Below are 56,790 nucleotides of genomic sequence, written 5' to 3' on the forward strand. Positions count from 1 at the left end.
AAGCCGTATGTACGCCAAAATTTATCAGCACGGACATAAACTACGACGAGAGCGAGTTTGCCTTCGGCGATTTTGCGAGCTCGCCATATAAATCCTTCATAAACATAATGATCGGCTGCGACAAAAAGTGCTCCTACTGCATCGTGCCGCAGACTAGAGGCGATGAAATTTCGATCCCCGCTCAAATCATCTTGCGCGAAGCCGAAAGATCCGCCGCTCGCGGCGCCAAAGAGATATTTTTGCTCGGCCAAAACGTCAATAATTACGGCAAGCGCTTTTCTAGCGCGCACGAAAAAATCGACTTCAGCGACCTACTCGTGCGGCTTGGCGAGATAGAGGGTATCGAGCGTATCCGCTTTACCAGCCCGCATCCGCTGCATATGGACGATAAATTTTTGGACGTTTTTTGCAATAATCCTAAAATTTGCAAATCGATGCATATGCCGCTGCAAAGCGGCTCTAGCAAGGTTTTGCGCGATATGAAGCGCGGATATACCAAGCAGTGGTATTTAGACCGCGCGCTTAAGCTGCGCCAAAGCTGCCCGGGCGTGGCGATTAGCACCGACATCATCGTGGGCTATCCGAGCGAGAGCGAGGAGGATTTTGCCGAGACGATGGAGGTGTTAGAAGCGGTGAGATTCGAGCAGGTTTTTTCGTTTAAATTTAGCCCACGACCGCTCACGCCGGCAGCAAGCTTAAAGCCGCTGGATGATGAAATTTCAAGCGAAAGGCTAAGCAGGCTACAAAGCGCTCACACTAAAATTTTAGACGAGATCGCAGGAGCGCAAAAAGATAAAATTTTCGACGTGTATTTCGAGGAGCTGCGAGAGGGCGGCACTGCGTGCGGTAGAAGCTTTTCAAATTTTTTAATCTGCGCGCAAGGCAGCGAGGAGCTGCTAGGCAAAACGCGCAGAGTACGTATCGAAAAGACCGCCAGAATGGCGCTTTATGGACAAGTTATCGCTTAAAAAGCGGCTGTTTTTCCGCGTAGCCGAATATCTCATTTTTATCCTGATTTGGTGTATTTTTTTAACGTGCAGGGTTAAATTTACCCCCACGAAGTTGCCCGAAAAGCCCTGCGTCATCGTATTTTGGCATGGAAGATTAGCGATGATGAGCTTTGCATATAGGCGCTGGTGGTTGCGGGATTTCGGCAAGAGGCGCGCCAAGGTCATCATCTCGGATCACAAAGACGGCGAGATAATCACGCGCGTGATCTCGCATTTTGGCATCGGCGCGATCCGCGGTAGTAGCTTTAAGGGCGGCGCGCGCGCACTTATGGGTGCGATCAAAGAGATAAAAAGCGGCACCGACATTATCATCACTCCCGATGGTCCGCGCGGTCCGCTTCACAGCGTCGCCGACGGTGCCGTGATCCTTGCGCAGCGGCTAAACTTAGACATTTACGCACTAAATTACGAAGTGAGCAGCTTTTGGAAATTTCGTAGCTGGGATGAGATGGTGTTGCCAAAGCCGTTTTCGCGCATAAATTATAGCCTCAGCGCGCCGCTAAGCTTAACCGGGCTTGACCTCGATGCGGGCAAAGAGGCGATCAGGCAACTGCTTTTTGCAAGCGCCGAGAAGGACGCTAAATTTTAGTTTGAAATAATAGTGTTTCGGTATAATTGCAGTTTTAGGAGAAAAAATGGCACTATTTAAAGCAAAATCATTCCTTGGCGTCGCTAAAAGTGCCGACGCATGCGAGTTTTTTTATAGAAAATTGGGCTTTGGTAAAAGAATTTTGGATGAGAAATCCGATCGCTTTCCTATAGTGCAAGAAAACGATCTGGCTACTTCGCTGGCAGGCTTTGCAGATCTGAGTGATAAAAATTTAATCTCTTGTGTGTTGATAGACGACGAAAATCAAAGGGTGCATTTTAACGAAGATTATATGATTAAAGAAAATAGCATTTATCAAAAAGTCGATGATAGCTTCATCGTGGAATTTCCTCGCGCAAGTGCACAGGCGGCGGATGAGACTTTTGGAATAGAATTTAGCTCGCACGCCAGTTTATTTAAAATTTTATACTTCTTGCTAAAAAATCAAAGCGATTTTGAAAACATGGCGATGTTCGCACTGAAATTTAATAACCGCGCATGTTTCGTCGTCGCCAACCAAGAGCGCGTGCTCTACGCCGACATAATGCGTATCGACGAGGAGATGCAGGCAGCGATGAGCGACGCGGACGAGCTATTTTACGAGCTTTTAAATTTTCAGATCGAGACCTTCTACAAATCCGAAAATAGCGAGTTTCTCACTAATGTTTTCATCTACTCAGACGGCACACTTAGCAACGAGATCGGCTACGTAATTTTTACGCGTATCTTCATCAAAACAAATCTGATAAATCTAAATTTCGCCGATTACATCAACAAAATCGCGATGCTGGAAGCCCGCTAGATCAAATTTTTCGCTCCGTACCTAGGCAGAATTTTAAAATTTTATCTTTGCAATATTGCGCTTGCTTGATACGATTTAGTTGCCTGTTTGCGCCGCATTTTATTAAATTTTATCTCGCGTTACATAATGAAATTTTGACTAGATAAAATCATCCGTATTTAAACGACTTGCTTTTAAATTTAAGCTTATTTGCCGCAAAGGGCCCATCTTGCGCCGTAAATTCTATTTTTTCACGAATCACGATTAATTTTGCGTAAAAAATTTTCTATCAAAGCCCGCCTTTGCTCCACATCGTCGTTCTCGCTAATGCCCTCTAGCTCACTTGCGTGATGAGCCTTGGGCGGGATATCTTTCAGATACGACCACACCTCGTCCTCGCTTAAAATTTTGCCGTGCAGATCAAAGCCCACGTTTAGCGCCCTGCCCGAAACTTCAGCCATATCTGCGTGCAGGTGACCGTAGAGCATCAGCGCGCCATAATGGCAGTTTGCCCACTCGATCATAGGGTAGTGAGACAGAGCCGCTCTTTTATGCGATAGGCGCACAAAGGCATAGCCCACGATCTGCTCAAACATAAAATTGCCGTCCGCCTTGCGTCCGCTTAGCAGTTCGTTTTTCATCGCAGCGATCCGTCCATCGTGGTTGCCAAGCACCAAAAAATGCCGCCCGTTTAGCCTGCCAAGTAACTCGCAAGTGTGCGCAAAATCCTTGTGAAAGGACACGTCGCCGAGATCATAGACGAGATCCTCGGGCGTAACGAGCGCATTCCAAGCGGCGATGAGATTTTCATCCATCTCGGCTACGTTCGCGCCTTTTCTAAAATTCGGGTATTTTTTCAGCACCAGCTCGTGGCCGAAGTGTAGATCGGAGGTAAAATAAACGCTCATAAAAGCTCCTCAAATAGCGCAAGATCCGCTCCCGCGGCAAATAAAAATCCACGGTTTATCGGCGGGATTTTTAAGGTGCGGCACGCTTCTTTAAATTTCTTGTCCATCGTCGCTTTGATATATGGCGTTACGAGAATAAAATTTTCGCCCGCACCCACGGCTACCTTGCCGCCTAGCACGCAGTCGGCGCCATTTTCTAGGCAGCGAGCGCATTCGTTTCGCTGCGCCGAGCTTAGCACGAGCCCTAGCCGCTTGCAGGTAAGACCCACGCCGCGAAGCTCGCTTGTGCCTCGTTTTACAAGATAAATTTTAGGTGCGGGGTTAGAAATTTCGGGAGTTAAATTTAACGCATCGACCGCCAAAAACTCAAAGCTTTTTTTCACGCCGCTAAAGTATTCGTTTAAAAACGGCTCGCTAAATTTTGCGCGAATAAAGCCGCGCTTAAACCGGTCCGTCAAATTTGTCTCGTCGGTGAAGTATTTTAGATTTCGCTCACGCAAAAACCGCTCCAGCTCGCACTTTCGCACTCCTAGAAGCGGACGAGCGATCACGTAGTCCTCGCGGGTTTCGAGCTCCTGCATGCCTAGCAGCTCGCTAAGCCCCGCGCCGCGCCCAAGCTGCATCAAAAACCACTCGAATTTATCGTCAAACTGATGCGCCAAGATCAAATTTTCATAGACCCGCTCGCGGCAAATCTCGGCGAAAAACTCGTATCTGGCCGCGCGCGCCTCGTGCTCGAAATTTGACGCGCCCAGACGCACGCTTTTTGCGTAGATTTGTTTGTTAAATTTGGCCGCCAAGTTCCGCGCTGAATCGACTTCGTCCTTGCTCTGCGAGCGGACGTTATAGTCCACGATCGCAAGGTCAAATTTCACGCCAGCCTCGTCCAGAAGGTAAAAAAGCGCCGTGCTATCGACGCCGTGCGAAAATGCAAGCAGATTTTTGCCAGCCCGCAGCAAGGCTAGAATTTTGCTTGGAATTTCGGGCGAGTTTTTCATTGTCCTTGCGAGCTTTTTAGCACTCGCGCAAGCAGTCTATCGCCCGCAAATTCCGTGATTTCGCACTCGTATAGACCGCCTGCTTTTAGATTTTGCACGTAGCTTTCGTTGATTAAAATTTCGCCGTCGATGTCCTTGTCCCATGTAAGAGGCTTGGCGCCGTAAAAAAACTCGCCCTCACTGCTGGCACCTTCGATTATTAGGGGTATCTTTTTGCCTACGAGCGTGCGCATGCTGCTATCTATCGCCTCGCGCGTGATTTTCTCGATCTTATTTAGGCGGCGGCTAATTGTCCGTGCGGGGATTTGCGACATCGCAAAGCTCGCCGTATCCTCCTCCTTGCTGTAAGCAAAAGCTGAAATTCTATCAAATTTAAACTCCTGCAAAAATGCGCAAAGCTCGTCAAATTCTACGTCTGTTTCGCCTGGGTGTCCGACGATGACGCCCGTGCGCAGAAATGAATTAGGCGCTGCACGCATTAAGCTTAAAAGCTCTTTGATCCGCGCCGCGCTCGCGCCGCGCTTCATCAGGCTTAGCATTTTGTCGTTTATATGCTGAATCGGCATGTCGAAGTAATTTGCGAAAACGGGTGAGCCCACGATCGTGCGGATGAGTCGCTCGTCGGTGCTGGTGGGGTAGAGATACAGCACGCGCGCGACCTTGACGCCCTTTATTTTTTCGATGCGTTTTATCAGCGCGACTAGGTTGGCGCCCCACTCATCAGCTATTTCATCGCTCGCGTTCTCCTCGCTAGAGCTCTTGCCGCGGGTGAGCCTGCCTTGAGCGGAAATTTTATCTGCCGCGCCGCCGCTTGAGCCATCGGAATTCTGCCCGTCGCGAAAGCTTGCAAAATTTAACTCGCCTTCGGAGCCTTTAAAATTTGATCCGCCGTTTTTGCCGCGCCTTAGATCGCGGCCGTAGCTGCTGGAATCCTGCGCGATAAAGCTGAAATCGTAAAATCCGCGCGCCACCAAGCCGCGCACCTCCGCTTCGATATCCTCGATGCTGCGGCTTTTTAGGCGGCCTTTGAAGCTCGGAATGGCGCAGAAAGAGCATTTTTGATTACAGCCCTCTGAAATTTTAACGTAAGCATGGTAGTTTGAGCCTGTTATCACGCGCGAAGAGGTAAGCGCGGGGCTTTGCAGATAGGTTTGCGGGCTGAATAAATTCTGCTTTTTTAAAATCATCTCATCGATTTTATCGTAGTCGCCAACGCCGCTAAAAATATCGACCTCGGGCAACTCGCGCATGAGCTCGTCCTTGTAGCGCTGCATCAGACAGCCCGTGACGACCAGCAGCGCGCCGCTTTTTTTCTGCTCACTAAGCTTCAAAATCGTGCGGATACTCTCCTGCTTGGCGCTTGCGATGAAGCCGCAGGTATTTACGATCATCACGTCCGCACTCGCAGGTTCATCCGTGAGCTCGTAGTTTTGCAGGCGCCCGAGCATGATCTCGGAGTCGACTAAATTCTTATTGCAGCCTAGAGAAACGAGATGGAGTTTTGCCATTTTACAGCCAGATATTATCGATCAGACGGGTTGTGCCGACCTTTGCGGCAAGCAGGATTATCGTATCGCCTTGCTTAATCTGCGAAATTTCATTAAATTTATAATCCACGAACGCTATGTAATCGACTGCCAGCGGCTCAAGCACGCTAAGCATCTTTTCGCGGATTATATTTAGGCTGATCTCGCCTTTTTTAATAAGCGAGCTGGCATTTAGCAAGGATCGTGAAAGCTTAAGCGCCATAAGCTTTCCCTCCTCGTCCAAATAGGCATTGCGCGAGCTAAGCGCGAGTCCATCGCTTTCGCGCACGATCTCACAAGGGATGATACTTATAGGCATAAAAAAGCTCTTTACCATCTTCTGTACGATGAAAAGCTGCTGGGTGTCCTTTTTACCCATATAAACGTTGCTAGGACGAGTTAGATTAAAAAGCTTATTTAGCACTTTAAGTACGCCGTCGAAGTGCCCGGGGCGCGTTTTACCTTCTAAAATTTCACTTATCGGCTTAGGCGCTATGATCGCTGGCTCCTCTGTGCTGTAAATTTCATCCGCGATCGGGATAAAAAGCGCGTTCACATCGAGGCTTTCGCAAATTTTAATATCGCCCGCTTCGTTTTTTGGGTAGCTATTTAGATCCTCGCCGGGCAAAAACTGCGCCGGATTGAGGAATGCGGAGACGATTACGATGTCGTTTTCGTTCCGTGCTCTTTTTATGAGACTCGCATGCCCCGCGTGCAAAGCTCCCATCGTAGGTACGAAGCCCACGCTGCCGCTTGCTGATGCCCTGAAGCTTTTTAGCTCCTCTACACTTCTAATGATCTGCATTGTTCTCTCTTTTCAATATAAAATATTAGGCTGGCAATTATATCAAAAAATATTAAAGGTATAAATTAAGCGCAAAAGGGCGGTCTATTTAGCGAGCGTTAATCAATAAGTACTAAAATCTACCACGAGCTTTAGCTCTAAAATAAACTTCAAAAGGAGCGAAAATGGCTACTCAAGAGACAAATTTAGATTCTTTGAAAAAAGATATCGACTCTTTAAAAGCGGATTTTAAAGAGATTATGAAGTCTATCAAAAACATAGGCGCAGAGCGTGCGGAGTCTGCTAAAGATAAAATTCTAGATCAGCTAAATAGCAATGAGATCAAAAAATATATAGATGATCTAAGGCTCAAAGGCAAAGACGGCATAGAAAGCGTAAATGACACGATAAAACAAGACCCGATAAAAAGCGTCGCTATCGCTGCGGGCGTCGGATTTTTGCTCGCCTGGCTGCTGAAAAAATAATGGCTGGCATATCTGAATTTATAGTTTCGGTAGTAGAGCTCGTAGACGCTCAAGCTAGCGATATCAGGCGCTCTTTTTTAAAGAGCGCCAATTCGGTTTTACTAAATATAATTACGGGCGTAATTTGCATTATAGGCTTGGTATTCTTTTTGCTAGGGCTGCACGCGCTTCTTGAAAAAACTATCGGAGAAATTTGGGCGTATTTCGCCTGCTCTATCGCAGCTTTTTTATGTTCCATTATCGTGTATAAGGTACTTTCGTGCAAAGCAAAATGACAAAAGAAAAGCTAAGACTAGTGGTGTCTATGCTTGAAGACAAAAAAGCCGATTGTAAAAAGTTGAAGCTAGAAGAAGCAAAGCTAAAACTGCTACTGAACGACCCTTTGCCCGATCTCTCGACGGAGCTTAAACTAATTAATCGCGGAAATATCAAGCAGGTTTTGATATCCCTAATAGACAAATGCTTCATAATGCCCGCCTTAAATAAAATTTTATAAACAACCTTAATCCAAAATATGTTATAATCACGCCAAAAGCATAAAAAAGGTCTTAAATTTTGGATAATTACGAATACACGGAACTTTTAAAAACCCTAAATACTAAAGTCGAAAATATCGCTGGCGTCGTAAAACCGGAGAATATTAAAGCGCGCCTAAAAGAGATCGAGGAGCTTGAAAACGATCAAAATCTCTGGCAGGACGTCGCAAAAGCAGGCGCCATCGGCAAGGAAAAAACTAAAATTTCAAATATCTTAAATAAATTTCTAAACGCCAAGAATGCCGTAGACGACGCAAAAGCTCTATATGAGCTGGCAAACTCGGAAAACGACGAAGAGACGATAAACTCGCTTTTTGCCGAAGCGGACGAGCTAGAGGACAAGATCATAAATTTAGAAATTTCTATGATGCTTAGCGGCGAAAACGACGATAAAAACGCTATTGTCAGCATTCATCCGGGCGCGGGCGGTACGGAGAGCAATGACTGGGCGAGTATGTTATACCGCATGTATCTGCGCTTTTGCGAGCGAGAGGGCTTTAAGATCGAGGTTTTGGACTTTCAAGAGGGCGAGGAAGCGGGTCTTAAGGACGTTAGCTTCATCGTGCGCGGCGAGAACGCCTACGGATATCTGAAAGCCGAAAACGGTATCCATCGCCTGGTGCGCGTAAGCCCATTCGATAGTGCAGGGCGCAGACATACGAGCTTTTCGAGCGTGATGGTAAGCCCCGAGCTAAATGATGATATCGAGATAAATATCGAAGAGAAGGATATTCGTGTCGATGTGTTTCGCGCAAGCGGCGCAGGCGGGCAGCATATCAATAAAACTGAAAGCGCCGTGCGTATCACGCACATCCCAACGGGTATCGTAGTAAACTGCCAAAATGATAGAAGCCAGCACAAAAACAAAGAAACGGCGATGAAGGTGCTAAAGTCGCGCCTTTACGAGCTTGAGCTGATGAAACAGCGCGAAAAGGACGAAAACGTGCCTAAAAGCGAGATAGGCTGGGGGCATCAGATCCGTTCCTACGTACTTTTCCCGTATCAGCAGGTCAAGGACAACCGCAGCGGCGAGGCGTATAGCCAGACCGACGCGATCTTAGACGGCGATATAAAAAGCATAATCGAAGGCGTTTTGATTTCACAAGCGAACAAATAAATTTTTTTCGAAAGGATGAGAATGAGTGAAGATGGAATTTTGCTAGCGCTAGGATATAGCGTAAACGACGCGACGGTCGCACAGCTGCGAGGAATTTTATCGAAGTGCGATTTTGAGGATAACGAGCTTGATCGCATTGTAGGGCTGAATGATAAGCTTAAAATTTACGGTGCGCACGTGGCGATGTCGAATTCAAACCCGTATTTTAAGATCAAAAATGACGCTACGAATGAAGAGCGTAAGACCGCTGTGGAGCAGATCATCAGCGCTTGGTCGGAAAAATTTAAGCTCAAGCTACAAAAGGTCGCGGGCAAAGAGACCTATTACGTTTTGGGTCGCCAAATTTCAAAAAATTAAGGAGCAAAATATGAAAAAAATTCTAGCTTTGATCGCCGTCGGGGTGTTTTTGGCAGGCTGCGTTAGCAACGCGCCAAAGAGCGCAGTCGATGCGCCAAAGAGCGGCAAATATTCCTTTGCCGACATTCAAGACGGTATCCGTGCGATGAACCTACAAGGCGGCGTCGTACAAAGTGATGCGTGCAAAAACGGCAATGGCGCAATGTGCTTAAATTTCGCAGATTCTATGTATTCCAAGCACGACTATGCTTCCGCCGCCAATGCCTACAACGCTGCGTGCACGCTCTCCCAAAACTTCCCTGCTTGCCAGAAGCTCGCAGCGATGTTTGAAAAAGGCGAGGGCGTGGAGCAGAATAAATTCAACGCCATTGACCTATACCGCATCTCGTGCTATTACGGCTACAAGGATGCGTGCGCAAATATGCGCCGCTTAGGCTACAACGGCTAAGTCTTTGGGATTTAAATTTTAAAATTCTATTTTAGATTTACTCGCTACGAATTAGTTGCTTTCAAATTCCATTCCGCCGTATCACGGGATGGAATTTGTTGCATTAAAAATTCTGCATCATACATTTTGATAAAATTTTGTGTCACTTATAGCTAGAGATAAATTTTATCTACATCGTTGATATTTATATTATGTCTAGTTAAGAAATATTCTTTCAATTCAAAATATATAGAATTTCTAAATATTGGTATTAAATAATATCTGGAGCAAGCAAATAAGCCGATATATCCATAATGCGGTTTACCAACTCTTAATGCGGGTAAAAGCGAAAATCTCCTATCGCCGCTCTTTCCCAAAACAAGACAAAAGATAAATTTTACTAATATATTGCCTACAAATTGAAACAAAGCAAAGCTCAAAAACCAACGAGCAACTACAAGATCAATCGTCATGAAAACCAAGCATAGCAACACTGCCGCCATAAACATATATAGCAATCCTCTTTTTCCTTTAAAATTTCCTATAAAAAAGGACCAATCCATATTATGCTGCAAATTTTCACATTGCTCGACATACGCAATTTTATCTTTTTCGTAAAATTCTATTTGGTTGTTTTTAAGCTGTATCATCGGTCTCTCTTTTTTATAATCTATAAGTTCTGGCAATATAATAAATAGCGATAAAAATAATAGAAACAAAATCATGTATATACTGTCCTTGACGCTATAATTCGCTGCGCCGCTGGCTTTCCAATCAAAATTTACAATTATGGCAAATACGCCGCCTATAAAAAGAGAGAAAACCATTAATAGCTTTTGATATAGATATTCGTAGTTTTTAAGAATTATCGGATATTTGTCGTAGTCCCTGGCTTTGGGGCTCTGCTGCAAAGGGCCGCTGTCATTTGAGGTAAAATTTTGCTGCTCTGCGCTGTTTTTACAGGCGGAATTCTGAGCCGCTTCGGTTTCTAAATTTAAAGCGTCGGTAGCGAAATTCGGAGCTTTAGAATTCATGGATTCAGAATTTGAGACTTCAGAATTCTGAGCTTTAAAATTCGAAGCTTCAGAATTCGGGGCTTCAAAATTCGAAACTTCTAAATTCTCAATTTCAAAATTCTCAGTTTCGGAATTCTCGGCATCAAGCTCCCTGTCTAGATTTTGCTTTGCATTGCTACGCCGCTCATCCAGAAGCCTTTTTAATTCCTCAAGCCTGCTTTGATCCATTTATCGCCTTTAAATTTGATGGACGCGCCATTTTATATTCTCATCACTTAAAGCTCAGTAAAAATTTTATCGCTCATTCGCTGTCCTACAATAAGGCAAAGACTCTAGAAATTTTAAGCTATACGTAAAATCTACCATAAATCCAAAAAATTCTAATCAAGCGTATAAATTCCCTTATTTTTAAATCCGCCTTATACTCAGCTTTTTAAATTTTAAAGCAACCCTCGTGTCTTATAGTAAATTTCTCTCTTAGCAAATCACCTCTTTCTTAGATCAAGTAGCTATATAGCTCGATACCCTGTTGTAAGTTACTTTCTAGCGCTTCACGGAGCTACGCTAAATACGCATCAGGAATTTTAGATGTAGAAACAACCTGTATGGTGTGATACTACTAGGTGTAAAATATATATAAGAAATCTAAAATATAATCTTTAAAGAATTTTTATTAAATTCTATATTTCAAATTTAAGAAATTTCCGCGGAATTTTGACTAAATTTCGCATTTTATAATTTTATTATGTCATGGAATTTTCGAGGTAAAATTCCAACCAATTCCGCGGAATTTTAATTTGCGTCCGTGTCAGTCAAACTAGCTAAAAAGCTTTTTCATCGCCTTAAAAAACATTGCGGTGAGCGGATTTGATTTACCTGAGACCTTTGCGATCCAGCTCTCGTAGGTTTCGCCTTTGCTCTTTAAAAAATCCACGAGCGCCTTTTGGCTAGCCTGCATACCGCCGTTTCTTTCAGCATCCAGCAATGCCCTATAAATTGGCTCTATAGTTTCGATCGCGGATCTTGGTAGAGCCTTGCGAAATGCCGTGTATTCGGTGATCTGCCCTGTTACAGGGTCTTTTTTAGAAGTAAATTCCGTAATGACCCAATAAAAGCGCCCGTCTTTGGCTAAATTTTTAACCACGGCGGTAAAATCCTTGCCTTGTTGTATCGTATCCCACATAAGCTTAAACGCTATGCGCGGCATATCTGGATGTCGTATGATGTTATGCGGCTGCCCCAAAAGCTCAAGCTCACTATAGCCGCAAATCATACAAAAATACGGATTTGCAAACGTGATAATGCCCTTCGGATCAGTTTTGGAAACGATATAGCGCTTCTCATCGAGTTTAATTTCCTGATTAATCGGAGTCGGTCTTTGCATTTTTAATCCTTTGCTTAAAAATTTATTGCAGAGTATATAAAATTTTTCTTTTCAGAAATATTAAATTTTCGTTAAATTTTTATAAATGTTAAATCTTTAAGTGAATTTTTAAAATTTAATGTATAATCTCAAATCAAAATTTCAAAAGGCGGCGCGTTGAAAAATCCCTTCCTATCGCTTAAATACTCAAATTTTAGAATTTATTGGATCGGGATGAACCTCTCGCTGATCGGTTCTTGGATGCAAAGCGTCGCACTGCCGTGGCTAGTGCTAAGCATCACCGCAGACGCTTTTAAGGTCAGCCTCGTAGCTGCGGCGAGGTTCTTGCCCGCGCTACTTTTCACGCCGTTTTCCGGTGTACTGCTCGATAAGTTTAATCGCAAAAAGATCCTTTTACTCGCTCAAATAGGCATGGCGGTGACCGCCTCAATTTTCGCGGTTATGAGCTTTTGCGAGCTATATTCTTTCGGCAAAATTTTATTTTGCGCTTTTGTAAGTGGCATCTTTACCAGCATGGACGCCCCGAGCCGTCAGTCGATGGTAAAAGACCTCATCGACTCGCCCCGCGATCTAGCCAACGCCATAGCGTTAAATTCTATGTCCTTTAACGTCGCTCGTATTGCAGGACCCGCACTTGCGGGGATCGTGATGGCGCTGTGGGGCGTGGGCTTTTGCTTTTTATTCAATGCACTTAGCTTTTTAGGCATCATTGTTTCGCTGTTTTTCATAAAAATTCCGACATCCGCTACTACGCTATCTAGCAGAAGCGGAGGCGTTTTTGCCTCGATTGGTGCTGGAATTTCGTATGTCTTGCACAAAAAAATTCTAAGCGAGCTAATGATAATAGTGCTTATCGTAGCGACGCTGGTGCCAAATTACAATGTAACGATCTCGGCGCTTGTTAAGCTTAGCCTAGACGCGGATGAGCGAAGCTTTGGATATTTGATGTCGGCTCTGGGCGTGGGAGCCTTTTGCGGCGCGCTTTTCGTAGCAGTCTTTGATAAACTCGGTATTCGCAAAATCAGATCGTGCGCGATCGCTATGGGGATAAGCTTAGCTCTTACTGGGGCTGCGAATTCCTTCGCATGGGCTGCAGTAGGGCTTGCCGTAACTGGGTTTCTTTTCGTAATCACAAACTCAAGCATTAACTCCACCGTGCAGATACACGTAAGCAACGAATTTCGCGGGCGCGTGCTTAGCTTATACGCGCTATTTTTAATAGGTAGTACGCCATTTGGAGCGCTCATATCGGGTTTTTTTACCGAGCTACTGGGCGCTCGCGTAGCCCTTGCGATCTGCGGCGCAATTAGCATTTTGCTACTGCTAGCGCTATTTTATGGCTTTAAAATACGGCGCAGGACGCATTTTATCTTTTGAGATAAAGTCTAAGCCAAAAGCTGCATTATCAAAATTAACCTTATTTTTACGATGAAGCCTTAGAATTCCTACCGAAATTTAAAGGTAAGGAGTTTTTATGAATAGACGAAATTTCTTAAAAAGCACCGCCGCAATCGGCACGCTAGCGACGTTAAATCTAAATTTAAACGCTAGCGCGGTTACAGGCGGGACGGAAAAGAAAGTCGCCAGCGTCTGTGAGATGTGCTCCTCGCGCTGTCCTATCGAGGTGACCGTCAAAGACGGCCGCGGCGCTCTCATCGAGGGCAACCACAGGTTTGCAAACAAAACCTCCGTCTGCGCTCGCGGTGGAGCGGGCATCAATCAGCTCTACGACGATCAAAGGCTCATTAAGCCGCTCATTCGCGTAGGTGAGCGCGGCGAGGGCAAATTTAAAGAGGCGAGCTGGAACGAGGCGCTTAAAATTTGCGCGCAGAAGCTTGGCGAGATTTCGCAAAAATACGGCCCGCAAAGCGTAGTTTTTACCTCCAAAACGGGCGAACACCACACTCAGATGATGAATTTCGCCTGTGCCTACGGTAGCCCGAACATCTACTCGCACTGGTCCTGTTGCCCGGTCACCTACAATATCGCCGTGCCGCACACCTTCGGCGCTAATATGCAAAGAGACTACGGCGACGCAAAATACATCGTAAATTTCGGCCACAATCTCTTTGAGGGCATCGACATCTCAAAAACCAAAAAGCTCGCAAAAGCCGCAAGTAGAGAGGACGTAAAGCTTTTGGTGCTTGATCCGCGCTTTAGCGTCGTAGCTTCCAAGGCCGACGAGTGGCTGCCGATAAAGCCGGGAACCGACGCGGCGTTTTTGATGGCGCTGATTCACGTCTGGCTGCGCGATAACAAATACGACAAAAAATTTATCGAACAATACGCCGTGGGGCTAGAGGAATTAAGGCAGTCCGTGAAAGATACGACTCCGCTTTGGCAGGAGGCCATCACGGGCATCAAAGCGGACAAGGTAGAGCGCATCGCAAATGAAATTTACGCCGCAGCTCCCGCAGTCGTAATCGACTGGGGTCACAAAACCACGACTGCCAAGGCCGAATATATCCGCACGCGCGCCATCGCGATCGCAAACGCGCTGATGGGAAACGTCGAGAAAAAGGGCGGAATTTACTTCTCTAAAGATTCCAAAACCTTCAACGCGCTTTGCAAAGAGGATCTATTCCCTACCATCTCGAACCCGGATAAAAATTTTAAAATTCCAAAGACCGCGCGTATCGACGGCTGCGGCGAAGAAGGTAGCGAAAATTTCTTCGTGCCACGCAAACACGGCGTTTTGATGCAGATTGCGCCTACGATTTTAAGCGAAAAACCATATCCTGTAAAAGGCTGGGTCAGCACGCGCTTTAACCACCTCATCAACGTTGCGGGCGTGGATAAGAGCGTAGAGGCGATCAAAAAGCTGGACTTCGTGCTCGCAATCGACGTGTATATGAGCGACTTCGCGTGCTTAGCCGACGTGATCTTGCCCGAATCCACGTATTTGGAGCGCGACGAGTCGATTCAAAACAAAGGCGGCACCGCGCCTGGATTTGTAATGCGAAACAAGGCCATTGAGCCGGTGGGCGATACGAAGTGCGGCTATGAAATTTTTAGAGAGCTTGCAAGGGTGATGAAGATCGATCAGGACTACACCTGGAACAACATCGACGAATACCGCATGCAGCAAGCCAAAGGCAACGCCGAGCTGATCGCAAATTTAATCAAAAACGGCTACGTAAGCTACAAAGTGCCGAAGTTATACTACCGAGAGCCGAAGCTCGTGGCTAAATTTATCGATAAATATCCTGCCGCGGCGGAGTTCGTGGACGAAAACGGCGAGATGAGCTCACAGATGAAATTTAAAACCCCGAGCGGCAAGATCGAGCTTTTCGCGCCGAAAGTGGAGGAGCTTTTCGCGGGATACGGCTGCTTAAACACCGAGGGTATGGACGTATTCGGCGGACACAAATACTGCCTAATGACCGGCAAGACCGCGCTTCATACCAACGGTCATACTCAAAATGTCAAAATTTTAAACGATATGATGAGCGAATCGCCGGTTTGGATCAGCCCAGCTTCTGCAAAAGCGGAGGGGCTAAAGACGGGCGATATCGTGAAGCTCAAAAACAAATTCGGCGAGCAAAAGGCTAAAATTTTCGTCACGCAAGGTATCAGAGACGATTGCCTATTTTTATACCACGGCTTTGGGCACGTAAGCCCCGGGCTAAAGCGCACGAACGGCATAGGCACCAACCAAAGCGTCCTTCTCGATCCCGCTGCGGGTCCTGTGGTAAGCACGATGGTAACCAACGTCGGCGTCGATATAGTTAAAATTTGAAAGGGGCGGTTATGAAAAAACTCATAATGATTCACGACGAAAATTTATGTATAGGCTGCCAAGCCTGTTCGGTTGCGTGCAGGAACGAAAACGGCGTACCGAGCGGCGTTTATAGGCTGCAAGTGCACGGCAAAACAAGCGGCATTTTTCCAAGCTTAAAACTCGATTATTCGCGCGCTAGCTGCGTTATGTGCGAGGATAGCCCTTGCGTGGACGTCTGCCCTACGGGAGCGAGCTTTAAAACCAAAGACGGCGTAACGCTCATAGACGAGAAACTTTGCGTCAGCTGCAAATACTGCATCCTGGCCTGTCCTTACGACGCGAGATTTGTAGATCCCGTCACGCACGCTATCGGCAAATGCACCTTTTGCTACACTAACCGCACTAGCAAAGGCTTACAGCCCGCCTGCGTAAGCGTGTGCCCAACAGATGCTTTAACTTTCGGCGACGTAAATGACGTAAATTCCGAGGTAAGCAAGCTGCTAGCCAAAACGAGCGTAGAATATCCCAAAGCGTATCTAAACACCAAGCCGCGTCTAGCGAATATCAAAAACAAAAAAGGAGGACGCTATGAATAATATGTGGGGCGATATGAGCCAATACTCTGAAATTTACTGGCCTTGGCCGATTGCGATTTATCTATTTTTGGCGGGTCTTAGCGCGGGGGCGACGATGGTGGCGCTTTTAGTTAAATGGAATCGCCACGAAAGCGAGCAAAATTCAATCTGGGATGCGATGATTAGAGCAGGTGCGATCACGGCGCCGCTTACGATCTGCGCGGGGCTTTTGCTCTTGATCTTTGATCTGGGCAAGCCGCTTACTTTCTATCTTTTGCTGATCAAATTTAACTTCGGCTCAGTGATGAGCCTCGGCGTGGCGGCGCTTTTAATCTACGTGCCGCTTAGCTTCGTATTTGCGCTGTGCGTCTTCGGCGAGGAAATTTGCAAATTTAAACTACTTGCGTTTTTGCGACCTATCGTAAATTTACTAAGCTCGTTTGCCAAAGCTTCCAAACTCTTCGAGCGAATTTTGTTTATCCTTGCTCTTTGCGTAGGCGCATACACGGGCTTTTTGCTAAGCGCGGTGATGAAAATTCCGCTTTGGAATACTCCGGTGCTGCCGATTTTATTTTTGCTGTCGGGCTTTTCCAGCGGCATCGCGGCGAGCATTTTAGTGGGACTTCTATTTTTTAAAGGCTCGTTAAACAAAGATAGCATAAAATACCTTTTGGTGCTTGATCTGCGCGCGATACTCTTTGAGATTCCGCTTTTATTCATTCTGTTTGTCGGGATGTATTTCGAGGGCGGCACGAGCGCGCTTGCGGCACAGCAGGCTTTGACGCACGAGGTTTACGGTAAAATTTTCTGGATCGGCGTTTTGGGCACGGGGCTCATCGCTCCGATCATCATCGCCTTTACGGCGCTGAAAAATCACGCCTACAAGCCTGCGTTTATAGTTTTAAATTCTTTCGTCGTGCTTTGCGGCGTCATTCTGCTTCGCTACTATATCGTATATGCGGGGCAAATTTGCACGGGAGCGTAGTCTCGCTCCCGATTTAGGGAACGAGTTTGAAAATTTTACTTTTAGAAGACGATTTTGAATACAGAAGCAGCGTAAGTGAGTATCTGCAGGAGCTCGGCTACGAGGTGGACGAATGCGAAAGCGGCGACGTAGCCTGCGATAAGATCGCCGCGAATGCATACCACTTGCTGATTTTAGACATCAAAGTGCCGGAGGTTTCGGGAGAAGAGGTGCTTAGATATGTGCGAAGCCTCGGCCTCAACACCCCCGTGATGATGATGACCTCGCTCGGCGACATCGACGATTTGAGCCAGTGCTACGAGCTAGGTTGCAATGAATATCTAAAAAAGCCTTTCCACCTAGCTGAGCTTAAATTTAGAGTAAGCGAGCTGATGCGAAAGTATTTCGGCGACGAAAAGGGTGCCGTCAAGATCGCGGATAAATTTCACTACTTCGCAAATTTAAAAATTTTAAAGCGCGCAGACGAAGAGATATCGCTAAGCGCCAAAGAGATCAAGATTATAGAATTTCTGCTCGCCAATATCAAAAGATTCGTAAGCGTCGATGAACTCATCGCCGACGTATGGGACGGCGAAGCGGGCAGCGTCGACGTGCGCGTGCATATCAGCAACCTCCGCTCCAAAACGAGCAACGACTTCATCCTCTCCAGCCGCGGACTCGGATATAAGATCAATGCTTAAAGGGTTTAAATTTACGCTTTTTAGCGCGATTTTCATCATCGGCGCCTTTATAAGCGAGAGCCTTTATATAATCTATTTAAATTCCAAAATCGAGGAGAGCGCCGACGTCGCCGAGCTGATACAAAAAAGCGGCGAAGCCCTAGCCGGCACGGATCTGAATCTAAAAGACGAGCTCATCTACGACTACGCGATCCTAAACGCAAACGGCGAAATTTTAAGATCAAACCTAAGCGTGCAGCCGCCCGATTTTGCGTTTATCACGCTGAAATTCGGCGGGCGGGTATTTTTTAAGCGCCACTTTCTGCATGAGGGCAAGCTATATTTTTTCGTCATCTCAAAAAAGATAAGCTATGCAAAGATAGAATTTATCGCGATCTCTACGATCTTTATCACGATTTTCGTAGCGCTCATCATCGCGCTGTTTAACTACAAAATCATAAAAAATTTCTACGCGCAGCAAAGCAACCTCATCAAGGCGTTTTTCAACGACGCGATGCACGAGCTAAAGACCCCTCTAGGCGTCGCGCTCATCAATACCGAGATGCTTGGACTGCGCGATAAACACACCGCGCGCATAAAATCCGCGCTTAAGCAGATGATCATTACTTACGAGGACGTGGAGTACTTCATCAAAAGCGGCAAGATGAGCCTAAAAAGCCGCCGCATCGATATGAGCGAATTTTTGAGCGCTAGGATAAATTTCATCTATCTGGTCGCAAAAAGCAAAAACATAAGCCTGCAATCGCGAATAGCGCCCGACGTGAGCGTTTTCATGGACGAAACCTCGCTGATGCGCCTCATCGACAACACGCTAAGCAACGCCATAAAATACTCGCGCCCCGGTGGCAAGATCATCATCGCGCTAGAAATGGGGGTGAGCATAGCGGTCTTTAGCGTGCAGGACTTCGGCATCGGCATAAAGGATACGAGCGCGATCTGGGCGAGATACTCGCGCGAAAATGCGGCTCTTGGCGGATTCGGCCTCGGGCTAAACATAATCGATAAAATTTGCAAGCGCTACGGAATCGCAAAAAGCGTCAGCTCAAAACCGAACGAAGGCAGCACCTTTTGCTACAAAATTCCGCTGTTTAAGCAGAAGCTTTTAGATTAAAGGCGCGTTAAATTTAGGCGTAAATTTTAAAATTTAGAAGTAGAATTCGCGCGGCTAGGGCTTTTTAAAATTTTGTTTTAGCGTGGCTTTTCAGCCGCCCTTACCTAAACTATCTGCTATATCTTCAGGATTATAACTTACATCATAATCCAAATTTCCGCAATTATCTATATCGCCTATATCTAATCTTGGATATGAATATTTTGATTGTCTAATTTCCGAATTAAACATTTTTTTATCAAGTATCATATTTCTAGCGCTACTATCATAAAAATTGTAATGAAGTATAAAATTATATCCATACGCAATCTTTTTATCTCTTAATATTATTGGATTATCTAATATAATGATACCGCTCCAACCGTTATTTGCTAAAAAGATAGGTTTGTCAAATCCAGCCACCATTCTATTCAAATCAATTTTTAAATATTTTATCGGATTTGTTTTTTTGATTTTTAATTTATCAAATAATAATATATTTCTGGCTTTTTCATCCAAATCTGATCTATATTCAACATCTTTGATTGAGCTATATAAATCTTTATAGTAATTTATTGTCTTTTCTAGCCAATTATCTAAATTTATATCGTCAGCCAATTCGTAATATCCAATTTCAATCTTGCTTTTCATTGACGAACCATATGCATAAATTCTTGCTTTATCCATCTTTTGTTCATCTATTAGTTTCTTATCTAAAAACTGAACTATAACCCTTCTATAGAACTCCTCTTTCGGCAAAATTCTATCCTCTTTTAGGCAGTATCCCTGCTTGTATTTGTTGTAATCGGAAGTAGAAACTACGGCGAAGCCTCGTGAAGTGGAATAATCGGGGATTATACGGATAAATGCGGCGCAGAGTATTATTATAAGAAGTAGCGCTCCAGCTATCGCTTTAAATTTAACGGATTTATAAAATTTCATATCGACGCTCCTTTTAAAATTTAAAATTTCAGCGTAAATTTCCGCGATCTTGCGATCAAATTTAAAACGTCCTCTCGCCGCGCCGCGCCGTCACCGCGACAAAGTAGCTAAGAGCTGCAAGCGCCTAAATTTAAATCCCGCCGCTAGCCTTCGCGGTGCAAAATTATATAGCCCAGCTTCGTGCCGTTTTCGTCTGAAAATGCCCTCACGTAAAAATAATGCCCGTCCTTTTTGATAAAACTCTGCGCCCCAAAATCAAGCGTCGCCAAAATCGACAAAACGTCGTAATCCGGCGCGCTATTTACGACGATAAAGTCCTTGATAACGCCTATTTTATCGTAGAAACAATCGGTCTCAAACCTCTTATCTACGAGGATAAAAATATCGTTTCCCATGCGGTTGATCTGCGCGATGACGTGCTCGAAATCGAGCATTATCTCAGCGCTTCCGATAAATTTGCCCTCGCTAAAAACCGGCGAAATTCCGCGCATGAAAACCCCGCACCGCCCCATCTCGACGAGCGCTTTGGGAAGCAAGCTTTGACGGATCTGCAAAAGCGAATGGCGAAACGAGCTCAGATCGTCGTTGTAAAATTCGTCGCTCCAGCTCCTAGCCAGGCTTCTGGTGTTTTGCGTATGAAAATGTATCTTCACGCCCGTGTAGAAGGGCACCGCGCTTAAAATATCTTTGTATTTTTTCGTCACGTCCATGCACTCGCCGTGTTTACCGCTTTCGAAGCAGCGCACCACGTCGCTATTCTGCGACAAAATCAGCGAGATCGCAAAGGCGTTTAGCTTCTCTTCGTCCACGATCTTTTCAAACAGGCTCGCGCTAAAATCGAATTGCTGCTTGATTTTTATCTCGTTTTCCTCGCTTTTAAAGCGCAGATAAAATGCAAAGGTGGCGCCGCAGCAAGCAAGTGCGAAAAGGCTTAGGTATTTTTTGGATCGCGCGCCTATCATCTGAATTCCATCTTTAAATTTGCCGCTAAAATTTCTGCGAATTCGCTAAATTCCGGCAGATGGAGCTTGGCCTTGCGCATCTTTTTGCCCCAGACGGACTCTGGGAAAAAGCTGTCGTTTTTAAAGCGCGCTTGGACGTGAAAATGCACGCGCGGCACGTAGTTGGCGAAGCTTGCGATGTTGATCTTATCGGGCGCGTAAAACTCCCGCAGGCTCTTTTCGCACTGAAGCACGGCGCGCCACAGATGCGCCAGCGTCGCCTCGTCGCAGTCGCTAAGCTCCTTAAATTTTGCCTTCGTAAAGACCTTCACCCACGGCACTTCGTGCTCCTCGCGCTCCACGTAAATCATCTCGTCTTCGTAAATCATCGCTTCTCCTTGAAAATGGAATTTTAATGCAAAGCCCATTAAAGCTCGGTAAATTCCTCTTACATAAATGATATACTAAGATACATTAATTAAATATATCTATAAAATCTCGATATATTCGTGATTTTTATGCTATAATTCTATTCTTTAAAAGGAATATATATGAAATCAGTTTGGGTAATGATCCTATGCGCCGCGGCGATTTTGATGATTACGATGGGCATTCGTATGTCATTAGGTCTTTTCGTACAGCCCATAATGCAAGCAAATTCCCTATCCATCGCACAAGTAAGCTTTGCGATGGCAACTACGCAGCTGGTATGGGGCTTTTCGCAACCGCTTAGTGGGATACTTGCAGACAAGCTCGGTGCCTACGTCGTGCTGTTTTGGGGCAGCGTGCTTTTGACGATTAGTTGCGCTCTTGTGCCGTTATTTAGCAGCGAAAGCTCGCTTGTATTAACGATGGGTTTTGGGCTTGCACTGGGGCTTGGCGCAGGTAGTTTTCCAATTCTAATGAGCCTAATGGCAAAGCGCCTGCCATTTTCTATCCGCTCGGTTGCTAGCGGAGTGCTAAATGCAGGCGGCTCGTTCGGGCAGTTTTTATTTGCGCCAATGATAGGGTTTTGTATCGCAACGCCTGCCTTAGGATACGGCGGCGCATTTTTTACGCTCGCAGGGCTTAGCTTGCTAATTCTGCCGCTTGCGAGGCTTTTAGCAGGCAGTAAAATTCTATTTGGCGAACAGACCAGCCTGCATGAAGAAGATAAGCGCAGCTTAGGCGAAGTTCTGCGTTTGGCACTGCGCGATAAAAGCTATATTTTGATAAATTTAAGCTTTGCTACGTGCGGTTTTCACGTAGCGTTTTTAGTGACGCATCTGCCTAGTGAAGTAGCACTAAGCGGGCATGGCGCGCAGGTAGCGTCCTTTTCGCTCGCACTGATTGGTATCGCTAACATCGTAGGCAGCTTATTCGTAGGTTGGTGTGTTTCCAAAGTGCGCTGTAAAGTCATTTTATTTTGCATATATACCCTGCGTATCGCTCTTATTGGTGCTTATGCGCTCTCGCCCAAAGATAGTCTTACGTTTTATATCTTCAGCGTGGGATTAGGATTTACCTGGCTAGCGACCGTACCGCCTACTGCAGCTGCCGTAGGTAAGCTATTAGGGACGCGATATTTAGCAAGCCTATTTGGATTTACGATGCTTTCGCATCAAATCGGTGGATTTTTTGGCGCATATATCGGGGGTCTTGCGGTACGGGCATACGGCGCGTATGATTATATGTGGTATTTGGATATGACGCTAGCAGCTATTGCAGCTCTGCTAAGCCTGCCTGTGCGTGAAGCTAAGATGAAGCACGTTAAATTTTAAAAATTTTATGGGATTTTGAAATTTACGGACGGAATTTTCGCAAAATTTTGCAAGCTAAATTACGACAGAATTTTGAAAATTTTAAAATTTATCGGATTTTATGTTTCGCACGATGAAATTTCACTTTAGCTTTAAAATTCCGTTGCAATAATGCGATAAAATGCAAAATCCGCTCATGCTTTCAAATTTAGCCGAGAGGGGCTTTTAAATTTTATAGAATTTTGAAATTTTAAAATTTCGGCTCGCACAGCATTTTAAGAGCCGGCGCGAGAGCCTCTGCAAAGCCCATAAATTTTTCAAATTCCTCCGCGCTAAGCTCTGCGTTAAACTCCGCTCCCGCAGCGCCGAAGCTCGCCTCATAAACAAAACCCGATTTTTTTAAAAAATGTTCAAATTTAGCCACCGCCGCAAACGGCACGAAAAATATGCACTTCTTACGCAGCACGAATTCCACTAGCTCTGCGGCGTCCGCAGCGGCGTCTATCGCGGCATTTGCGCTACTAGCGTATGCGCGCACGAGCCCGCCGGTACCTAGCTTGATGCCGCCGAAGTAGCGCACCACGAGCACCGCGGCGTTAATCAGGCTGACGCCGCGAAGTGCGTTTAGACACGGCGCGCCCGCAGTCGATTTGGGCTCGCCGTCGTCGCTTGAGTTTTCTACGATCTGCCCGGGCTCGTTCAGCGCGCGATATGCCCAGACGATATGCCGCGCCTTGGGGTGTTGCTGCCGCAGCCGCGCACGCAGCGCCTCAAAGCTCGCTAGCGGCGCGAGATAGGCGATGAAGCTTGATTTTTTGATCTCCTGCGCGGCGCTGATCTCTTTTTCAATCGTTTTCAAGGCTTTCCTTTGCGGAATTTTATCTTTTTTGCATTATAATAAAAGTTCAAAAAAAGATCAAAGGAGCTTCATGATCCAGACTTGTTTATTTCCCGCGGCGGGCTACGGCACGCGCTTTTTGCCCGCGACCAAATCGCTACCAAAAGAGATGCTTCCGATCCTTACCAAACCGCTCATTCACTACGGCGTGGACGAGGCGCTGGAGGCGGGCATGGACAATATGGCGTTCGTCACGGGTCGCGGCAAGCGCGCTCTGGAGGATTATTTCGACCGCAGCTACGAGCTGGAGGATCAAATTTCAGGCAGCAGTAAGGAGTATCTGCTCGACGAGATCAGAGCGCTTATGAAGCGCTGCACCTTCTCTTTTACGCGCCAAGAGCAGATGAAGGGGCTCGGCAACGCGATTTATACGGGTAAAATTTTAATCCGCGACGAGCCTTTCGGCGTGGTGCTCGCAGACGATCTGTGCGTGAACGAAAACGGCGAGGGCGTACTTGCGCAGATGGTTAAAATTTACGAAAAATACCGCTGCAGCGTCGTTGCGGTGATGGAAGTGCCGCCGCAGGACGTAAACAAATACGGCATCATCGCAGGAAAGAGCATCAGCGACGATCTAATAATGGTCTCGGATATGATTGAAAAGCCCGAGCCCGGCGAGGCTCCGTCGAGCTTAGCCATCATCGGGCGCTACATCCTAACACCTAATATTTTCGATCTCATCGAGCAGACGGCGCCCGGTAAAAACGGCGAGGTGCAGATCACCGACGCGCTTTTAAAGCAGGCTCAAAACGGCGTGGTGATCGCGTATAAATTTAAAGGCGCTCGCTTTGACTGCGGCTCGGTAAAAGGCTATGTGGAGGCGATCAAATATTTCTACGAGCGAGAATTCGGCGATGGTAAAAAATGAGCTGTTTTTCCCGCCGGCAAAAGAGGGCGCGCTAGAGGAGATAGCGGCAAAGATCCGCGCCGAATACGAAAGCGGCGAGATAGGCTACTACCGCCTGCCGCAGCAAGGCGCAGACGTAATAGCGCAGGCGCAGGAATTTTTTAGCGCACGAAGCTACGATGGGGTCGTGCTTTTGGGCATCGGCGGCTCCAGCGTGGGCGTGCGGGCACTTTATGAGATGTTGCGCCCGAGCGTAAGAAAGAATTTGCGCTTTGAAATTTTGGATAATCTCGACGGATACAGTGTAAATCGCGCGCTTGAAGGGTTAAATTTTGCTCGCACGATCTTCATAGTATCCTCCAAATCGGGCGGCACGATTGAAACGATCTCGCTTTTTAAGGTGGTTTTGCAGCGTTTCGGAATTTCAGATTTAAAGACGCTAGCAAAAAATTTCATCTTTATCACCGATGCGGGCTCGCCGCTTGATATCTTCGCGCGCGAGCACGGCGCCTGCGTGATAAATATGCCCGCTAACGTAGGCGGCCGTTTTAGCGTGTTAAGTGCGGTAGGGCTAGTGCCCGCAGTTGGGCTAGGCCTTGATGCAAGCGCGATGCTACGCGGAGCTGCCGTCGCAAAAGAGTGGTATCTGGATGAAATTTTAGCATGCGATCCCGCTAAAATCGCGGAGAATAAAATTCTACGAAAGGCCCATCACTACGCCACGCACAAAAGTGCGAAAATCAACGTCCTTTTTAGCTACGGCGATGCGCTGCGCGCATTGGGCGAGTGGTACGTGCAGCTCTGGGCGGAAAGCCTAGGTAAAAAGATCGGCTTTAGACGCGAGGGGCTTACTCCTGTGGGGCTTGTAGGCTCGCGCGATCAGCACAGCTTCCTTCAGCTCATAATGGACGGCGTAAAGGATAAGACCGTGACTTTCTTAAAGCTCACGGACAACGGCACTACGGACGCGGTACCTAGTATCAGTCTGCAAGGTCTTGAGGGCTGCGACTTCGTAAACGGCATGCGACTGGATGAGGTGCTAAATCTTCAGTGCGATGCTACGCTGCAAGCCGTGCTAAATGAGGGTATCAGCGTCGATCTAATCGAGGTTCCACGGCTTTGCGAACAGAGCGTGGGCGAGCTATTTTACTACTTCGAGCTGCTAACCAGCGCTACTGGAGCAATACTGGGCGTCAGCACTTACGATCAGCCGGGCGTCGAGGTAGGCAAGAGAATTTTAAAATCGCTAGTTTTGAAATCGCGGGATTAGAATTTGCGGCGCTAGCTAGACGGAATTTCGTCGGGCCAAATTTTTACTAAAGCCAGGTTCTACTTGCATCCCATTTTGCTTAGGCAAAATTTTAGAATTTTAAAATTACCGCCGTGAAATTCTGCGCGTAAAATTTACGCCGCGAAATTTTGATTTCGCGCTACGAGCATTTGGAATTTTGTCACAAAATTTCACGGTAGAATTCCAAAATTGTACCGCGAGGCGTAAAAATTTTGCGACTTGCGAGCGCGCAAGGAGATAAAATGAAAATCACAAGGATCGATCACTTCGTCCTAGTTACGGACGATCTGCAAAAATGCGTGGAATTTTACGAAGGGATTTTGGGCTTAGAGCACGTTTGCGAGAGCGGCAAACACAGCCTGCGTTTCGGCTCTTCAAAGATCAATATCCACACCCGCGCGGGCGAGTTTGCGCCGTTTGCGGCACGTCCTATCGCGGGCTCGGCGGATTTTTGTCTCATCTGCGAAGATCAAAGCGCGCAGCAGCTCAAAACGGAGCTTGAAAGCAAAGGGGTGCAAATAGAGCTTGGCGTCGTGCCTCGCACGGGCGCGCACGGCGCTATGCAAAGTATCTATCTGCGCGATCCTGACGGCAATCTCGTAGAGCTCGGCGTATATGAAAACAGCGATGATAGCGCGTAAATTTTGAGATAAAATTTTAAGCGGAGCGTTAAAATTTAAATTTTCTAAATTTTACCTTTTTGCTAAATACCGACAAGGTGCGCGGGACGCTATCCAAATCTATATGCGTTTTGCGCATAAAATACTCTCTTAATTCCAGATACTCTTTTTCGCCATAAATCAAAACATTTATAATTCTAAGATCGCCCGTTTCGCCGTATATCACAAGCCGGTCATAGATGCCTAAGCATCTGAAACTGCCATTTTTAAGATGCATCAATATACCCGCTCCGAATAGGCTAATTGCTATCATCGAAATTAGCGCGATCATCGCATGCATTCCGCGCATAACGTATGCGCCCAAAGGCCAAAGCGACAAAAACAGCATTTCGGGTATGCTTATCCTCTGCCGCCAGTCCCAGCGCGGATCAAAACTAATCGCAACGGCGCCGATTTGTTCAAGCTTCAAAGATTTATAAGCTTTATCTTCTTTGCGGTATTCGACCTCCGAATCGTTAAATACGAAATAGACGCCCTTTTGTTGCTTTCGCCTGATAAAAAACATTACCAAAGCGAAAGGGAGTAGTCTAAAATTTTTGGGCTCAATGGGGTTTACTACGGTAACGACCGAGATGAAGAATAAGCATCCTATAAGCGTAGCAATCGTGGAATATTTCATATAATCGTAAAAAGCATAGTCTTTTATTATTATCGGATCTTTGTCGTAGTCTCTAAACCCAATCTCTTTGTTTCTTGTATCCATAACCGCCCGCTTTAGCTAAGATAATATTTTTCTATTTTATCTATATTGATATTTTTTCGAACTAAAAACCATTCTTTTATTTCGTTTAGCCTTTCCGCATCATATACGCAAACTAAATAATTTTTTGCCGATAAAATAGAGCTTAAATAATAAGTATTTTCCTGCTCATAGTACGGATAATCCACTACGATTGCAGAAAAGAATGAAAAATTCTTAAAATTGCCTACGATTAAAAAGTGAAAAAATATTTTCAAAAAGATTGCAGAAAGTATTGAAAAAATGAAGAATAATAAAATTTGCGATGATAGAAACGATAGTGCTGCAATAGAAAAAATTATAATAATATTATAAATGAAGCGACGGACTTTATCATCGTTGCAATATCCCCAAAATGGTCTGCCTATCACATAATTTAAATGAAGATTGTTCGTCCTTCTCTCAAGCTCGCCGTTGTTATAGAAATCTATAGAATTATTCATAAAGTAGATTTTGCGATTATTATTGCTTACACAGCTGCTATAAATAAGTCTCAATACTATCGCTATAAAAATTCCAAATATAACGTTAGAGCTTATTTCCATCGTCGATATATGGTGTTTTGAAAAAATTAAATCCCATATGCTTAGAATATATCCGCCTAAAATCATAGGCGCGTATAAAAATGTAATTGTAGATATTAGTAGCCTCTCATAATTTTTTACTATTATCGGCTCTTTGTCGTAGTCCCTTGCTTTAGAATTCTGCGGTAAGGCGCCGCTATCATCTGAGATGGAATTTTGCAGCTCTGCGTTATTTTCACAAGCAGAATTCTGCTCCGCTTCGGTTTCTAATTCTGTTTCTAAATTTAAAGCGTTAGGATGGGATTTTAGGGTTTCAAATTTTGAAGCTTCGGAATTTGAAGATTTAGAATTTAAGATTTCGGAATTCGGGGATTCAAAATTCAGGAATTCAGAATTCGAAGCTTCAAAATTCGAGACTTCGGAATTTTTGGTTTCAGAATTTTGGGCTTTAAAATTTTCGCCGTTAGAATTTTGTTCCAAGCCCCGCTTAGACTCTTGATGCCGCTTTTGTAGTAGCTTTCTTAATTCCTCAAGCCTGCTTTGATCCATTCGCCGCCTTTAAATTTGATGGACGCGCCATTTTATAGCGCCGCCGCTTAAAGCTCAGTAAATTTTACCACTCGCCCGCCGTGCGCCGTTTGATCAAGATTTAGCTCTCATATCTTTGCAGCGATTTTTTATATGTTTTTGCCGCAGCGCAGCCCGTGCTCAGATATACCTCAAACTCCTCGCTGGTAAGCCTGCGCGGCTCATTTGCAAGCCTTGCCGCAGCCGCTGTACCCGTCGCACAGCTAGCGCTTGTACCGAAATTCGCTTCATTTACGATCTCGCCTCGTCGGATTCGGTTGCTAAAGCCCGCTGCATGCGCTATTTGCGGCACACGCTTTAAAGAGAAGTTTAAATTTTGCGTTTCCAGATTTAAAATTTTACCCATGCATTTGCGCGGACCCGCGATAAAATCGCCATTTTGTATGAGCGGGGCGGCGGAGCCGAGCAGGTCGCTGTCCGCCAAGCTGTGCAAGTCGCCTGCCAAGCCGGGTAAGCCGCCCGCCAAAAGCTCTGCGCCGCTTAGGACGCACAGGCTTCGCACCAAAATCCCGCCGCCGCTTTGCGGGACGCTGCGAAACGAAATGTCAAAGCCGAAATTGTGAAAAAATATCTCGCCCGCCCGCGACGTGCGCTTGTAGGTGTTGCGATCCGCGCCCGTGAAATACGCCTCGATCTCCGCGAAGGCGAATTCCGCGCCACTTACGCAAAGCACATAGTTTTGCAGCAGATCGCGCATGAAATTTTCGATCTTTGCCTGCGCTCGCTCGGCATTAAACTGCGCCTGCGGCGGCTCATCACCGAACGCAAGCGCTTGTCTGACGCCCGGCTCCGACTGCGATGGACGGACGTTAAATTTTAAGTGTGCTTGCTCCGTATCAAGACGCACTTGCTCGGTATTAAATTTTAAAATTTCATCTTGCTGCACGCCGCTAGAATATGGCTGTACGCCACAAAATTCCGCATCGCCTTGTGATTTTAAGGGCTTGTCCTTGTTCCCGTCTCTCGCGCTTCCTGCAAGCTTGGAATTTTTTAAAGCAAGCTTTGAGCCCGCCGAAATTCCAAACTCCGCCGCGTTGATTTGTGAGAAAAATTTTTCTAAATTTTCATCGCCCAGCATTTTGCTCTTCCGTAGAATTTCCTTCGCGCTTCGTAGTGTTCGCCTTGCTGCTCGTAGTGCGGGCTTCGCCGTTGTTTGCCTCGGCGCGCGTTAAATTTCCGCCGTCAATCGCGTTCGTATCGTCTCGCGCTAAATTACCGTTGCTACTTGTCGTATTTGTTTCGCCGCCTTTAAAATTTGGAGCTTCGCAACGATCTACACCTAAACGCTCGAAATAATATCTCTCTCGCTCGCTTAAGTTTTCCACTCCCCTTTCGCATACACGCTTGATATACGCCTTGCTAGGGTATCTAAGCCGATTGAGCGCCAATTCACTACCCGCGTCTGCGCGCTTTATCAGCTTAGCGATGCAGGCATCATCCTCTTCACTATTTGCGATATAATCCCATATGCCACAGTATCTATCACCGCCCAGCGCCGTAATCAAAAAATAAACCCAAAGCAGGATTATGGCGATCGATATGCTTCCTTTTATTTTTAAAGATCTCTTTTTTACCATGTTTTTCCTTGAGTAATAAATTTTAACTCATTTTTTCACAAATTTGACCAACGGCATAAAATTTACGATATCGCCTTCAAGGCTAATCTTATCGCCCAGCATTTTGCTCTTCCGTAGAATTTCCTTTGCGCTTCGTTTTGTCCGCCTTGCTGCCCACAGTGTCAGATTTGCCGTTGTTTGCCTCGGCGCGCGTTAAATTACCGCCGCTCGTTGCGTTCGTATCGCCTCGCGCTAATTACCGCCGCTGCTCGTCGTGTTTGCTTCGCCGTCTTTTGACTTGGGCGTTTTAAAGCCCCAAATCTCGCAGCGATCTCCGCCAAAGCCTTGGAAATAATATCTTTCCCGCTCGCCCAAATTTTCTACCCCCTTTTCGCATGTGCGCTTGATATATGCCTAACTCGGATACATTAGTCGATTTACCGCATGGTCATCGCCGGCATCCGCGCGCTTTATCAGCCTAGCGATGCAGGCATCATCCTCTTCGTCATGCCTATCAGAAAAGAATTCCTCCATATTGCAATACATACCGCTGCTTCTTACAACTCCATAAATAATAAAAAACCCCGCAATTAGCATAATAAAAATTTTACTTTTACTAGCTTTCAATTTCGCTTTATCGCCCGACATTTGACCCTTCCGTAGAATTTATATCGCTTTTGATCGCGCCTGTTTCATTGCGGACTGTATTCGCACCTTCGCGCGTTAAATTTCTCTCGCCGTCCGTTATGTTCATATCGCCGCTCGTCGTATTTGCTTCGCCGCCTTGCAATTTTGGAGTTTTAAAGCCCCAGGGCTCACAGCTCTGGTAGCGCTCGAAATAATATCTCTCTCGCTCGCCTACGTTTTCCACCCCCCTTTCGCATACGCGCTTGATATACGCCCTGCTTGGGTATCTTAGTCTGCTTTCCGCAAAGCCGTTTCCGTCGTCCGCTCGTTTTATCAGCTTGGCGATGCAAGCGTCATCCTCTTCGCCCTGTTTATCAGAAAAGAATTCCTCCATATTACAATACATACCGCCGCTGCTTATAACTCCATAAATAATAAAACCCCCCGCAATTAGCATAATAAAAATTTTACTTTTACTAGTTTTCAAGCTCGCCTCCTTTGCGATTAAATTTTGATTTTTTTCGCAGATTTACGATTTGCGGGCGGATCGTAAATTCGCTCACGTTGGATTTCGTGCGCAGAATTTGCAGCGTAAAATTTGCGATCTCCTCAGCGTCCACGAAGCTAGCCTCATCATCCGCGGGCTCGAAGTTTAAATCCTCGTAAAACGGCGTTTTGGTGATGTCCGGGTTGATGCAGCTTACTCTGATCTGCTTGCGCGCCTCCTCGAAAAGGCAGAGCAGAAACGCCCGCAGCCCCGCCTTACTCGCGCTATAAACCGCGCTAAAGCGGCTCGCTCGCAGCGCCTCGATCGAGCTAATGCCGATGATATGGGCGCGGTTGCGTTTTAAATTCGGCAAAAGCGCACGCGTGATGATGATGTTTGCGGCGAGATTTACGTTTAAAATTTTTAAAATTTCGCTCTCGCTAATCGCCTCAAGTGGCGCAAATTTCGCCGTACCCGCGCATAAAATCAGCGCGTCAATACCTTGCGCCGCAGCCAGCGCGCGGCACTCCTTTGCTAGCGCGTCCGTATCCTCGAAGCGCGAGCTTAGCGTTAAAATTTCATAGCCGTTTTGTCGCAAAAGCTCCGCAACCGCGCTGCCGATGCCGCCGCTTGCGCCCGTGATCAATGCTTTCATCTTTTCTCCTTTAAATTTTATGCGGCTTCGGCGCGTTAAATTTCGCGCGTCATGTAAATTTCGCTGCGCTAAATTTTCTCTGCCCATTGTATCCGCCGCTAAATTTACGCGGATTATTTAAACCGCGCCGCGACCTGCGCTGGGTAAAATTTTAAATTTAGCCCGCGGACGTTTTGCTGTGCGAGCGTTTTGTAAAATTTCATCGCCACTCGCTGTGCCCGCCCCGCACGATTTATAAAATTTAATTTTATAAAACTCGGCGCGCCGCTAGATTTTAATCGCTCGCTCGCCGCAAATTTCGCGCTGTATCCTCGGCGCCGCATGCGAGCCGGTACAAGCGCGACGTCTGCGGCAAACAGCGCGTCTAGCGCCGCCGTATCTTTGTAAAATACGCCGCCTTCATCGCCTCTTCAAAGGCGTCATTGCTTTCGTACTCGTGCCCCAAAACCTCGCGCCATAGGCTCGCATCCTCCATGCAGAGGTAGAAAAACACTCGCTCGCGCCACGGCGAAAGCGCGTCCGCGGCAAATTTGAAAAGCTCGCGTTTGATCTGCAGCGGGTAGGACAGCTTGCCGTTCGCGTCCGCAAGGGGCATCTGTAGAATTTTGCTCCGCAGCCCGCGAGAGCGCAGCTTCTTGACGACGGGTTTGATAAAGGTAAGCGTGCCGAGCGAAACCATCGCGACGCCGCTTGGATCGAAGCGGCGCAGCAGCCGCTCAAAAAGCGCGCCGTAATCACTCTGCCACCCTTCGTACCAAACCATCGGGTGGAGGTGAAAGCCCACCAAAATGCCGCGCGCCGCGAGCGCTTCGGCTGCCGCCAGCCGCGCATCCAGGCTCGCGCTTAGATGCTCTTCGTTCGCTATGATCGCGGGGGTATTTAGCGAGAAGGTGACGATGAAATTGCGCGGGATCTCGCGCTGCAGGAAAAAACGGATATTGTTAGACTTGCTTTTAAGCTCCAAAATCACGTTTTCATGCCGCGCCGCGAAGTCCGTTAGCGCGCTTAAAATGCCGAAGCGATCGCCCCACATGAGCGAGTCGGAGCTCTGCCCCGTGCCGATGTGGTAGCTGCGCGCGGGATCAAGCCGCAGCCGCGCTAAATTTGCCGCAAAATTCTCGTCAAAGCCGATTTTCCCGTGCTTGTAAAAGGAACCGATCGCGCAATAGGAACAGTCAAAGCCGCACGAATTGACTGCATCGAGCGTCAGCAGATTGCAGCAGCGCGTGTTTTCGCTCGCCACCGGGCAGCGCCCCAAAGCGATGCGGTCCGCGCGAAAGGATGAAATTTGAAATTTTTTCGGCGCGTAATCGCTTTTGAAGCTCGCGTATGAGTGCGGGCGCGACTTGAGATCCAGCCAGGCTTCGCGCACGAAATTAAAAATTTGCTCGCCGTTTGGGGCTTTCCCTGTTTTATTAAATTTGGCTTTATTAAAATTTAGCCCGCACTGCCCGTCCGCAAGCAGCTCATAAACGGGCGTCTCGTCCCACGCCTCAAAATCGCTCGCAAACTCCGCTAGCTGCTTTTTTTGCTGAAATGAAAAGTGAAATTTATCAAATAGCGCGCCCAAAAACGCGCTTGATCGCTCGCTCAGATTCACGCCAAACTGCGTGCCTAGCTCCTTTTTCGCCTCCGTCATCTTGCTCCGCTTCGTTAAAATTTTGCAAATTATACTTAAATTTCGCGCGCCGTCACTGAAAATCGTTGAAATTTCAGGTCGCGCCGCAGAATAGTCGCTCGAAATAGAAGGCGTAAGCTAGCGTAATAGCGACGTTTAGGATCACAATTCCGCCGAGTGCAAACTTTTGCGGGATTTTCTTGACGCCCGTTCGGTAGTAATACGGCAGGGCGCAGAAAAACGCGGGCAGCACGAGCAGAACGATGCCTAGCGGCATGCCCGCACCGCCCACGCCTATCTCCGCACTGCGCACGAACTGCGACATGGCGGGGAATTTAAGGGCGGCGAAAATGGCCGCCGCAAAGAGTAGCTGCACGCAGAAGCAGTAAAATAGGTAGCGCTCGCCTATTAGAGCGTCTTTTAGCCATAGCCCGATACAGGCAAATGCGAGCAAAAGGGCTAAAAAGACTAGCGAGGACAGATCGGCAAACAGATCCGCCGCGGCATACGCGCAAGCTGCGATGCATGCGCACGCCAAGAGGGCAAAATACAGATAAGAGCCTTTTATTTTCATCGTTTCTCCTAAGCGAGCCCGCGTTTATGCGAGCTTGCGCGATCTTTTTCGCTTTTAAAATTTGGCGCGAAAGGCATTAAAGGGCGCCATGGCGCTTATTTTGGCGCTAAGGCTAACGAAGCGCGTCGTAGCGCTCGTTTTGACGCGGAAACTTACGAAGGCGCCACAGCGTTCGTATGGATAAATTTTATAAACCGCCCGTGCCGCGCTTTTTATTGCGTCGCCACTCGCGCCTTTTGATGCGGGCAAAACAGCTCCTCCGCACTCGTCACATCTACCGCCGCGCAGATTTTCGCGACGTTTTGCGCGAGCTGTCGACGCAGCCGCTTGAAGCTAACATAAATTTTTGCAAAATACGCGTAGGGCGCGCCAAGCTCGCTCCCGCGGCGATCGTCGTGCGGCTTCTCCAAGCTTAGCGGCACGTGTACGGCTCGCTCCCGCGAGTTCATCCGAGATTAGCGGCGTCGCATGCGGCTCGTCTTGCTCGTCCGTTTTCAAATTCTAAAAGCAGGCTTGTCCAGCCTAGATCGTAAGCTAAATTTTACTTCACGGCATCGGCATAAAGCTAGGCTTTGCGTCCGCGTGCGGGTCGCTACCCTCGCGTGTATCGTGCTTTTGCGCCCCGCAATACCCTTAAATTCCGCGTCGTATTCGACGCGCGAGGCTAAAATTTTATCCCTCGGCCAGGTTTTTTTGCACGCACTCATAGTTAAATTTCGCCCTTTATCGCGGCGCGGATTTGCGGCAGGCGCGCCTTTACGAGCTCATAGACGAAGCTTTTGCTAAGCCGCTCGCCGCGCAGATGATCGCTTACGATCTTCATCATCGCCCACGGCACGCCCGCGCGCTCGCAAGCGCTCGCGAAAAGCGCGCTCTCCATATCGTAAAGCGTAACGTAGTGATTTGCGTGCCCGCAGGTAGCATCTTTTGCCGTGCACGGCGTATTTTGTGTTGCACGCGCTGCGGTATTCGTCGCGTCATTGCGTTTGCCCGTCGCGCTTTGTGCCGCAGCCTGAGACGCGCCTCGCATGAAATTTTTTGTATTTTCTGCGCCGTTCGCCCCTTGCGTTGGGGCTTGTGTGTTTATCTCGCCGCACGCCTCGATCGCTGCGATACTTGCCGCATCAGTTCGCTCCGCTGCATTTAAAATTTTAGGCTTGCTCACGCAGATTAAATTTGCCCGCAGCTTGCCGTCTAAACTCGCGCCGCAAAATTCCCGCTCGCAAACGTTTTGAAATTTCGGAGCCTGTGCACTGTGTTCCCCGACCTGCGAGCGATAAAATTTCGATCCGTCCTCGTCGCAAAATTCCCGCGCCTGTGTACCGTCAAAATAAAACGCCTCGCCGATTTGCACGTTTGTATCCTCGCAGCCGCAGACTCCTATGTTTAGCGCAAAGTCCACGCGCCGCGAAAGTAAAATTTCACCGAAGCGCTCTGAATTTTGCGCGGAACCAAAATCTGAAATTTCAAAATTTTCAGCCTCATTTCGCGCAGAGCCTGTCTCTGCGTCGCCGCAGAGCGCGCCCGCGCCCAAACGATGCTTAAATTTTGCGTCCGCGCCGCGCCGATCCCTGCGAAGCTTGCGCCCGAATTCCGCGTTCGCATCGGCGCGACGAACAAATTCTGCGCCCGCTTCAAATTTAGCTCCAAACCTCACGCCGCAGATGTATAGAAGCATCTGCTCGCCTGCGAACAGATCGCCGCTGCGAGTAAGTTTAAAACTCTCGATTATCGCTTGGGCTTCGCAGCGCAAAGCCGTACAGATCAGTATCATTTGCCGCCTTTGTTAAAACCGCATTTTAACAATTTGAGCTATAATATAAGATTAATTTGGCACAAAAGGGCGAAAATGAACGATCTCATCACCATCACGGGCGCGCGCGAGCACAATCTGAAAAATATAAATTTGCAAATTCCAAAGGACAAACTCGTCGTTTTTACCGGTCTCAGCGGCAGCGGCAAGAGCACGCTGGCGTTTGATACGCTATATGCCGAGGGGCAGCGCAGATACGTCGAGAGCCTAAGCAGCTACGCGAGGCAGTTTTTAGACCGCGTAGGCAAGCCTGACATCGATAAGATCGACGGTCTGACGCCCGCAATCGCGATCGATCAAAAAACGACGTCGAAAAATCCGCGCTCGACGGTGGGCACGATTACCGAAATTTACGACTATCTGAGGCTGCTTTATGCGCGCGTGGGGGTGCAGCACTGCCACAAATGCGGCAAGCCGGTCTCAAAGATGAGCTCCAGCGACATCATCGCCGAGATTATGAAGCTACCGCGCGGCGCGAAGGTGATCTTGGGAGCACCCTTGGTGCGCGAGAAAAAAGGTAGCTTCGCCGACATGTTGCAAAGCTTGCGCGAGCAGGGCTACGTACGCGCTCAGATCGACGGCGTGCTGGTGCGGTTGGATGAGGAGATCGAGCTGAGCAAGACGAAAAAGCACTCGATCAAGGTCATCATCGACCGCACGATCATCGACGAGGAAAATTCCATCCGTATCGCAAGCGACGTCGAAAAGGCGCTCAAGCTCAGCTTCGGCGAGCTTGAGGTGGAGATCGCAAACGCCGCCGAGCTGAGGCTTGCACAGAGCCTGATCCACTACAGCGAGCATATGGCGTGCTTTGATTGTAAAATTTCATTCAAGCCGCTCGAGCCGCTCGCGTTTAGTTTCAACTCCCCAAAGGGCGCGTGCGAGAGCTGCGACGGGCTAGGGATAAAATTTAGCCTCGATCTGGGCAAGATCATCAACGAAAACGCCTCGATCGAGGGCGGCGCGATCAAGGTGATGTCGGGATTTAACAAGAGCTATTATTATAAATTTCTGCTCGGGTTTTGCGAGGCAAACGGCATAAACGTCAAAATCCCGTATGCAAACTTAAGCGAGGAGCAAAAAAAGCTGATCCTCTACGGCAGCGTCAAAGAGATCGATTTTTACTGGAAAAAACATAAGCTCGTGCGAAAATTTGAGGGCGCGATCAAATACGCCTACGATCTGCTCAAAAACGAAAGCGATCTGGACGATTATATGAGCGAAAAAATTTGCCCCGACTGCGGCGGGCTGCGCCTGCGCCCCGAAAGCCTCGCCGTAAAGGTCGCAGACAAGGGCATCGGCGACGTGATAAATATGAGTATCGCAGACTGCGTGGAATTTTTCAGCGATGAAAAGCGGTTTTCAAATTTAAGCGAAAAGGACGCGCAGATCGCTGCGCCGATCCTAAAAGAGATCAACGAAAGGCTGTTTTTCTTAAAGGACGTGGGGCTTGGATACCTCACGCTTGGGCGCGATGCGCGCACCATCAGCGGCGGCGAGGCACAGCGTATCCGTATCGCAAGCCAGATCGGCTCTGGTCTTAGCGGCGTGATGTATGTGCTCGACGAGCCTAGCATCGGGCTTCACGAGCGCGATACGCAAAAGCTCATCAAGACGCTGCGAAGCTTGCAAGAAAAGGGAAATTCCGTAATCGTCGTCGAGCACGATAAAAAGACGATCGAGGCGGCGGACTTCGTCGTAGATATAGGCCCCGGAGCGGGTAATCTAGGCGGCGAGGTCGTATTTGCCGGGGATGTGGCGCATCTGCTTAAAAGCAACACGCAAACCGCGCTGTATCTGAATAACCAAAAGGAGATAAACTACCAAAAGCACCGCAAGCAGGAGCTTTGGCTAAGTATTAAAAACGTAAATATCAATAACATCCACGGCCTTTGCGCGAAATTTCCGCTGCGAAATTTAGTCGGCATCACGGGCGTTAGCGGCAGCGGCAAGAGCTCGCTGGTGCTACAAACCATCCTACCGACGGCACTTGAGGAGCTAAATCGCGCCAAAAAAGTGCACGCGGTAAAGGGCGCTAAAATTTCGGGGCTTGAGAGCCTGGATAAAGTGATCTATCTGGATCAAACCCCGATCGGACGCACCCCGCGCAGCAATCCCGCGACCTACACGGGGGTGATGGACGAGATCCGCGCGCTTTTTGCCGCGACGAAGGAAGCGCAACTGCGCGGATACAAGATCGGCCGCTTCAGCTTCAACGTCAAGGGCGGGCGCTGCGAAAAATGCGCGGGCGAGGGCGAGATCACGATCGAGATGCACTTCCTGCCCGATATCAGCGTCGTTTGCGATGTCTGCCACGGCACGAGATACAACGCGCAGACGCTTGAAATTTTATACAAAAACAAAAGCATAGCCGACGTTTTGGCGATGAGTATCGACGAGGCGCTCGAGTTTTTCAAAGCCGTGCCCAAAATTTATCAAAAGCTAAAGACGCTCGCGGACGTCGGGCTCGGCTACGTTTCGCTAGGCCAGCCCGCCACGACGCTTAGCGGCGGCGAGGCACAGCGCGTCAAGCTCGCCAAGGAGCTAAGCCGCACCGACACGGGCAACACGCTATATATCCTAGACGAGCCCACGACGGGGCTACATTTTGCAGACGTAGATCGCTTGGTGGCGGTGCTGCATCATCTGGTCGATCTTGGGAATTCCGTCTTTGTGATCGAGCACAATCTGGACGTCATCAAAAATTGCGATTACATAATCGATATGGGGCCCGAAGGCGGCGAGGGCGGCGGACAGATCGTCGCTTGCGGCACCCCAGAAAAGCTTGCGAAAGATTTCAAAAAGACTGGTAGCTACACGGGGGAATTTTTGACGCAGGAGCTAGCGGCGATGAAAAGCGCAAGCAAAAATAAGCGAGGTTAAAACGCCTTATCAGGGGCAAGAATGGATCAAAACAGGCTTGAGGAATTAAAAAGGTTACTACAAAAGCGACATCAAGAGCCGAAGCGGAGCTTGGAGCAAAATTCTAACGGCGAAAATTCTAAAACCCCAAATTCTGAAATCCAGAATTCTGAAGTCTCAAATTTTGAAGTTTCGAATTTTAAAGCTCAGAATTCCGAAGTCCCAAATTCTAAATTCTTGAATTATAAATCTTCAGATTCTGAAGTCTCAAATTCTGAATCCATGAATTCTAAAGCTCCTAATTTCGCTACCGACGCTTTAAATTTAAAAACCGAAGCGGATCAGAATTCTGCCTGCGAAAACAGCGCAGAGCCACAAAATTTTACCTCGAATGACAGCGGCTCTTTGTGGCAGAATTCCAAAGTCAGAGATTACGACAAATATCCGCTAGTCATCAAAGATCATACTTATTAGGACTATATGAAATACTCTATAGTTCCTACTATGGTAGGCTTGTTGATAGCACTTGCATTTGCCACTATCGTAAATCCTATAAACATTGAAATGTTTCGCCTCGTTCCTTTGGTCTTGGTAATATTCGTAACAAATTTTATGAATAGAGACGGCGCATACTTCGTGTTTTATAACGATAAAATTTTATATTACAATAAAAATAAGATTCGTAAAACGTTCGAGTTAAATAAGATCGGCGCTATGGTTTTGAGCTTTGACTGGAGATGGAGCTGGAAACAAAAAATCCCAATTTTTATAAAAATTTTTCTTGTTATTTGGTTTTTGCTCGGCTGCTATACGACGGGAGAGCCGATCAACGGCGTGGCGATAATTTTTACTTTTTGCTTTTCCATTTTAACCACCAAAGCCTATATGCATCTACTTAACGGCAGCCTCAGCCTTTTCGGTCTTCACGATCAGCTCGTGCTTTATAAGGAAAACGCCGAGGTCGAGATACTAAATATTTTGATGGCGGATAAAGAGGAATATCTGCAGCTGAGAGATTATTTTATGCAAACGATGCAAAAAGATATAAGCAACCTGCAACGCACGATGTCGATTTTTAATGAAAAGATAGAATTTAGAAAATTTAAATTTTAAAATTTGATTAGATTATGTATTTTAAAATTCCGTACTAGTTTGCTTTTTTTTTGAGATTAAAATCCCTCTGCTACAATGTTGTAAAGATATCCTACCGTTTCGTCGCTTAAATTTAGCGTCTTTTTGCTTCGTAAAAATTCTAAAATTTCATCCTGCGCAAAGCCCGTTCTTTGCGCGCAGCTCTCGTGCGCAGGTAAAAAGCCGCGGCATAGCGCGATATTTTCTAAAATTTCCTCATCACATAAAAAACAATACGGCTCGTCGTGCAACCGCCCTTCAAATTTTAAAATTTCGGCGTAGCTTTCTACGATTATACGGCGCGGATTTTGTTTGCCAAAGCGCATAGCAGCGCGGTTTAGCAGCTCGTAATAGAATTTATCCAGATGCTCGGCATCTTTTAGATGCGCGTGCAAAAGCCGCATGAACTGCTGCCAAAATAGCAGCTTCTCGCGGCTTCCTAGCCACGCGTATCCTAGATGCATCACGCCGCTAAGGCGAGGGAGGAAATTTTGATTTTGCGAGAGCTCGAAGTCGATTTTATAGCCCTGGATGATGTTTGAATGGCGCGCGCCGTAGAAGCGGTACGCACGCACGAGCGCACTTTCGCTTAGCACGTCTACGATGCAGTCCTCATCCCTAACCTTGGTCGTTTTTAATATAAATCCTTGCATTTTCCTATTTTAGCGAAATTCACATATAAATTTAAATAAAGAATTTTAGGTTATAATCAGAAGTTTCATTTCATAGAATTTAAAGGAAATCATATGAATTTTGGAGATCTATTTTCAAAAATACGTAGGACGCAACCTGCGCCGAGCGAAGCACCTACGCACTGGATAAAGTGCCCGGGATGCGGCGCGCTGATGTATAGCAAAGAGGTCGAGCAAAATCATAGCGTTTGCCCCAAGTGTAACTATCACCTTCGTTTTGACGCGCAGGCTCGCATCGATCTGATCTGCGACGAGGGCTCGTTCGTGGAGTTCGATAAAAATTTGCAGCCCGTCGATCCGCTAAAATTCGTCGATAAAAAATCCTACAAAAGGCGCATCTCCGAGAGTAAGGAAAAAACAGGCAGACTAAGCGCGGTGATTGCGGGCGAGGGCGCTATAAGTCGCCAAAAAATTCAGCTCGTGGTGTTTGATTTTAACTTCATGGGCGGAAGCCTGGGCTCCGTGGAGGGCGAAAAGATCGTGCGTGCCGTAAAGCGCAGCCTCGATAAAAACGAGCCGCTAATCATCGTAAGCGCAAGCGGTGGCGCGAGGATGCAGGAGAGCACCTTTTCGCTAATGCAGATGAGCAAAACCTCCGCCGCGCTTAAAATTTTATCCGAGCATAAAATTCCATTCATCTCCGTTCTTACCGATCCTACGATGGGCGGCGTGAGCGCGTCCTTTGCGTGGCTAGGAGATATCATCATCGCAGAGCCCGGCGCTCTTATCGGCTTTGCCGGACAGCGCGTCATCAAGCAAACTATCGGCGCAGATCTGCCGGAGGGCTTTCAAAGATCGGAATTTCTGCTCGAGCACGGATTAATTGATGCGATCGTGCCTAGAGCTGAGATGAGGCAGTATCTAAGCGATATAATAAATGTGCTTAGCAAAAACGCTGTGCAGATTGACGATACGAGTGATAAATCGTTACACGAAGAGGGAAGCGAAGAGTAGTGCAGATAACGGTAAATTCCATCCAAAAGGGCGCGGACGAGTTCGCAGGCGCGATAAGCGATTATAAAAAAATGGCAGCTAAATTTGCGGCGGTGCGAGATGAGACCTTTTTTAACGCTAATATCGCTCGTGCCCAAGCAGCGTCTCGCGAGCTCGCACTTATGGCGTACGATGAAGCTTATCTACCGCGCCTTAGCGGATACGTCGTAGCTCTGGATGAGCGCGGACAGGAGCTAGATAGTGTGGAATTTGCGAGTATGCTAAAGGATAAAAGTAGCGTGTCGTTTTTTATCGGCGGCGCTTATGGGCTTAGTGAAAATTTTAAGGCAAAAGCCGATAAAATAATCAGTCTTAGCAGGCTTACGTTAGCGCATAAAATCGCTAAACTTTTGCTCTTTGAGCAAATTTTTCGCGCGCTGTGCATTAACGCAAACCATCCATATCACAAATAAAGGGAAGTAATGAAGAAAAACGAGTTGAAATTTTACAAGAAAATTTTAGAAGAAAAAAGAGAGCAACTCATCGCCAATATTAATAGCTCTGTAAATGAAATTTCGGAATTGCGCGAAAATAAAGCTGCGGATGATTTTGACGTAGCGAGCATGAATACGGATTTAAGCATCGAATACTCGCTCAATGTTAATCAACAAAAGGCGTTTTTAGAGATTGAAAGCGCGCTTAAACGTATCGAAAACGGCACTTATGGGCTTTGCGAGAGCTGCGGTGAGCAGATAAGCTTAGAGCGCCTTAAGGTAAATCCGGAGGCGAGATTGTGCATTTCGTGCAAGGAACAGGCGGAAAAGCAAAATAGGAGTTAGCTATGAAAACCAAGCAATTCTTTTTATATTCGATCGTCTATATCGCAATCGTCGCGATTTTAGTTTTTACGCAGCAAAGCGAAAGCTATACGCTGGGGCTTTTCGGTTTTACGCTTACGCTTCCTGTGGCAGTGTGGATTGTGCTGCCGCTAATTTTATATATGATTTTAGCGATTTTTCATATCGTTTTTCATAGCTTTGCTTTTTACCGCACAAAAAGGGCGATCGCAAAGGATCTAAGCGCATACGATGCGATGAGTAAAGAGGTTTTGCTGGGTCTTGATACCAATAAAGACTTTAAAACCGAGTATTTTAAAGACCCAAGCGAGCTTACTAAAATTTTATCTCCGTGGTACGATAGCACCGGCATAGATGTCAAAAATGAGGATCTAAAGGAGGTCATAGGCGTTATTGAGAAGGTTAAAAACGGCGAAGTGGCGGATCTGCGAAAATATAAACTTCCTAAAGATAACGGACTATTTTTGCAAAATGAGCTCAACCGCCTCGACGCCGAGCCTGCGTATGCGTATGAAATTTTAAAAACCAAGGGAGTTTATAGCGAAAATATCACTAAAAAAGCCTATGCCGTAGCGCTTGCCAAAGGAAGCTACGATAAGATCAAAGCCTATAAAATTCCTCAAGATATAGCCGAGGTAAATATTTTAGTGAATCGCGCGGTAAATGACACGAGCTTTGAGATCAGTAGCGAGGAGCTTTTCGATCTCGTAAATAATGAAAAATTTAGCGAGCAGGATTTTATCGGCTTTGCTAAAAAGCTAAAAAATCATCTCGCTCCAGAGCAATACAAAGCCTTTTTCGAGCGGCTCAAAAACGAGAATCAAGAAGCGACCGAGGCATATCTGTACGCGCTATATGAGCTTGGCATGATCGACGAGTTTAGAGAGCAGCTAAGCCTTGCCGACGGCGACGAGTTTGAGAAGTTTAAAATTCTGCTATTTTTGCGCGACAACGGCAAAAATGTCCCTGCGTCGCTGTTATTTTAGCTCGGTAATTTTACGAGTTCGTTTTATACGGGTAAGAGAGGCTGCTTTTTACGATCTGTACGGCTATCAAACACAGCCTGCGCGATAAATTTTAAAATGCGGGTAAAACTTTAACTCGCGCAAATTCAAAATTTTAGAATTTATCGAAAGATCAATGTGCGCAAGCGGTAAAATTTAAAAGATTTGCTTGCGTAGTGTGCGCGTAAACGGATTTTGCATTTACGCGATGAAATTTAAAATTTAAACATAAAGCACAAGACTTGCTAGCTGAATAAAGTGCTGAAATTTTAAAATCCGCGCGGCGTTTTGCAAGCTGCTTGCTGGGTTTGCCGTGTAAATAAAATTTGGTGGCGATCATCCTTGCTGCCGTTTTGCCACCACTCAAATTAGCTAAGCTTAAAAATAAAATTCGCGCCCAAATGCGAATACGTAGCCTATGAAATTTAAAATTTAAAGCTCGCGGCAAAACCCGCTGCAAGCGCCGCGGTATTAAATTTAAAGGTTTAAATTCAAACGAAATCAAAATGAGAAATTTAAAATGACGAAAGATTTTTTTAAAAAGGACCCCCTATTTTTGGCGCCTTTGGCGGGCTTTTCGGATCCGCCGCTGCGGGGAGTAGTGAAAAAATTCGGCTGCGACGCTACCGTAAGCGAGATGATAAGCGCAAACGCCCTTGTTTTTGAGGGCGAAAAGACGCTAAAGATGCTCGAAAAAAACGCCGCCGAAACCCCATTTTTCGTACAGATCGCAGGCAGCGATGCGGAGATTATCAAAAAGGCGGTTTTGCTCATCAATAAATTTGACGGCATTGACGGCATCGATCTAAACTGCGGCTGCCCCGTTCCCAAGGTCGTAAAGCAGGGCGCCGGCTCGGCGCTGCTGCTTGATCTGCCCCGTCTATCGCGCTTGGTTGAGACGATCAAAAAGTATTCGAACAAAAAATTTACGAGCGCAAAGGTGCGGCTGGGCTTCGGCGTCGTGGATATCGAAAATATCGCGCGCGCCGTACAGAGCGCAGGAGCCGATTTTATCGCGATTCACGGTCGCACCAGAGCTGGCGGATACAGCGCGGCAGTGGATTACGGCGCGATCGCAAGAGCCAAATGCGCGCTGCAAATCCCCGTGATCGCAAACGGCGACATAAACTCTGCCAATGCGCCCGCAGTGCGAGATCTTAGCGGCGCGGACGCGCTGATGATCGGTCGCGCGGTAATTGGCAGGCCGTGGATCTTTCGCGAGATCAAAACGGGCGAACAGGCAAGTGACGCGCTAAAAAGGGAAGTCGTGCTCTATCATTTCGCTCAAATGCTAAGCCACTACGGCAGCCACGGCGTAGCGATATTCCGCAAGCATCTGCACGAATACTCTAAGGGGCGCGAAAACGCTGCAAGCTTTCGCGAGCAGATCAACCACGTCGCCGCTGAGAGCGAAATGACGCGGCTGATCGAGGAATTTTTCGCCTAAATTTAGAATTTTAGGAACTCTGATGATTATTTTAAAAATTATAGCCTGCGCGTTTTCGATGGGTTTTTGCTTGATGTGCATTTCAAGTTTAATGGGTTTTTTTATAGGGCAGATTTTTGACACATCTAGCGTCCGGTTTGACGATCCCTTAGAATGGCTACAGCAGAAGTGCGTATATTTCCTATTTTTGTGGATATTTTTCTGCGGGATTTGCGCAATACTTGCCGCAAAGTTAAAGGATTTTGGTAAGCTCACGGATTTTTTCGTAAATTTATTTTTGCCTACAGCAGCGGTTTGGATACTATCGCCATTTTTGGGGATGATGATTGTGGCGCTGATTGTTTCAGATTTGCATCTTGCCACGTTTTATTCCTCATTGCTTAGCGCATTAATATTTATCGTTCTTTTTATGATCGTCGTAGCCGAGGTCCTAAAGCAGATTTATCCGCCCAAGTCCTAACGCGCGAAATTTTAAAATTTAGTGCAGAGCTCTGCCGCGAAATTCTCGCCTGCCGCCTATAATCACAGCCCGCGCGTTAAAAGGCGAGGGCGTTAAAATTTAAGGTGAAATTATGGAAAATATCTACATCATCGGCGACGTGCACGGCTGCTACAGATCGCTTTTGGCTCTGATAGAGCAGCTGCCGCATAAATTTGATAGTAAAATTTGCTTCGTGGGCGATCTGATCGACCGAGGCCCTGCGAGCGCGGATGTGGTTGAATTTGTGCGCATCCGCGGATATGACGCGGTGATGGGCAATCACGAAAAGCGCTTTGTGGGCAACGCAAAAACTGCACTAAGGTGCGCAAAGACGGGCAAATTTACGAGTTCAAACGACCTTTACGCATTTTTTAGCCTGGATGAAAGCTGGCTATTTAATAACGGCGGTGAGGCGACGCTAGCGTCGTATTATCGTCACGGAGGCGTGAAGCAATGCAAGGAGCATCTGCGGTTTGTCTCGCGGCTGCCGATTTACCTGGAGTATGATTTGTGTGATGAAAGCGGTCGCGCTCTCGTCGTATCGCACTCCGCAGTGGGTCGCGCGTGGGGGATCAGACACGATGCAGAGCGTGCGAAAAGCTTCGCCGCTCATGTGCTAAGCGGGCGCGGAGATGATAGTGCGAATGATGGAATTTTTAATGTCTACGGGCACACGCCGGTGAAAAAGCCCGTCATTACGGAATTTAGCGCAAATATCGATCTGGGCTGTGTTTATAAAAAGCACTGGGGCGAGAAGGCGAGGCTTTGCGCGCTGGAATTTCCATCAAAGAGAATTTTCACGCAAGAATGCATAGATTTTTGAGTTCGCATCCAGGCTCGCACGTATTAAAATTTAAATTGCGCAGGCTGTTTGAGAGCAAAATTTTTAGAATTTAAAGGCGCGTTCTTGCAGCGTCCGTCGCGTAGCCAGGTCGCGTGAAATTTTAAATAATATCCCTTAGTTTACGCGCTTCATACATCCACGCCTCAAGCTCATCCCAGCGCTCGTCACGAATCATCTGTACGCAAATTTCAAGCTCGTTTTTAAAAGCATCGATAGCGCCCAGTAGGTTCGTGCGGTTTTGCTTGAAAATATCGACCCACATCTGCGGCGAGCTCTTGGCGATACGGCTCATGCCCGAGAAGCTGCCGCCTGCGAGATTTATGATGTTGCGGCGATTTTCCTCTTTTAAAACGCTGTTTACGAGCGAGTAGCTGATTGCATGCGGCAGGTGCGAGATGAGCGCCACGTGGTGATCGTGGCTTTTTGCGTCCATAAATACGATCTTCATCCCCGCGAATGAAAAAATTTCGACCGCTCGTTTGATATGCACTTCATCCGCGCCGTGATCGTCGCAGATGACGACTACTGCGCCGTTTAAAAGCTCTTTAAATGCCGCTTGCGGGCCGGAGTTTTCGGTACCAGCCATTGGGTGAGCTGCGATGAAATTTCGTCTGATCTGCGGCGGGCAGCTTTGCAAAATTTTAAATTTCGTACTTCCCATATCAATGATCGTCGTTTCGCTTCTGCAGTCGCTTAGTTTTTGCAACGTCTCAATAATTGCCTCCACGGGGATTGCAAGAAAGATCGCGTCGCAGCTTTGCTTCATCTGCTCTAGGCTTAAAATTTCATGCACGAGCCCAAGTCGCAGAGCTTCCTTTTCGTTTTCGCGGCTGATGTCGCAGCCATAGACGGCGCTGATGATTTTGGTGCTTTTTAGACATAGCCCCAGCGAGCCGCCGATGAGACCCAGACCGATAATTCCTATCTTCATAAAATTCCTTTTTGATATATGCAAGTTTTAATTTTAATGTGGTATTATACGCAAATTATTTTCGTTTTTAGGTAAAATTTTATGAAAAAAAGCGTTTTTTTACTCTTAGTAGGCGGGATTTCCGTGGCGTGCGCCGCACAGATCAAATCCATTAAATTTGAAGGGCTAAGGCATCTTTCTCCACAGGTCGCGCAGCAAATTTCAGGACTTAAGGTAGGCGATGAGCTTAACGGCGAAAACACCAATGCTGCGATCTCGAAGCTATTTGAGCAGGGCTATTTCAGCGACGTTTATATCAGCGAACAAGGCGGCGCGGTCACTATCAACGTAACCGAAAAACCGACCATCGCCAAGGTCGAGATCAAAAACGTAGTTACCAACGACCGCGATAAGATAAATGAGCTCATCGGCTTGCGTCCGGGTCAGGTTTACGACGAGGTGGCTGCTAAAAAAGCAGAGACCCGCATCAAGCAATACTACGAAGTCAAGGGCTTTTTTGACACCGTGGTGGAATTTTATCCAAAACCGATCAACGACGATAAATCGGTAATCTTGCTAACGATCGAGGTAAATCGCGGCGAAAATATCATCATCGATAAGGTAAATTTAGTAGGCGCGGACAAGCTAGACTATGACGATATAGAGCCATCCGTTGCCAATAAAGAACGCGAGATGCTGGGCTGGATGTGGGGCTTTAACGACGGCAAGGTAAAAACCGCCGAGCTTCCTAACGACGCAAATAGAATTCAAGAAGAATATTATAAAAAAGGCTACTTAGACGCACAGGTTTCTGCGCCGCTACTTAATGCCGATATGGATAATTACACTGCTGATTTAACTTATTATATAAAAGAGGGCGAGCAATACACCGTAAGCTCTGTAGATATCGAGTATCCTGCAGATATAATCAAGCTTGATAAAGAAAAGGTTTTGGACGATTTTAAGCTTCAAAAGGGCGATACGATGAATTCCGAGCGTTTGCGCCGCGATATGAATACGCTAGAGACTTTAGTCGCGGATCAGGGATATGCCTACGTGCGTATCGTGCCTAAGACTAAGCAGGACAAAGAAGCTCGCACGGTCGCTATCACGTATCAAGTCATCCCTGAGGATAAAGTCTATATTAGAAACGTAACGATCTCGGGTAACGATAAGACCGAGGATAAGGTCATCCGCCGCGAGATGTATCTGACCGAGGGAAATTTATATAGCAAAACCGACTACAACGATTCGTTAAATTCTTTAAAACGCACGGGGTATTTCGATGAGGTGGAGATTAAAGAAAACCGCGTTTCTAACGATCAGATCGATCTTGAAGTCGCAGTCAAAGAAGCTCCTACAGGCTCTATCACTGGCGGTATCGGATATGGCAGCGAGGATGGAATTTTACTTAGCGGCGGTATCAGTGATCGTAACGTATTCGGCACCGGTCTTCACGGCGCATTCTCGGTCGAAAAAAGCGACGATCAGTTAAGCGGACGCTTGAGCTTAACCAATCCTAGAGTATTTGATTCTGAGTATAGCTTGGGCGGATCGATCTTTGCCAACGATTACGACTGGGACGACTACGATGAGAAATCTTACGGATTTTCAATCACGGGCGGTCGCAAGATCGGGCGTAATACCGATGTAAGCCTTACGTATTATCTCGAAAAAAGCGAGATTAAGGGCTTAAACGAATATTACGCCAAAGCAGGCTATCTAGATGGCAAGAATTTAAAAAGCTCGATTATCCCGTCTATTACATATAATAGCACAGATGATTATTACTTGCCAAGAAGCGGTATGATCGCAAGTGCTAGCTTAGAATACGCGGGTCTTGGCGGCGATATGGACTACACCAAGGCGCGAGGATCGTTTAACTACTACTTTGGCTTGCGAGATTATATCGATCACGACATTATCTTTAGATACAAAGCTGCAACGGGCTATATGTGGGAAGGTAATAAAAAGATCCCGATCAATGAAAAACTATTCCTAGGCGGAATGAAAAGCATTAGAGGCTACGAAGGTCGCAGTATCCCGAAAAAAGAGATCTGCTTAAATGCAAATAATTGCCGCTATATTGAGACGGGCGGTATGCAGAGTTTTAATAACTCTTTTGAGCTAAGCTTTCCGGTGGTTGATAGGCTTAAAATGCGCTTCGTAACGTTTTTTGACTACGGAATGATTGGCGATCATGACTGGAATGAGGAGGAGCGCTACAGCACGGGCGCCGGTATCGAGTGGATGACGCCGATGGGACCTTTGCAGTTATACTTTGTCAAGCCGCTTAATAAAAAGCCGCACGACGACACAAATAGCTTCGAATTTAGTATCGGCGCTAGATTTAATTAAACGCGGCGACTTGCGAACGCTGTGGCGTGCGTAGAATTTTCTACCGCACGCCTTAAAATTTAGTAACGCGCAATTTTGACTTTTCTTGTCGCGCTAATTTGCAGCCGAATTATTGTAGGCGGGTTGAGCTAAATTTTAATTGGAATTCCGCTCGGCTTAGGATAAAATTTGAACGCATAGCTTACTTGGGACTTTTTAAAGTTTTAGTTATCAAGATAGTTTAAAATTCCATTCGTATGGCAAAATTTTAAGTATAAGTGTTCTAAAAAAAATCAATGCAAGCCATTTACATATTTTATTTAAAGAAATTCTAATATTGAAATTTTAAAAATTACGATATAGACGATAAACGCCGCTTTGTTGTGCGCGGAATTTCACTGCATAGGATCTAGCGCGCCACTGAATTTTAAAGCTCATAAATTTTTGAGATTCTAAAATTGTTAGAATTTAAAATCTGAAATTCGCCTCGTAAATCGCTAAACATTTGCGTTAAATTTTGCCTCGCTTTACCGATAATTTAAGTTAAGCTTGTAAAATCGCGCTCTAAAATCATATCAAAGGCTCTTTTATGCGTAGAAATGGCAATGGAACGAAGTTTAAAATTTTAATATTTCTTATTATAATATGCGCTTTGGTTTATGGAATCTTTAGAATTTTTACCTCGCCGAAATTTGAAAAAAATCCTCCACAAATTGCGCTGGAAAATGAAATTTATTGGAATTTAACCTCGCCTTTGAAGATTAAAATTTCAGACGATACCGGCATTAAGCTCGTTCGCGTTAATTTAAACGACGGAGCCAGCACGATACCGCTGCTAAATGAGGAGCTGAATGTTCCGCAAACTACGCTAGAGCTTGCCGTGCAATTTCCTAAAAATTTGATGCTTAATAAAGATAAAAACTACAAGCTCGAGGTTTTTGCAAACGACATTAGCTCGTGGAATTTTGCGCAAGGAAATAAGAGCGTAAAAACGGCAAATATAATAATAGATGACAAAAAGCCCCTCATAAGTATCATCAATCAATCCTATAAAATCACTAAAGGCGGTAGCGCTGTAGTCGTATTCTCAGCTAAAGACGAGCGCCTAAACGAAGTCTATGTCAAAACCAACTATGGCAAAATTTTTAAAGCAATTCCTTTTGTAAAAGAGGGCTATTATGCGTCTCTCGTAGCGTGGCCTGCAAATTTAGAGGAATTTCGCGCAGAAGCGGTCGCCACTGATCGTGCAGGCAACGAAAGCATTTCGCAGATTAAATATTTTTATCAAGACAAAAAATATAAGGTCTCTACTATCAAGCTAAATCCGGGTTTTATTAACGGCAAAGTAAGCGATCTGGCTAGCCAATATGCGCAGAATTTTAACTCTATGAGCGATCTGGAAAAATTTAAATTCGTAAATGAAACTTTGCGTAAGAAAAACGGAGATGATCTGCACGCCGCTACTAGCGCGGTGCACGAGGATAAAATAAATGGATTTGAGCTAAAGCCTTTTTATCCGCTTGCTAAAGGCGCAGCGGTAGCAAGCTTTGCCGATCATAGGATATTTTTTATGAATGACGAACAGGTAAGCGAGTCATGGCATATGGGGCTCGATCTAGCAAGCGTCGCAAACGCCGATATCAAAGAGAGCAACTATGGCAAAGTGGTTTTCGCGCAGGAAAACGGAATTTTCGGATTAAATTTAGGAATTTACTACGGCTTTGGATTATACGGCATATACGGACACTGCTCGGCGACGCAGCTAAGTGTGGGCAGCGACGTAAAGCCGGGCGATATTCTAGCACAGACGGGCTCAAGCGGCTTTGCTTTCGGAGATCATCTGCATTTTGGCATCGTAGTTCAGGGCGTGGACGTAAGACCCGAGGAGTGGATGGATCCTAAGTGGATGAAAGATAACATTACCGATGTCTTAGAATCGTCCAAAAAAGTAATAGAAAAAGGTAAGTAAATTTTAAAATTTTCGCTATAATGCGCGGGTTAATGAAAACGAGGATAGAAATGAGACAGACAACGATAGCTAAGAAAGTCCATAACGTCGGTATCGGGCTGCACAAAGGTGAGCCTATCAAACTTACGTTAGAGCCTTTAGAGGCAGGCAGTGGAATCGTATTTTATAGAAGTGATCTTGGCATTAGTTTTAAAGCCGAGCCGAAAAACGTCATAAATACGCAGATGGCGACCGTCGTAGGAAATGAGAAGGGCTATATATCAACAATAGAGCATCTAATGAGCGCCATTAATGCTTATGGTATCGATAATATCCGCATCATCGTCGATGCTAATGAAATTCCTGTAATGGACGGAAGCTCCGCGAGCTTTTGTATGCTTTTGGATGAGGCGGGAGTAAGAGAGCTTGACGCTAATAAAAAAGCTCTCATCATCAAGCGTGCCGTGGAGATTCGCGAGGGAGATAAGCTCGTACGACTAAGTCCTAGCAAGAGCCCTAAATTTGATTATACGATTAAATTTAGCCATCCGCTCATCGGCACTCAGCACTATGTTTTTGAATTTAGCAAAAAAGTCTATCTTAAAGAAATTTCGCGCGCCAGAACTTTTGGGTTTTTGAAAGATGTGCAAGCGCTTCGCTCCATGGGGTTAGCTCTAGGCGGCAGCTTAGAAAATGCCGTCGTAATCGATGAGAACAAAATTTTAAATCCCGAGGGTTTGCGTTTTGAAAACGAGTTCGTTCGCCATAAAATTTTAGACGCGATCGGCGATCTTGCGCTCGTAGGTGCTCCGATTTTGGGCGATTATACAGCGTTTGCGGGAAGCCACGATCTAAATCATAAACTAACTTTATCAGTTTTAGCCGATGCTAAAAATTTCGAGCTAGTAGATCTTACCGCCGAGGTTGTGCGCGAATATCAAAAAGTCTTTGCTTAAGGCTGCAAAATCAAAGAGGTTGAAATTCTAATTGCCGCTCTTAGCGCTCCATGCTTACTCGGCGTGTATGAAAACGGCGCTAAGATAGCGGAATTTGCAAGCGCCAAAGACGAAAAAGCCGATAACTTCCTGATCGCTAAATTTAGCGAAATTCTAAAAACTTATAAAATCAAAGAGCTCATCTACGCAAACACTCCCGGCAGTTTCATGGGCATGAAGGTAAGCTATGTCATCTTGCGCACGCTTAGCATCGCTCTTGATGTGCCTCTGCGCGCGATCAGCGGCTTTGAGCTAAGCGGCTTCGGGCCGATCAGAGCAAATAAAAACTTCAGCTACGTTTATGAGCGCGGTGAAATCAGGATGAAAAAATGCGCCCCCGCCGCGCTATCTTTGCCGCAGGATTTATCGGTTTTAAATAAAAGCGATGATATACTTCCAAATTACATCATAGAAGCGGTTTAGGAGAGAGCTTGATTATAAGAATTCCTGCGACGAGCGCAAATTTAGGTCCCGGTTTCGACGCGCTCGGCCTTAGCCTAGGGCTATTTAACGAAGTAGAGATTACCGAGCAGAAGTTTTTTTGCGTATCGCTTAGCGGCGAGGGCAGCGACAGAGCGTGGCTTAAGAAGGGCAACGCTTTTTTGAATATTTTCAATGAAATTTACAGAAAACTAGGCGGCGGGCAAGAGATAAATTTTAAATTTGCTTTTCACAACAACATCCCGTTTTCGCGGGGACTGGGCAGTAGCTCTGCCGTGATCGTAGGCGCTATCGCAAGCGCTTATAAAATTTGCGGTTTTGAGATCGATCGCGCTAAAATTTTAAACGCGGCGCTGGAATATGAAAATCACCCTGATAATATCGCACCCGCGACGCTCGGCGGCTTTGTCAGCAGCGTCGTGGACGGCAAGACGGTTCGCACGCAAAAATGCGAAATTTCGCAAGATCTGCAAGCCGTCGTCGTTATCCCCGATACGCCGATGCCTACGAATGAATCGCGGGGCAAGCTGCCTAAGAGCTTTTCGATCAAAGATTGCGTTAGCAACCTCTCGCACGCGGCGTTTCTGACCGCTTGCTTTATGCGACGCGATTACGACAGCTTGCGTTACGCCTGTATCGATAAGATGCACGAGCAGATGCGCATGGGCGTGCTCCCGCAGCTTTTTGGGGTGCGCGAGATCGCCTATGATAACGGCGCGCTTATGAGCTCGCTCTCGGGAAGCGGCTCAAGCTTTTTAAATTTAGCCTACAGATCCGACGCCGCGAAGCTTAAAGCCTGCCTCAGCGAAAATTTTAAAAACTTCCGCGTCGAAATTTTAGATATCGACAACGGCGGCTTTAATATTGACTAAGAAAAATAAAGATATAATCGCATGAGCGAACCGATTAGGATGTGCGTTATTTGTAAGGGGCGCTTCGCCAAGCGCGAACTCCACGCCTTTTTGCAAAATTTTAAAAATATAAGCTCAAACAGACAATTTTATATTTGCGACGGTTGCATAAATCAAAAAGAGAAAATTTCAAAATATCTATCTAAATTTGCGTCTAGCGCAGATTTGGGACATATCAAGGAGAGGGTTTTAAATGGGTGTTCTGATTAAAGATATCGCGGACGAGCTTGGATACGCAAGCAAAGAGATAATCGAAAAAGCGCAGGAGATGGGCTTTAAGAGGGTAAAAACCGCGTCGAATAAAGTAAGCGAGGAAGAAGCTGCTGCTATTTATGATTATATTCAGACGGGAATTTTGCCGGGGAAAAAGTCAAAGCCTGCGAAAAAAAGCTCCGAAAAAGCGCAAGAAGACGAGAATAAGCCCGCTAAAAAACAGAGCGAAACTAAAAAAACCGCTAAAAAAGAGAGTCCTAAAAAGGCGGAAAGCTTAAAAGCTTCCGGATCCAAAGAGTCCGCGCAGAGTGCCAAAGAGCCTAGCGATGAAAAAACGCGTACGCAAGAGCTCGAGGTAAAAACCGAAAAATCTCAAAATCAAAAAGAAGAAATTTCCTCCGCCCCGCAGGAGAAAGAGGAGAAGCAAAATACTGCTTCAAAGCCTGCTCTGGTGCAGATAAACAGCGGCGATAGCATAGCTAGCGAGAGCTTGCAAAAGCGCCGCGGTCTAGTAATAGTCAAAAAGAAAAAGGAAGTTCAAGCCCCGGCGGCACAAGATAGAATCGAGCCTAGGCGCGAAAAGATAAGTGCAAGTCTAGAGGCGATCTTTTCAAACGCTGAACTAAATTTGAAAAAGAAAAAGATCGAAAAGAAAAAAGCTCCCGCGGCTAAAAAAGAGGACGCCCTTAAAATCGACATCATTCCTGATCACGAGATGGCGGATATCGTCATTGAGGACGAGGACGTCGTGGTAATGCCCGATTTCACCGTCAAACCAATTCAGACCGAAAATCGCACCAAAAGTAAAAACCAACCCAATATTTATCGCGCCTCGCAGAATCAAATTTTCAGCAGTGAGGGCGGTATAAGTCGCAGCGGTCGCAAAAAGCATAAAAAAGCCCCTCGCGAGCAGGGTAGCGAAATCGTAAGCTCTGTAAATATCCCAAAAGAGATCCGCGTCTATGAGTTTGCCGATAAGATCAAAAAGCAGCCTAGCGAGATTATTGGCAAGTTATTTGCGCTCGGGATGATGACGACGAAAAACGACTTTTTAGACGAGGACGCGATAGAAATTTTAGCAAGCGAATTCGGCATCGAGGTAAATATCATCGATGAGGCGCAGGAGTTTGACTACATCAAGGCCTACGAGGACAGCGAAGGAGAAGAAAATTTAATCGCCAGAGCGCCTGTCATTACCATCATGGGGCACGTCGATCACGGCAAAACGAGCCTGCTCGATTATATCCGAAACTCTCGCGTTGCAAGCGGCGAAGCGGGCGGTATCACGCAGCACGTAGGCGCGTATATGGTCGAGAAAAACGGCAGGAAGATCACCTTCATCGACACTCCGGGCCACGAGGCCTTTACTTCGATGAGAGCGCGCGGAGCGGAGGTTACCGATATCGTAATCATCGTAGTGGCCGCAGACGACGGCGTCAAGCCTCAGACTAAGGAGGCTATAGCGCACGCTAAGGCGGCAAACGTGCCGATCATCATCGCGATAAATAAAATGGACAAGCCTAATGCTAATCCCGATCTCGTAAAAACTGGGCTTGCAGAGCTTGACATCATGCCTACCGAGTGGGGCGGCAGCTACGAGTTTGTGCCGATCTCCGCAAAGACGGGCGACGGAATTGAAAATTTATTAGAGATCGTGCTTTTGCAAGCCGATCTTTTGGAGCTCAAAGCAGATCCTAGTAAGCAGGCTAAGGCAACCATCATCGAAAGCTCCCTTCAAAAGGGGCGCGGCGCAGTTGCCACCGTCATCGTGCAAAACGGCACTCTGCACGTAGGAGACACCGTCGTAGCGGGTATCGCATATGGCAAGGTGCGCGCGCTTAGCGACGATAAGGGCAGGGCGCTAAAGCAAATTTTACCGGGCGAATGCGGCGTCATCATAGGCCTTAGCGAGGTTCCGGGTGCGGGCGAGACGTTGATCGGCGTTTCGAGCGATAAGGAAGCGCGCGAGTATGCGAGTAAAATTTACGAGCATCAGCGCCAAAAGGAGCTTAGCAAATCGACCAAGGTCACCATTGACGAGCTAAGCGCCAAGATCGCCGAAGGCTCGCTAAAAAGCCTTCCGGTGATTGTCAAGGCCGATGTCGCGGGCTCGCTGGAGGCTATCAAAGCAAGCCTTGAGAAGCTCCGCAACGACGAAGTCAAGGTCGACATCATCCACAGCGGCATCGGCGGTATCACGCAAAACGACATCGCCTTGGCAAGCGCTAGCGAAAACTGCGTGATCTTGGGCTTCAACGTCCGTCCTACGGGCGAAATCAAAGAGCTTGCCAAGGAGCGCGGCGCGCAGATTAAGACCTACAACGTCATCTACAATCTCATCGACGATATCAAGGCGCTTTTGAGCGGCCTTATGAGCCCGATCATCAGCGAGGAGGCCTTGGGTCAAGCCGAGATTCGCCAGGTCATCAACGTGCCTAAGATCGGGCAGATCGCGGGCTGCATGGTTACCGACGGGCTCATAGCTCGCGGCGCAAAGATCCGCGTCATCAGAGAGGGCGTCATCGTTTTCGAGGGCAACGTCAGTTCGCTCAAGCGCTTCAAAGACGACGCCAAGGAAGTCGCCAAAGGCTTCGAGTGCGGCGTAGGCATCGAGGGCTACGACGATATGCGCGTGGGCGATTTTATCGAAAGCTACAAGCAAAAAGAGGAGCAGGCTACGATAGACTAATGCTCGCGGAATTCCGCGTGGGCATTGGCCTCGTTTGCACGGCTTGCGGCTAAATTTTAAGCCTCGATCGCGCTTTGAAATTTTATGCTCGCAAAATTTGGGCGTGAAATTTCGCCTTTAAAATTTAGCGGCGGAGCGTACGGACAAGGCTTTAAATTTTGTCGGTTTCGCGCAAGGTGCTGCTGCATAGCGCTAGTTTTGAAATTTTAATGTTTAGATTTTTCTTGCGGTACGGCGTTGTGATCAAATTTTAAATTTACGCTGCTTGCTGGTCGCAGTTTTTCCGTGCGACTTAAATTTTAAATTTAATCGCAAAGTTGAAATTTTAAAGCGGCAAAATTTAGATTTCGCGCGGCATCGAAGCGTTTTTAAAATTTAAGATAAATTTCGAAACAGTGCAGTATGCGGCAAAACAGCGACGCGGAGGACGGCGCTGTGCAAGTGGCGCAAAATGAGGCGGCAACGGCGCACGGAACTGTGCGTCGCCAAAATGGCAGCGGATATCGTAAATAGCGACGCAGTAAGCGAGCGTAGCGCAAAGAGGGTATCGCCGCGCGCTGTATTATTGCGGTGTCAAGACGGGCAGCGTGGCAGTGGTATAGATAGC

The 56,790-nt window shown here is 46.7% G+C and carries 59 protein-coding genes; 35 read left to right on the top strand and 24 right to left on the bottom strand.

Features of this window, described 5'->3' with window-relative positions; genetic code table 11:
* The 3 genes from miaB to Q0323_RS06015 form a co-directional block, all read left to right on the top strand.
* Positions 1-968, top strand: a 968-nt coding sequence (gene miaB / locus Q0323_RS06005; protein ID WP_298052523.1) for a tRNA (N6-isopentenyl adenosine(37)-C2)-methylthiotransferase MiaB, incomplete at its 5' end; no start/stop codon positions are given.
* Positions 949-1,599 carry a lysophospholipid acyltransferase family protein gene (locus tag Q0323_RS06010; RefSeq protein ID WP_298052526.1) on the top strand — a complete coding sequence of 217 codons (651 nt, stop codon included), beginning with the start codon at positions 949-951 and terminating at the stop codon, positions 1,597-1,599. The genes miaB and Q0323_RS06010, both read left to right, overlap by 20 nt.
* Before the next feature lie 46 nt (positions 1,600-1,645).
* Positions 1,646-2,401 carry a hypothetical protein gene (locus Q0323_RS06015; protein WP_298052529.1) on the top strand — a complete coding sequence of 252 codons (756 nt, stop codon included), beginning with the start codon at positions 1,646-1,648 and terminating at the stop codon, positions 2,399-2,401.
* 230 nt (positions 2,402-2,631) lie between these two features.
* On the opposite strand, the gene Q0323_RS06020 is transcribed toward Q0323_RS06015, so the two are convergent.
* From Q0323_RS06020 to panC, 4 genes are read right to left on the bottom strand one after another with little or no spacing between them, the layout of a single operon-like run.
* A complete protein-coding gene (locus Q0323_RS06020) occupies positions 2,632-3,288 on the bottom strand; it encodes a metallophosphoesterase (RefSeq protein ID WP_298052532.1) in 657 nt (218 codons plus the stop codon).
* A complete protein-coding gene (gene tilS, locus Q0323_RS06025; RefSeq protein ID WP_298052535.1) occupies positions 3,285-4,286 on the bottom strand; it encodes a tRNA lysidine(34) synthetase TilS in 1,002 nt (333 codons plus the stop codon). Before tilS ends, Q0323_RS06020 begins: the two co-directional genes overlap by 4 nt.
* A complete protein-coding gene (locus tag Q0323_RS06030; RefSeq protein WP_298052538.1) occupies positions 4,283-5,794 on the bottom strand; it encodes a radical SAM protein in 1,512 nt (503 codons plus the stop codon). Before Q0323_RS06030 ends, tilS begins: the two co-directional genes overlap by 4 nt.
* 1 nt (position 5,795) lies before the next feature.
* Positions 5,796-6,617 (bottom strand): pantoate--beta-alanine ligase, encoded by an 822-nt coding sequence (gene panC, locus Q0323_RS06035; RefSeq protein WP_298052541.1) that lies wholly within the window; start codon positions 6,615-6,617, stop codon positions 5,796-5,798.
* A gap of 164 nt (positions 6,618-6,781) precedes the next feature.
* On the opposite strand from panC, the gene Q0323_RS06040 reads away from it, so the two are divergent.
* The 5 genes from Q0323_RS06040 (at position 6,782) to Q0323_RS06060 (ending at position 9,539) form a co-directional block, all read left to right on the top strand.
* A complete protein-coding gene (locus Q0323_RS06040) occupies positions 6,782-7,081 on the top strand; it encodes a DUF883 domain-containing protein (protein ID WP_291935598.1) in 300 nt (99 codons plus the stop codon).
* Between the two features lie 259 nt (positions 7,082-7,340).
* Positions 7,341-7,577 (top strand): hypothetical protein, encoded by a 237-nt coding sequence (locus Q0323_RS06045; protein ID WP_298052544.1) that lies wholly within the window; start codon positions 7,341-7,343, stop codon positions 7,575-7,577.
* 59 nt (positions 7,578-7,636) lie between these two features.
* Positions 7,637-8,734 carry a peptide chain release factor 2 gene (prfB, locus tag Q0323_RS06050; RefSeq protein ID WP_298052546.1) on the top strand — a complete coding sequence of 366 codons (1,098 nt, stop codon included), beginning with the start codon at positions 7,637-7,639 and terminating at the stop codon, positions 8,732-8,734.
* Between the two features lie 21 nt (positions 8,735-8,755).
* Positions 8,756-9,091, top strand: a complete 336-nt coding sequence (locus Q0323_RS06055; RefSeq protein WP_298052548.1) for a type II secretion system protein — start codon at positions 8,756-8,758, stop codon at positions 9,089-9,091.
* A 10-nt stretch (positions 9,092-9,101) separates the two neighbouring features.
* Positions 9,102-9,539, top strand: a complete 438-nt coding sequence (locus tag Q0323_RS06060) for a hypothetical protein (RefSeq protein ID WP_298052550.1) — start codon at positions 9,102-9,104, stop codon at positions 9,537-9,539.
* A gap of 152 nt (positions 9,540-9,691) precedes the next feature.
* Here Q0323_RS06060 and Q0323_RS06065 read toward each other — a convergent pair whose 3' ends face one another.
* Complete coding sequence (locus tag Q0323_RS06065; protein WP_298052552.1) at positions 9,692-10,762, bottom strand: hypothetical protein; 1,071 nt, start codon at positions 10,760-10,762, stop codon at positions 9,692-9,694.
* 589 nt (positions 10,763-11,351) lie between these two features.
* Entirely contained in the window at positions 11,352-11,918 is a 567-nt protein-coding gene (locus Q0323_RS06070) for a PAS domain-containing protein (protein WP_298052555.1), read from the bottom strand.
* 156 nt (positions 11,919-12,074) lie between these two features.
* Between Q0323_RS06070 and Q0323_RS06075 the strand changes: the two genes are divergently transcribed.
* The 6 genes from Q0323_RS06075 (at position 12,075) to Q0323_RS06100 (ending at position 18,990) form a co-directional block, all read left to right on the top strand.
* The gene (locus Q0323_RS06075; RefSeq protein ID WP_298052559.1) at positions 12,075-13,295 is read left to right on the top strand and encodes an MFS transporter; all 1,221 of its coding nucleotides are present in this window, start codon (positions 12,075-12,077) and stop codon (positions 13,293-13,295) included.
* Positions 13,296-13,392: 97 nt separating this feature from the next.
* Positions 13,393-15,657, top strand: coding sequence for a thiosulfate reductase PhsA (gene phsA / locus Q0323_RS06080; RefSeq protein WP_298052560.1), 2,265 nt, complete (start codon positions 13,393-13,395; stop codon positions 15,655-15,657).
* Between the two features lie 11 nt (positions 15,658-15,668).
* Positions 15,669-16,235, top strand: a complete 567-nt coding sequence (locus Q0323_RS06085; RefSeq protein ID WP_298052562.1) for a 4Fe-4S dicluster domain-containing protein — start codon at positions 15,669-15,671, stop codon at positions 16,233-16,235.
* Complete coding sequence (gene nrfD, locus Q0323_RS06090; protein WP_298052564.1) at positions 16,228-17,199, top strand: NrfD/PsrC family molybdoenzyme membrane anchor subunit; 972 nt, start codon at positions 16,228-16,230, stop codon at positions 17,197-17,199. Before Q0323_RS06085 ends, nrfD begins: the two co-directional genes overlap by 8 nt.
* Before the next feature lie 26 nt (positions 17,200-17,225).
* Positions 17,226-17,879 (top strand): response regulator transcription factor, encoded by a 654-nt coding sequence (locus Q0323_RS06095; protein WP_298052567.1) that lies wholly within the window; start codon positions 17,226-17,228, stop codon positions 17,877-17,879.
* Positions 17,872-18,990: a HAMP domain-containing sensor histidine kinase gene (locus tag Q0323_RS06100; RefSeq protein WP_298052569.1), complete on the top strand. Its 1,119-nt coding sequence runs from the start codon at positions 17,872-17,874 to the stop codon at positions 18,988-18,990. The genes Q0323_RS06095 and Q0323_RS06100 overlap by 8 nt, the downstream gene beginning before the upstream one ends.
* 90 nt (positions 18,991-19,080) lie before the next feature.
* Here Q0323_RS06100 and Q0323_RS06105 read toward each other — a convergent pair whose 3' ends face one another.
* From Q0323_RS06105 to Q0323_RS06115, 3 genes are all read right to left on the bottom strand, one after another.
* Positions 19,081-19,911 (bottom strand): hypothetical protein, encoded by an 831-nt coding sequence (locus tag Q0323_RS06105; RefSeq protein ID WP_298052572.1) that lies wholly within the window; start codon positions 19,909-19,911, stop codon positions 19,081-19,083.
* Between the two features lie 143 nt (positions 19,912-20,054).
* Positions 20,055-20,873 (bottom strand): cache domain-containing protein, encoded by an 819-nt coding sequence (locus Q0323_RS06110; protein WP_298052574.1) that lies wholly within the window; start codon positions 20,871-20,873, stop codon positions 20,055-20,057.
* Positions 20,870-21,241: an HIT family protein gene (locus Q0323_RS06115; protein ID WP_298052577.1), complete on the bottom strand. Its 372-nt coding sequence runs from the start codon at positions 21,239-21,241 to the stop codon at positions 20,870-20,872. The genes Q0323_RS06110 and Q0323_RS06115 overlap by 4 nt, the downstream gene beginning before the upstream one ends.
* 162 nt (positions 21,242-21,403) lie before the next feature.
* On the opposite strand from Q0323_RS06115, the gene Q0323_RS06120 reads away from it, so the two are divergent.
* Positions 21,404-22,612, top strand: a complete 1,209-nt coding sequence (locus Q0323_RS06120) for an MFS transporter (protein WP_298052580.1) — start codon at positions 21,404-21,406, stop codon at positions 22,610-22,612.
* Positions 22,613-22,841: 229 nt separating this feature from the next.
* Here the strand turns inward: Q0323_RS06120 and Q0323_RS06125 are convergent, their stop codons facing one another.
* A complete protein-coding gene (locus Q0323_RS06125) occupies positions 22,842-23,450 on the bottom strand; it encodes a YigZ family protein (RefSeq protein ID WP_298052582.1) in 609 nt (202 codons plus the stop codon).
* A 70-nt stretch (positions 23,451-23,520) separates the two neighbouring features.
* On the opposite strand from Q0323_RS06125, the gene galU reads away from it, so the two are divergent.
* From galU to Q0323_RS06140, 3 genes are all read left to right on the top strand, one after another.
* Positions 23,521-24,357, top strand: coding sequence for a UTP--glucose-1-phosphate uridylyltransferase GalU (galU, locus tag Q0323_RS06130; RefSeq protein WP_298052585.1), 837 nt, complete (start codon positions 23,521-23,523; stop codon positions 24,355-24,357).
* Positions 24,344-25,606, top strand: a complete 1,263-nt coding sequence (locus Q0323_RS06135) for a glucose-6-phosphate isomerase (protein ID WP_298052588.1) — start codon at positions 24,344-24,346, stop codon at positions 25,604-25,606. The genes galU and Q0323_RS06135 overlap by 14 nt, the downstream gene beginning before the upstream one ends.
* A gap of 263 nt (positions 25,607-25,869) precedes the next feature.
* A complete protein-coding gene (locus Q0323_RS06140; RefSeq protein ID WP_298052590.1) occupies positions 25,870-26,268 on the top strand; it encodes a VOC family protein in 399 nt (132 codons plus the stop codon).
* Positions 26,269-26,296: 28 nt separating this feature from the next.
* Here the strand turns inward: Q0323_RS06140 and Q0323_RS06145 are convergent, their stop codons facing one another.
* The 12 genes from Q0323_RS06145 to Q0323_RS06200 all read right to left on the bottom strand — a co-directional run bounded on the left by Q0323_RS06145 (position 26,297) and on the right by Q0323_RS06200 (position 35,449).
* Positions 26,297-27,010, bottom strand: a complete 714-nt coding sequence (locus Q0323_RS06145; protein ID WP_298052593.1) for a hypothetical protein — start codon at positions 27,008-27,010, stop codon at positions 26,297-26,299.
* 11 nt (positions 27,011-27,021) lie between these two features.
* Positions 27,022-28,119, bottom strand: coding sequence for a hypothetical protein (locus Q0323_RS06150; RefSeq protein ID WP_298052595.1), 1,098 nt, complete (start codon positions 28,117-28,119; stop codon positions 27,022-27,024).
* Between the two features lie 100 nt (positions 28,120-28,219).
* Positions 28,220-29,236, bottom strand: coding sequence for a hypothetical protein (locus Q0323_RS06155; protein WP_298052597.1), 1,017 nt, complete (start codon positions 29,234-29,236; stop codon positions 28,220-28,222).
* The gene (locus Q0323_RS06160) at positions 29,223-29,735 is read right to left on the bottom strand and encodes a hypothetical protein (RefSeq protein WP_298052598.1); all 513 of its coding nucleotides are present in this window, start codon (positions 29,733-29,735) and stop codon (positions 29,223-29,225) included. Before Q0323_RS06160 ends, Q0323_RS06155 begins: the two co-directional genes overlap by 14 nt.
* 231 nt (positions 29,736-29,966) lie before the next feature.
* Positions 29,967-30,089 carry a hypothetical protein gene (locus Q0323_RS06165; RefSeq protein WP_298052600.1) on the bottom strand — a complete coding sequence of 41 codons (123 nt, stop codon included), beginning with the start codon at positions 30,087-30,089 and terminating at the stop codon, positions 29,967-29,969.
* Between the two features lie 39 nt (positions 30,090-30,128).
* Positions 30,129-30,260, bottom strand: a complete 132-nt coding sequence (locus Q0323_RS06170; RefSeq protein ID WP_298052602.1) for a hypothetical protein — start codon at positions 30,258-30,260, stop codon at positions 30,129-30,131.
* A gap of 88 nt (positions 30,261-30,348) precedes the next feature.
* Positions 30,349-30,828 carry a hypothetical protein gene (locus Q0323_RS06175; protein ID WP_298052605.1) on the bottom strand — a complete coding sequence of 160 codons (480 nt, stop codon included), beginning with the start codon at positions 30,826-30,828 and terminating at the stop codon, positions 30,349-30,351.
* On the bottom strand, positions 30,818-31,483 hold the full coding sequence (locus tag Q0323_RS06180; RefSeq protein ID WP_298052607.1) for an SDR family oxidoreductase: 666 nt from the start codon (positions 31,481-31,483) through the stop codon (positions 30,818-30,820). The genes Q0323_RS06175 and Q0323_RS06180 overlap by 11 nt, the downstream gene beginning before the upstream one ends.
* Before the next feature lie 364 nt (positions 31,484-31,847).
* Positions 31,848-33,122, bottom strand: coding sequence for a spore photoproduct lyase family protein (locus tag Q0323_RS06185; RefSeq protein ID WP_298052610.1), 1,275 nt, complete (start codon positions 33,120-33,122; stop codon positions 31,848-31,850).
* Between the two features lie 73 nt (positions 33,123-33,195).
* Positions 33,196-33,675: a hypothetical protein gene (locus Q0323_RS06190; protein ID WP_298052613.1), complete on the bottom strand. Its 480-nt coding sequence runs from the start codon at positions 33,673-33,675 to the stop codon at positions 33,196-33,198.
* A 54-nt stretch (positions 33,676-33,729) separates the two neighbouring features.
* Positions 33,730-33,924, bottom strand: coding sequence for a hypothetical protein (locus tag Q0323_RS06195; protein WP_298052616.1), 195 nt, complete (start codon positions 33,922-33,924; stop codon positions 33,730-33,732).
* A 460-nt stretch (positions 33,925-34,384) separates the two neighbouring features.
* Positions 34,385-35,449: a hypothetical protein gene (locus tag Q0323_RS06200; RefSeq protein ID WP_298052619.1), complete on the bottom strand. Its 1,065-nt coding sequence runs from the start codon at positions 35,447-35,449 to the stop codon at positions 34,385-34,387.
* Between the two features lie 75 nt (positions 35,450-35,524).
* Between Q0323_RS06200 and uvrA the strand changes: the two genes are divergently transcribed.
* The 3 genes from uvrA to Q0323_RS06215 are packed head-to-tail and all read left to right on the top strand — an operon-like array spanning position 35,525 to position 39,463.
* Positions 35,525-38,371 (top strand): excinuclease ABC subunit UvrA, encoded by a 2,847-nt coding sequence (uvrA, locus tag Q0323_RS06205; protein ID WP_298052622.1) that lies wholly within the window; start codon positions 35,525-35,527, stop codon positions 38,369-38,371.
* 21 nt (positions 38,372-38,392) lie between these two features.
* On the top strand, positions 38,393-38,824 hold the full coding sequence (locus Q0323_RS06210) for a hypothetical protein (RefSeq protein WP_298052624.1): 432 nt from the start codon (positions 38,393-38,395) through the stop codon (positions 38,822-38,824).
* A 6-nt stretch (positions 38,825-38,830) separates the two neighbouring features.
* On the top strand, positions 38,831-39,463 hold the full coding sequence (locus tag Q0323_RS06215; protein ID WP_298052625.1) for a hypothetical protein: 633 nt from the start codon (positions 38,831-38,833) through the stop codon (positions 39,461-39,463).
* Between the two features lie 56 nt (positions 39,464-39,519).
* Here Q0323_RS06215 and recO read toward each other — a convergent pair whose 3' ends face one another.
* Positions 39,520-40,134 (bottom strand): recombination protein RecO, encoded by a 615-nt coding sequence (recO, locus tag Q0323_RS06220; protein ID WP_298052626.1) that lies wholly within the window; start codon positions 40,132-40,134, stop codon positions 39,520-39,522.
* Positions 40,135-40,227: 93 nt separating this feature from the next.
* On the opposite strand from recO, the gene accD reads away from it, so the two are divergent.
* The 7 genes from accD to Q0323_RS06255 all read left to right on the top strand — a co-directional run bounded on the left by accD (position 40,228) and on the right by Q0323_RS06255 (position 45,718).
* Positions 40,228-41,127 carry an acetyl-CoA carboxylase, carboxyltransferase subunit beta gene (accD, locus tag Q0323_RS06225; RefSeq protein WP_298052627.1) on the top strand — a complete coding sequence of 300 codons (900 nt, stop codon included), beginning with the start codon at positions 40,228-40,230 and terminating at the stop codon, positions 41,125-41,127.
* Positions 41,127-41,579, top strand: a complete 453-nt coding sequence (locus tag Q0323_RS06230) for a 23S rRNA (pseudouridine(1915)-N(3))-methyltransferase RlmH (protein WP_298052628.1) — start codon at positions 41,127-41,129, stop codon at positions 41,577-41,579. Before accD ends, Q0323_RS06230 begins: the two co-directional genes overlap by 1 nt.
* Before the next feature lie 9 nt (positions 41,580-41,588).
* On the top strand, positions 41,589-41,945 hold the full coding sequence (gene dksA, locus Q0323_RS06235) for an RNA polymerase-binding protein DksA (RefSeq protein WP_005872423.1): 357 nt from the start codon (positions 41,589-41,591) through the stop codon (positions 41,943-41,945).
* 2 nt (positions 41,946-41,947) lie between these two features.
* On the top strand, positions 41,948-42,949 hold the full coding sequence (locus tag Q0323_RS06240) for a LapA family protein (RefSeq protein WP_298052631.1): 1,002 nt from the start codon (positions 41,948-41,950) through the stop codon (positions 42,947-42,949).
* A gap of 538 nt (positions 42,950-43,487) precedes the next feature.
* Complete coding sequence (locus Q0323_RS06245) at positions 43,488-44,414, top strand: tRNA-dihydrouridine synthase (RefSeq protein WP_298052634.1); 927 nt, start codon at positions 43,488-43,490, stop codon at positions 44,412-44,414.
* Positions 44,415-44,436: 22 nt separating this feature from the next.
* Positions 44,437-44,874, top strand: coding sequence for a hypothetical protein (locus Q0323_RS06250; protein WP_295152162.1), 438 nt, complete (start codon positions 44,437-44,439; stop codon positions 44,872-44,874).
* 112 nt (positions 44,875-44,986) lie between these two features.
* On the top strand, positions 44,987-45,718 hold the full coding sequence (locus Q0323_RS06255) for a metallophosphoesterase (RefSeq protein ID WP_298052636.1): 732 nt from the start codon (positions 44,987-44,989) through the stop codon (positions 45,716-45,718).
* A gap of 121 nt (positions 45,719-45,839) precedes the next feature.
* Here the strand turns inward: Q0323_RS06255 and Q0323_RS06260 are convergent, their stop codons facing one another.
* Positions 45,840-46,670, bottom strand: coding sequence for a prephenate dehydrogenase (locus Q0323_RS06260; RefSeq protein WP_298052638.1), 831 nt, complete (start codon positions 46,668-46,670; stop codon positions 45,840-45,842).
* 81 nt (positions 46,671-46,751) lie between these two features.
* Here Q0323_RS06260 and bamA point away from each other — a divergent pair, with 81 nt between their 5' ends.
* The 7 genes from bamA (at position 46,752) to infB (ending at position 56,183) form a co-directional block, all read left to right on the top strand.
* Positions 46,752-49,007 carry an outer membrane protein assembly factor BamA gene (gene bamA, locus Q0323_RS06265; protein ID WP_297881641.1) on the top strand — a complete coding sequence of 752 codons (2,256 nt, stop codon included), beginning with the start codon at positions 46,752-46,754 and terminating at the stop codon, positions 49,005-49,007.
* 568 nt (positions 49,008-49,575) lie between these two features.
* On the top strand, positions 49,576-50,955 hold the full coding sequence (locus tag Q0323_RS06270) for a M23 family metallopeptidase (protein WP_298052641.1): 1,380 nt from the start codon (positions 49,576-49,578) through the stop codon (positions 50,953-50,955).
* A 50-nt stretch (positions 50,956-51,005) separates the two neighbouring features.
* A complete protein-coding gene (lpxC, locus tag Q0323_RS06275; protein ID WP_298052643.1) occupies positions 51,006-51,890 on the top strand; it encodes a UDP-3-O-acyl-N-acetylglucosamine deacetylase in 885 nt (294 codons plus the stop codon).
* Positions 51,891-51,953: 63 nt separating this feature from the next.
* Positions 51,954-52,352, top strand: coding sequence for a glycoprotease (locus tag Q0323_RS06280; RefSeq protein WP_298052644.1), 399 nt, complete (start codon positions 51,954-51,956; stop codon positions 52,350-52,352).
* A gap of 8 nt (positions 52,353-52,360) precedes the next feature.
* Positions 52,361-53,242 (top strand): homoserine kinase, encoded by an 882-nt coding sequence (thrB, locus tag Q0323_RS06285; RefSeq protein ID WP_298052646.1) that lies wholly within the window; start codon positions 52,361-52,363, stop codon positions 53,240-53,242.
* Between the two features lie 21 nt (positions 53,243-53,263).
* A complete protein-coding gene (locus Q0323_RS06290) occupies positions 53,264-53,491 on the top strand; it encodes a hypothetical protein (protein WP_040304108.1) in 228 nt (75 codons plus the stop codon).
* Entirely contained in the window at positions 53,475-56,183 is a 2,709-nt protein-coding gene (infB, locus tag Q0323_RS06295; RefSeq protein ID WP_298052649.1) for a translation initiation factor IF-2, read from the top strand. The genes Q0323_RS06290 and infB overlap by 17 nt, the downstream gene beginning before the upstream one ends.
* The last annotated feature ends 607 nt before the right edge of the window (positions 56,184-56,790 follow it).

The organism is uncultured Campylobacter sp. (assembly GCF_938030145.1).
In the GTDB taxonomy this organism is placed as follows: Bacteria; Campylobacterota; Campylobacteria; order Campylobacterales; family Campylobacteraceae; genus Campylobacter_B.

What these genes read in the sequence shown, in the direction of transcription:
- lpxC (WP_298052643.1), top strand. Translation starts at nt 51,006, where the DNA reads ATGAGACAGACAACGATAGCTAAGAAAGTCCATAACGTCGGTATCGGG.
- recO (WP_298052626.1), bottom strand. Translation starts at nt 40,134, where the DNA reads ATGCAAGGATTTATATTAAAAACGACCAAGGTTAGGGATGAGGACTGC.
- Q0323_RS06170 (WP_298052602.1), bottom strand. Translation starts at nt 30,260, where the DNA reads ATGTATTGCAATATGGAGGAATTCTTTTCTGATAGGCATGACGAAGAG.
- Q0323_RS06140 (WP_298052590.1), top strand. Translation starts at nt 25,870, where the DNA reads ATGAAAATCACAAGGATCGATCACTTCGTCCTAGTTACGGACGATCTG.
- Q0323_RS06240 (WP_298052631.1), top strand. Translation starts at nt 41,948, where the DNA reads ATGAAAACCAAGCAATTCTTTTTATATTCGATCGTCTATATCGCAATC.
- panC (WP_298052541.1), bottom strand. Translation starts at nt 6,617, where the DNA reads ATGCAGATCATTAGAAGTGTAGAGGAGCTAAAAAGCTTCAGGGCATCA.
- uvrA (WP_298052622.1), top strand. Translation starts at nt 35,525, where the DNA reads ATGAACGATCTCATCACCATCACGGGCGCGCGCGAGCACAATCTGAAA.
- Q0323_RS06060 (WP_298052550.1), top strand. Translation starts at nt 9,102, where the DNA reads ATGAAAAAAATTCTAGCTTTGATCGCCGTCGGGGTGTTTTTGGCAGGC.
- Q0323_RS06270 (WP_298052641.1), top strand. Translation starts at nt 49,576, where the DNA reads ATGCGTAGAAATGGCAATGGAACGAAGTTTAAAATTTTAATATTTCTT.
- Q0323_RS06040 (WP_291935598.1), top strand. Translation starts at nt 6,782, where the DNA reads ATGGCTACTCAAGAGACAAATTTAGATTCTTTGAAAAAAGATATCGAC.
- Q0323_RS06145 (WP_298052593.1), bottom strand. Translation starts at nt 27,010, where the DNA reads ATGGATACAAGAAACAAAGAGATTGGGTTTAGAGACTACGACAAAGAT.
- Q0323_RS06115 (WP_298052577.1), bottom strand. Translation starts at nt 21,241, where the DNA reads ATGATTTACGAAGACGAGATGATTTACGTGGAGCGCGAGGAGCACGAA.
- Q0323_RS06260 (WP_298052638.1), bottom strand. Translation starts at nt 46,670, where the DNA reads ATGAAGATAGGAATTATCGGTCTGGGTCTCATCGGCGGCTCGCTGGGG.
- Q0323_RS06010 (WP_298052526.1), top strand. Translation starts at nt 949, where the DNA reads ATGGACAAGTTATCGCTTAAAAAGCGGCTGTTTTTCCGCGTAGCCGAA.
- Q0323_RS06120 (WP_298052580.1), top strand. Translation starts at nt 21,404, where the DNA reads ATGAAATCAGTTTGGGTAATGATCCTATGCGCCGCGGCGATTTTGATG.
- galU (WP_298052585.1), top strand. Translation starts at nt 23,521, where the DNA reads ATGATCCAGACTTGTTTATTTCCCGCGGCGGGCTACGGCACGCGCTTT.
- Q0323_RS06020 (WP_298052532.1), bottom strand. Translation starts at nt 3,288, where the DNA reads ATGAGCGTTTATTTTACCTCCGATCTACACTTCGGCCACGAGCTGGTG.
- bamA (WP_297881641.1), top strand. Translation starts at nt 46,752, where the DNA reads ATGAAAAAAAGCGTTTTTTTACTCTTAGTAGGCGGGATTTCCGTGGCG.
- Q0323_RS06015 (WP_298052529.1), top strand. Translation starts at nt 1,646, where the DNA reads ATGGCACTATTTAAAGCAAAATCATTCCTTGGCGTCGCTAAAAGTGCC.
- Q0323_RS06290 (WP_040304108.1), top strand. Translation starts at nt 53,264, where the DNA reads ATGAGCGAACCGATTAGGATGTGCGTTATTTGTAAGGGGCGCTTCGCC.
- Q0323_RS06070 (WP_298052555.1), bottom strand. Translation starts at nt 11,918, where the DNA reads ATGCAAAGACCGACTCCGATTAATCAGGAAATTAAACTCGATGAGAAG.
- Q0323_RS06150 (WP_298052595.1), bottom strand. Translation starts at nt 28,119, where the DNA reads ATGGATCAAAGCAGGCTTGAGGAATTAAGAAAGCTACTACAAAAGCGG.
- Q0323_RS06160 (WP_298052598.1), bottom strand. Translation starts at nt 29,735, where the DNA reads ATGGTAAAAAAGAGATCTTTAAAAATAAAAGGAAGCATATCGATCGCC.
- Q0323_RS06210 (WP_298052624.1), top strand. Translation starts at nt 38,393, where the DNA reads ATGGATCAAAACAGGCTTGAGGAATTAAAAAGGTTACTACAAAAGCGA.
- phsA (WP_298052560.1), top strand. Translation starts at nt 13,393, where the DNA reads ATGAATAGACGAAATTTCTTAAAAAGCACCGCCGCAATCGGCACGCTA.
- nrfD (WP_298052564.1), top strand. Translation starts at nt 16,228, where the DNA reads ATGAATAATATGTGGGGCGATATGAGCCAATACTCTGAAATTTACTGG.
- Q0323_RS06180 (WP_298052607.1), bottom strand. Translation starts at nt 31,483, where the DNA reads ATGAAAGCATTGATCACGGGCGCAAGCGGCGGCATCGGCAGCGCGGTT.
- Q0323_RS06245 (WP_298052634.1), top strand. Translation starts at nt 43,488, where the DNA reads ATGACGAAAGATTTTTTTAAAAAGGACCCCCTATTTTTGGCGCCTTTG.
- Q0323_RS06215 (WP_298052625.1), top strand. Translation starts at nt 38,831, where the DNA reads ATGAAATACTCTATAGTTCCTACTATGGTAGGCTTGTTGATAGCACTT.
- Q0323_RS06105 (WP_298052572.1), bottom strand. Translation starts at nt 19,911, where the DNA reads ATGAAATTTTATAAATCCGTTAAATTTAAAGCGATAGCTGGAGCGCTA.
- Q0323_RS06250 (WP_295152162.1), top strand. Translation starts at nt 44,437, where the DNA reads ATGATTATTTTAAAAATTATAGCCTGCGCGTTTTCGATGGGTTTTTGC.
- Q0323_RS06155 (WP_298052597.1), bottom strand. Translation starts at nt 29,236, where the DNA reads ATGCTGGGCGATGAAAATTTAGAAAAATTTTTCTCACAAATCAACGCG.
- Q0323_RS06030 (WP_298052538.1), bottom strand. Translation starts at nt 5,794, where the DNA reads ATGGCAAAACTCCATCTCGTTTCTCTAGGCTGCAATAAGAATTTAGTC.
- Q0323_RS06255 (WP_298052636.1), top strand. Translation starts at nt 44,987, where the DNA reads ATGGAAAATATCTACATCATCGGCGACGTGCACGGCTGCTACAGATCG.
- Q0323_RS06100 (WP_298052569.1), top strand. Translation starts at nt 17,872, where the DNA reads ATGCTTAAAGGGTTTAAATTTACGCTTTTTAGCGCGATTTTCATCATC.
- Q0323_RS06110 (WP_298052574.1), bottom strand. Translation starts at nt 20,873, where the DNA reads ATGATAGGCGCGCGATCCAAAAAATACCTAAGCCTTTTCGCACTTGCT.
- accD (WP_298052627.1), top strand. Translation starts at nt 40,228, where the DNA reads ATGAATTTTGGAGATCTATTTTCAAAAATACGTAGGACGCAACCTGCG.
- Q0323_RS06135 (WP_298052588.1), top strand. Translation starts at nt 24,344, where the DNA reads ATGGTAAAAAATGAGCTGTTTTTCCCGCCGGCAAAAGAGGGCGCGCTA.
- Q0323_RS06065 (WP_298052552.1), bottom strand. Translation starts at nt 10,762, where the DNA reads ATGGATCAAAGCAGGCTTGAGGAATTAAAAAGGCTTCTGGATGAGCGG.
- dksA (WP_005872423.1), top strand. Translation starts at nt 41,589, where the DNA reads ATGAAGAAAAACGAGTTGAAATTTTACAAGAAAATTTTAGAAGAAAAA.
- Q0323_RS06200 (WP_298052619.1), bottom strand. Translation starts at nt 35,449, where the DNA reads ATGATACTGATCTGTACGGCTTTGCGCTGCGAAGCCCAAGCGATAATC.
- Q0323_RS06055 (WP_298052548.1), top strand. Translation starts at nt 8,756, where the DNA reads ATGAGTGAAGATGGAATTTTGCTAGCGCTAGGATATAGCGTAAACGAC.
- Q0323_RS06190 (WP_298052613.1), bottom strand. Translation starts at nt 33,675, where the DNA reads ATGAAAATAAAAGGCTCTTATCTGTATTTTGCCCTCTTGGCGTGCGCA.
- Q0323_RS06085 (WP_298052562.1), top strand. Translation starts at nt 15,669, where the DNA reads ATGAAAAAACTCATAATGATTCACGACGAAAATTTATGTATAGGCTGC.
- Q0323_RS06185 (WP_298052610.1), bottom strand. Translation starts at nt 33,122, where the DNA reads ATGACGGAGGCGAAAAAGGAGCTAGGCACGCAGTTTGGCGTGAATCTG.
- infB (WP_298052649.1), top strand. Translation starts at nt 53,475, where the DNA reads ATGGGTGTTCTGATTAAAGATATCGCGGACGAGCTTGGATACGCAAGC.
- tilS (WP_298052535.1), bottom strand. Translation starts at nt 4,286, where the DNA reads ATGAAAAACTCGCCCGAAATTCCAAGCAAAATTCTAGCCTTGCTGCGG.